Genomic DNA, 56,391 nt, shown 5'->3' with positions numbered 1-56,391 from the left:
CGTCGTGCCGTCACCGACCACCTGCCGGAAGGTCGCCATGTAGGCGTACGGGTCGACCTTCGCGCCGGGCACGAACACGATCCCGACGCCGTCCGCGGTCCCGGTCGGGGTCATCACCACGGCGTCGCCGGCGTCCCGCACGGACACCCGGTCGTCGCGCCACACGGTGAGTGCCGCCGAGCGGGTTCCCTGCATGACGACGTGCGCCCAGACGAGGAACACCAGCACGAGGACGAGCAGGACGGCGAGGGCCCACGCGCCGACGCGCAGGGCTCGGTGGCGGCGGGGGCTCGGGCGCGTGTCGGTGCTCACGCAGCCGACGGTACTGCCGCTGCCCGGATGCCGGGAGGCGGTGGGTGGCGAGACGCCGGCGTCTGCGGGACGCCTCGGAACCGACGAGACGCCGCCGGAGTCGGCTGCCCGGGTCCTCGGGGGCGTCTCGCGCAGTCGGGGGCGTCAGTCGTCGGTGTCGACGCTGTTCGCGAGCACCTTGCCGCTGCCGGCGTCGATGCGGATGCTGTGCGTCGCGCCGGAGCCGTCGAGGACGTCGCCCTCCCAGACGACGGTGCCCGCGTGGTCGTCGAGACCGAGCTCGGTGACCGTGCCCGCGACCGTCCCCGTCAGACGTGAGGCGGCCTGGGACACCGTGAGGTCTGCGGCTTCGACGAACCGCTCGTTCTCCGCGACGTCGTCGGCGTCCGAGGTCTCCTTCGTCGGACCAGCGGTGGTGCGCTTCCCGTCCGCGGCGACGTGCACCTCCTGCTCGTTGCCGTCGGCGGTGACGACGACGACCTCCCACGAGGTGCCGCCGGCCTCCTGCTCGATCGAGGTGACGGTGCCCGAGCCGACGGCCGTGCGTGCGGTCGCGGCTGCGGCGGCGAGGGACTTCCCGTCGGCGGCGGTCGTACCGGTACCGGTGCCCTCGGTCGCGGAGACGGACGGGGCGGACGCAGCCGGGGCGGAGACGGCGGGGGCGGCCATGTCGTCGCGGTCGTCGTCGTCCGTCGCGCACCCGGCGAGCACCAGGGCCCCGACGAGGGGGAGTGCGGTGAGGAGGGCGACGCGGCGGGCGGTGGTCTTCGTCGTGGTCTGCATGTGACCACCCTGGGTCGCGGGCACTGAAGCAGACCTGAAGCGCCCTGGGACCGGCCCCGGTGTGCCCGGTCAGTCCTGCTCGGCCGGCAGCCGCACCGTGAAACGGGCGCCGCCACCGGGCGCCGTGGACACCGCAACGCTGCCGCCGTGCCCGCGGACGACGGCGTCGACGATCGCGAGCCCCAGCCCGGACCCGCCCGCATCACGCGCCCGCCCCTCGTCGAGCCGGACGAAGCGCTCGAAGACGCGGGCGCGGTCGGCCTCAGGGACACCGCGCCCGTCGTCGTCCACGGTCAGGACAGCTGCCCCACCGTCGGCGGCGAGCGTGACGACCACCGCGTGGTCCGCGTGCCGGACCGCGTTGTCCACGAGGTTCCGCACCACCCGCCCGAGCAGCCGGTCGTCGCCGCGCACCCGGGCCGGAGCGACGCCGGACACGTCGATGGGGACGGCCATCGCGGACCGCGGCCGGGACGCCTCCGCGAAGACCAGGTCGTCGAGGTCGACCGCACGGTCCCGCTCGCGCCCGCGCTCGTCCACCCGCGTGAGCAGGAGCAGCGACTCGACGAGCTCCTGCAGTCGGGCTCCCTCGTCGAGCACCACGTCGGCCAGCTCCCGGGTGTCGGTGACCTCCGGGTGCGCGCGGGCGACCTCGGCGTGCTGCCGGATCGTGGCGAGCGGGGACCGGAGCTCGTGTGAGGCGTCGGACACGAACTGCCGCTGTGCCTGCTGGGACGCCTCGAGCCGTCCGAGCATCCGGTTCATGGTCACGGCGAGCCGGTCGACCTCGTCCCCGGAGCCCGGTTCGTCGACGCGGGCGTGCAGGTTCGTGCCCTCGACCTCGTCGACCTCGCGGCGCATCCGGTCGACCGGTCGGAGGGCGCGGCCGACGACGATCCAGGTCACGAGCGACATGAGTGCCACGACGACCGGGACCGCGGCGGCCACGAGCACGGTGACCGTCCGGGTGGCGGTGTCGGCGTCCTCGAGCGACGCACCGACGACGAGCACGCCGTCCCCGCCGCCGGGGAGCGACACGTCGTCGGCGACGAGCAGCCACCGCTCGCCGTCGTGCCGGTACCGGGACTCCTCGGCGGCGGCGAGCGGCCGGTCCGGGCTGTCCTCCGCGCGGGCCAGCACGCGGCCGTCCCCGTCCTGCAGCTGCGCGAGCACGTCGTCGTCCTCGGCGCGCACGGCCGCCGTCCCGTCCGCCTCGACCCGGGCGGTCAGGCTGTCCAGGCCCTGCTCGGCGGTCGACCGCACGCCGTCGACGAGCGAGGTCCGGAGGACCCCGACGAACGCGACCGCCCCGAGGACGAGGGCGACGAAGACGACGAGTGCCGCGCCTCCCGTCGCGCGCGCCCGGATGGACCGGGGGCGGCGGGACGGACGCGACCGGTCAGCCACCGTCGGCGGCGAGGCGGTAGCCGGCCCCGCGGACGGTCTCGATGGCGTTCCGGCCGAACGGTCGGTCGACCGTCCGTCGGAGGTGCCCGACGTACACCTCGACGATGTTCGGGTCCCCCGCGAAGTCGTCGTCCCAGACGTTCGCGATGACGTCGCGCTTGGACAGCACCTGCCCGAGGTGGCGCATCAGGTACTCGAGGACCGTGAACTCCCGGCTGGTCAGGTCGAGCAGGACCTCGCCCCGCCAGACCCGTCGCTCCGCGGGGTCCAAGCGCAGGTCACCGGCCTGGAGGACCGTGGGCCGCTCCCGGGACCCGCGCCGGACGAGCGCGCGGAGCCGTGCGACGAGCACCGGGAACGAGAACGGCTTCGTCACGTAGTCGTCGGCGCCGGCGTCGAGGGCGTCCACCTGGTCCCACTCGCCGTCCTTCGCGGTGAGCATGAGCACGGGCGTCCAGTCCTGCTCGGCGCGCAGGGTCTCGCAGACCTTCCAGCCGCTCATGCCCGGCATCATGAGGTCGAGCACGATGGCGTCGTACGGGTTCTCGCGGGCGTACCAGAGGCCGTCGACACCGTCGTGGGCGACGTCGACCGCGAAGCCCTCGGCCTGCAGGCCCTTCCGGATGCCCTCGGCGAGCCGGACCTCGTCGTCGACCACCAGCACACGCATCGTCCGAGCATGGCGGCGCGGCCTGAACCGGCGCTGAAGCCCGCCACGGGCCTCCCGGCTGCCGAGACGCCCCCGTCAGCCGGAGACGCCCCGGACAGCACGAGACGCCCCCGGATTCGGAGGCGTCTCGTGGGCATCGCGGCGCTTCGAGGCAACCGCGTCGTGCGGAAGGACTACGCGGCGTCGATCGCGGCGCGGATCTCGGCGGCAGCGGCACCGACGTCCGAGGCGCTGTAGATCGCGCTGCCGGCGACGGCGACGCGGGCTCCGGCAGCCTTCACCGAGGCGACCGAGGACGCCTTCACGCCACCGGCGATCGAGAACGGCACGCCCGAGGCCTTGCCCTCGTCGAGGAGCGTGTCGAAGGTGAAGCCCTCCTCGGCCTGCTCGTCGAGGCCGGCGTGCACCTCGACGAACTCGACGCCGAGCTCGGTGACCTCGCGGGCACGGGCAGCCTTGTCCGGGACGCCGATCAGGTCGACGACGATGCCCTTGCCGTGCTTCTTCGCTGCCTTCACGGCACCGACGATGGTGCTGTCCCCGGCGACGCCGAGCACGGTGACGAGGTCGGCACCGGCCTGGAACGCCATGTCGGCCTCGAGCTCACCGGCGTCCATCGTCTTGAGGTCGGCGAACACGATCTTGTCCGGGTGGGCATCCTTCATCGCGGTGATGGCCGCGACGCCGGCGCTCTTCACGAGGGGCGTGCCGAGCTCGAGGATGTCGACGTGCGGGGCAGCCGCGGCGGCGAGCTCGAGGGCGGTGTCGGTGGAGAGGGTGTCGATGGCGAACTGGAGCTGCATGGGTGTTCCTTCTTCCGTGGGGGTCATTCGAGGTTGGCGTGCCGCGGCCAGAGGTCGTCGGCGGAGTGTCCGCTGCGCTGCCAGAGCGCGTGGAACAGCGCGTCGCCGAGCAGGACGACGCCCTGCTCGAACAGGCTGCCCGCGTACTGGGCCGAGGCGGTCCCGGAGCGGTCCGTCTTCGTCGCCGCCGGCAGCACGAGGGTGACCTCGGCCAGCTCGGCGAGGGGGGACGAGGACGTGGTCGACACGGCGACGACCTGCGCACCGACGTCGACCGCCGTGCGCGCGGCCTGCACGATGCCGCCGGTCGTGCCCGACCCGCTCGCGGTGAGCAGGACGTTGCCCTCCTCGATCGCGGGGGTCGTGGTCTCGCCGACGACGTGCACGTCGAGCCCGAGGTGCATGAATCGCATCGCGGTCATCCGGAGCGCGAGGCCGGACCGGCCGGCGCCGTGCACGAACACGCGCTCGGCGCCGTCGAGCAGGTCGAGTGCGCGGTCCGCGACCGTCTGGTCGCTCTCGGCCACCCCGTCGACGAGGTCGTCGAGTTCGTGGCTCACGAGGTCGAGCGCGGTGGCGAGCGTCAGTCGGGTCATGGGTCAAGAGTGCGCGCCCGGTGCGCCGTACGCCGCTACCCGACACGGCGGGCGTCCCACCCGTTCGGATGGCCCACGGCGTCCCACTCGGGCGGGGCGGGTAGGTTCGGCCCGGTGGACGCATCGACCGGCCGGGAGGCCCGCATCACCCCCGACACCTCGGTGACGGCGGTCCCGGGGCCGGGTCGGGCCTCCGCTCCAGCGCTGCCGACGTCGTCACGCGACCCGGGGCACCCGAACCGGGCCGACGCCGCCGAGCAGGCCCGCGTGCTGGCCGACCAGGCCGACCGCCACACCCTGACGCTCGAGTCCGTCCTCGCGGTCCTGCGCTCCCCGCGGGTGGGCGACGCCGCCGCACGGGCCGAGGCGGTGGAGATCGCGTCCGCCGCCCTCGTCGACCTGCGCACCTCGACGGACCGGCAGCGCGAGGTGCTGCTCGAGCCCGTCGCCGGGGCGTTCTCGCGCCTCCGCGCCGACCTGCGCCCCCTCGTGCGGTTCGGCGACCTCGACGTGCAGTTCGTGGAACCACCGGCGACCGGACGTGCGCTGCCCGGCGACGTCGCGCACGCCGCCCGGGCGATCGTCCGGACGGCGGTGCTCACCCTCGTCGACGAGGGGTCCGCCGGACGGGTCCGGATCCAGTGGGACTGCGACGGGCGGAACCTGCTCATGCAGCTGCGCGACGACGGCGCCGGCACGCACGACGCCCAGGACGACGCCATGCGGCCGATCGCCGAACGGGTCGCGGCACTCGCCGGCCAGATGCGGGTGGACTCGACGCCGGGCTGGGGGTCCGTCCTCGACGTGACCGTGCCGCTCGACCCGCCGATCGGTTCGGTGCCCTCGCCCGAGGACTCCGACCTGACCCCGCGCGAGCTCGACGTCCTGCGGCTCGTCGCGACCGGCGTGGGCAACCGCGAGATCGCCGACGGGCTCGGCATCAGCGTGAACACGGTGAAGTACCACGTGGCGAACCTGCTCCGGAAGCACGGCGCCCGGACCCGCGCGGAGCTCGCGGCGCACGCGCACGCCGGCTGAGCGCGCGCCCTGGCGCGATCCGCGACGACGCGGCGGATCAGCCGGCCGGGGCGAACCGGTAGCCCATCCCCGACTCGGTGACCAGGTAGCGCGGGTGCGAGGGTTCCGGTTCGAGCTTCCGCCGCAACTGCGCCATGTACAGCCGCAGGTAGCCCGAGTCGTTGCCGTGCGTCGGCCCCCACACCTCGGTCAGCAGCATCTCGCGCGTGAGCAACCGGTCGGGGTTCGTCACGAGCACCTCGAGCAGCCGCCACTCCGTCGGGGTCAGCCGGATCGCCGGTCCGTCGGGCGCGGTGACCTGCTTCGCGACGAGGTCCACCACGAGGTCCCCGATGCGGATGGTCGGCGCGGCCTCCCCACCCGCGGGCACCCGCCGGCGGCCGAGCGCGCGGAGCCGGGCGAGCAGCTCGTCCATCTGGAACGGCTTCGTCACGTAGTCGTCGGCACCGGCGTCGAGCGCGTCGACCTTGTCACCCGAGTCCGTGCGCCCGGAGAGCACGAGCACCGGCACCTGCGACCACCCGCGGATGCCCTCGAGCACCCCGATGCCGTCGAGCCGGGGCATCCCGAGGTCGAGCAGGACGATGTCGGGTCGGTCGGTGATGACGGCGTCGATGGCCGCGCGGCCGTCCCGGGCGGTGACGACCTCGTACCCACGCGCTCCGAGCGTCACGGCGAGCGCCCGCACCAGCTGCACGTCGTCGTCCGCGATCAGGACCTTCATCGTCCCACCACTCCCAGGTGTCCGGCGATCGGCAGCCGCACCACGACGGTGAGACCACCACCCGGGGTGTCGTCGACCTCGATCGTGCCGCCCATGCCCTCGGTGAACCCGCGGGCGAGGGCCAGCCCGAGTCCGAGTCCCGTGTCGTTGTCGGTGTCGCCGAGCCGCTGGAACGGCTGGAACACGTCTTCGCGCCGGTCCTCCGGGATGCCGGGGCCCCGGTCGGCGACGCGCAGTTCGACGCCGCCCGCGAAGGCGCTGGCGGCGATGCGGACGCGCTGGTCGTCGGGCGAGTACCGGACGGCGTTCGCGAGCAGGTTCACGACGACCCGCTGGAGCAGCACCGGGTCCGCCAGGACGGGCGGGAGCTCGGCGGGCAGGTCGAGGTCGACGTCCTCCGGTCCGAGCTCGAGCTCGTCGAGGGCGGGAGCGACGACGGTGTCGAGCGAGGTCGGCACGGGTGAGGCGGCGAGCACCCCGGCCTGTACCCGACTCACGTCGAGCAGGTCGGCCAGCAGCACGGCGAGCTGTCGCAGGCTCTCGTCGGCGGTGGCGAGCAGCGCCTCCCGGTCGGCCTCGCCCAACCTGACGTCGCGCGCCCGGAGCGACTGCACGGCGGCCGAGGCGGCGGCGATCGGCCGCCGCACGTCGTGGCTGACGGCCGCGAGGATGGCGCTCCGCACCCGGTCGACGGCCGCGATGCGTTCCGCGTCGACCGCGGTTCGGGTGAGCTGCCGGTGCTCCAGGGCGGCGTCGAGCTGCTGCTCGACGACGCGCAGCAGCCGACGCTGAGTCGGGTCGTCGGGCGCGCCGGCGAACTCGAGCACGGCCCCGGACGGGAGGCTCGTGGCCGTGTCCGCCACGTCGCCGAACGTCCCGGACGTGGCCTGCACCTCGTCGCCCTGCCGGACGCGCACGCCGGCGAAGCCGAACGCCTCGCGGGTGCGCTCGACGAGGGCCTGGAGTGCGTCGTCGCCGCGGAGGACGCTGCCGGCGATCCCGACGAGCAGCCCGGACTCGGCGGCGGCTCGGCGGGCGGTGCGGGAGCGTCGGGCCGACCGGTCGACGACGAAGCTCACGAGCACGGCGCTGACGACGTACATGACGAGCGCGAACAGGTGCCAGGGCTGCTGGACGGTGACCTGGTGCAGGGGTCGGACGAAGAAGAAGTCGAGGCTCAGCCCGGACAGCACCGCGGCGAACACGGCCGGCAGCATCCCGCCGATCAGCGCGACGACGAGCACGAGCAGCTGGTACGCGAGGACGTCGACGGTGATCGAGTCCGGGTCGTCGGCGAGCGAGAGCGCCCAGGTCAGGAGCGGTCCGGCGACCAGGGACAGCAGGAACGCGGCCACGATCCGGGAGCGCGACAGGCTGCCGCCGAGCTTCGGCAGGGCGACGCCGCCGCCGGCGCGTTCGTGCGTGACGACGTGCACGTCGATGTCGCCCGACTCGCGGATCACGGTGCTGCCGATGCCCGGGCCGGTGATGGCCGCGGCCAGCCGGCTCCGACGGCTGATGCCGATCACGATCTGGGTGGCGTCGATCGACCGGGCGAACCGGACGAGCGTCGTCGGCACGTCGTCGCCGACGACCTGGTGGTAGGTCCCGCCGAGCTGTTCGAGCAGGGCGCGCTGCGTGCCGAGCGCGCCCGGGTGGCGTTCGCGCAGGCCGTCGTTCGTCGTGACGTGCACGGCGGCGAGCTCGCCGCCGGCGGACCGGGCCGCGATGCGGGCGCCGCGACGGAGCAGGGTCTCGCCCTCCGGGCCTCCCGTCAGGGCGACGAGGACGCGCTCTCGGGTCTCCCAGCGGTTCGCGATGCCGTGCTCGGCGCGGTAGCGCTTGAGTGCGTCGTCGACCTCGTCGGCGAGCCAGAGCAGGGCGATCTCGCGGAGGGCGGTGAGGTTGCCGAGGCGGAAGTAGTTCGACAGGGCCGCGTCGACCCGGGCGGCCGGGTACACGAGCCCGTCGGAGAGCCGGTCACGGAGGGCCTGCGGCGACAGGTCGACGACCTCGATCTGGTCGGCGGCCCGCACCACGGCGTCGGGGACGGTCTCGCGCTGGACGGTGCCCGTGATCTCGCGGACGACGTCGCCGAGGGACTGCATGTGCTGCACGTTCACGGTGGAGATGACGTCGATGCCCGCTGCCCGGAGCGCCTCGACGTCCTGCCAGCGCTTCTCGTGCGGGCTGCCGGGGGCGTTGGTGTGGGCGAGTTCGTCGACGAGGGCGACCTCGGGCCGGCGGGCGAGCACGGCCTCGAGGTCCATGTCGTCGAGCTCCACACCCCGGTGCTCGACGGCGCGGCGGGGGACGACCTCGAGCCCGTCGACCAGCGCGGCCGTGGCGGCGCGGCCGTGGGTCTCGACGACGGCGACGACCACGTCCCGGCCGTGGTCGGCCATCCGACGCCCCTCCTCGAGCATCGTGTACGTCTTGCCCACGCCGGGGGCCGCACCGAGCAGCACCCGCAGCTTCCCTCGCTTCACGCGCTCATCCTCTCCTGCTCGGGCCCCGACGCGGACCGTACCCGCACGACGGCGGCCGTGCCGGACCGCGGTCGCCAGCGGTCCGGACGGGTCGGGGCCGTGCGGGTCCGGTCCACTCCGCGGTCAGCGCTGCTGCGCCAGGGCCAGGTTCAGTTCGAGCACGTTCACCGCGGGGGAGCCGAGGACACCGAGCTGGCGGCCGTCGGTGTGCTCGTCGACCAGGGCGCGCACCCGGTCCTCGGACAGCCCGCGGGCCTCGGCCACCCGCGCGACCTGCTGCAGGGCGTACTCCGGGCTGATGTCCGGGTCGAGGCCGGAGCCCGAGGCCGTGACGGCGTCGGCGGGCACCTCGGACGGGTCGACCCCGTCGGCCTCCGCGACCGCGGCACGGCGCTCGTCGATCGCCTTCGTCAGGTCGGGGTTCGACGGGCCGAGGTTCGAGCCGGACGAGGCACCGGCGTCGTACCCGTCCTCGCCTGCGGCCGACGGGCGGGACTGGAACCAGCGGTCCGCGTCCTTCCCGGCGAAGGACTGGCCGATCAGGGACGACCCGACGACCGTGCCGGACGAGTCGGTGACCATCGAGCCGTTCGCCTGGTCGTGGAACGCCGCCTGGCCGACACCCCACACCGCGAGCGGGTAGGCGACGCCGAGGACCACGGTGGCGAGCAGGGTGAGGCGGACGGCCACACCGGTGGAGCGGAGGAAGGAACGAGTGGAAGTCATGACGAGAACCCCGGGATGAGACCGACCACGAGGTCGATCAACTTGATGCCGATGAAGGGGACGACCACGCCGCCGAGCCCGTAGACGAGCAGGTTGCGGCCGAGGATCGACGACGCCGACGCCGCGCGGTACTTGACGCCACGCAGGGACAGCGGGATGAGCGCCACGATGACGAGCGCGTTGAACACGATGGCCGACAGGATCGCCGACGCGGGACTGTGCAGCCCCATGATGTTGAGCACGCCGAGCCCCGGGAAGGTCGCCTGGAACATCGCCGGGATGATCGCGAAGTACTTCGCGATGTCGTTGGCGATCGAGAACGTGGTCAGCGCACCGCGGGTGATGAGCAGCTGCTTGCCGATCCGGACGACGTCGATGAGCTTCGTCGGGTCCGAGTCGAGGTCGACCATGTTGCCGGCCTCCTTGGCCGCGGTCGTCCCGGTGTTCATCGCGACGCCGACGTCGGCCTGGGCCAACGCGGGGGCGTCGTTCGTGCCGTCACCGGTCATCGCGACGAGGTTGCCGCCCTCCTGCTCGCGCTTGATGAGTGCGAGCTTGTCCTCGGGGGTGGCCTCGGCGAGGAAGTCGTCGACGCCGGCCTCGGCCGCGATCGCCTTCGCGGTGCGCGGGTTGTCGCCGGTGATCATGACGGTGCGGATGCCCATGCTCCGCAGCTCGGTGAAGCGCTCGGCGAGGCCGTCCTTCACGACGTCCTTGAGGTGCACGACGCCGAGCAGGGCGACCTGACCCGACGGGTCCTTCCGGGCGACGACGAGCGGCGTCCCGCCCTGGTCGGACACCTCGGCGACGGTCGCGTCCACGGCCGCGGTGACACCGGCGTCGCGGGTGTCGGCCCAGGCGAGCACTGCTGCTGCGGCGCCCTTGCGGACCTCGGTGCCGTCCGGCAGGTCGACGCCCGACATGCGCGTCTGCGCCGTGAACGGCACCTCGACGGCGCCGGACGGGAGGCCCGCCACGGCTCCGGCGGCGAGCGCCAGGTCCACGATGGAGCGGCCCTCGGGCGTGCCGTCAGCGGCGCTGGACAGCGCGGCGGCGGCGGTGAGGTCGGCCTCGGTCACCCCGGGCACCGGCACGAACCGGGAGGCCCGACGGTTGCCGTAGGTGATCGTGCCGGTCTTGTCGAGGAGCAGCGTGGTGATGTCGCCGGCCGCCTCGACCGCGCGGCCGGACATCGCCAGGACGTTGTGCTGCACGAGCCGGTCCATGCCGGCGATGCCGATCGCGGAGAGCAGGGCGCCGATGGTCGTCGGGATGAGGCAGACGAGCAGCGCGATGAGCACCGTGATGCTGACCGTCGAGCCGACGAGCCCGGCGATGGGCTGCAGCGTGAGGCAGACGATCACGAACACGATCGACAGCGACGCGAGCAGGATGTTCAGCGCGATCTCGTTCGGCGTCTTCTGCCGGGCGGCACCCTCGACGAGCCGGATCATCCGGTCGATGAAGGTCTCGCCCGGGGTGGACGTGATGCGCACCAGGATCCGGTCGGACAGCACGCGGGTACCGCCCGTGACGGCGCTGCGGTCGCCGCCGGACTCGCGGATGACGGGCGCCGACTCGCCGGTCACCGCGGACTCGTCGACCGACGCGATGCCGTCGACGACGTCGCCGTCACCGGGGATGACCTCACCGGCGACCACGACGACGAGGTCGCCCTTCGCCAGGTCGACGGACGCGACGTCCTCGGTCGACGCGGACAGCGCGGCCGGGTCGGCGGACGAGTAGCCGACCACGCGGCGGGCGGTGGTCGTGGAGCGGGTCTTCCGCAGGGTGTCGGCCTGGGCCTTGCCCCGGCCCTCGGCGACCGACTCCGCCAGGTTGGCGAACAGGACGGTCAGCCAGAGCCACACGGCGATGACGACGGTGAAGGACGACGGGACCGGCGCGCCGGAGTCGGCCGAGCCTCCCGTCCGGCTGAACGGCTCGACGACGGCGGTGACCGTCGTCAGGGCGGCGCCCACCTCGACGAGGAACATGACCGGGTTCTTCCACATGAGCCGGGGGTCCAGCTTGCGGAACGCGCCCGGGAGGCCCGCCGCCAGCTGGCGGGGTCCGAATGCGGACGAGCGGGTGGCCGGCCGGGAGGCCGTGGTCACCTCCGGTTCGGAGGTTTCGATGGTCATCGGACCAGTCCTTCTGCGAGGGGTCCCAGTGCGAGCACCGGGAAGTAGGTGAGTGCGGTGACGATGACCGCGACACCGCCGAGGAGGGCGATGAAGAGCGGCCGGTGCGTGGGCAGCGTGCCGACGGTCGCGGGGACCTTGTCCTGCGCGGCGAGCGACCCGGCGAGCGCCAGGACGAACACCATCGGCACGAAGCGGCCGAGCAGCATCGCGACGCCGAGCGCGGAGTTCATCCACGTCGTGTTCGCGGTGAGGCCGCCGAACGCCGAGCCGTTGTTGTTGCCGGCGCTGGTGAACGCGTAGAGGAGCTCAGACAGGCCGTGGTTGCCCGGGTTGTAGATGCTCGTGCCGAGCACCTGCTCCCGGACGCCAGGGATGACGAGCGACAGCGCGGTCCCGAGGAGCACGACCGTCGGCGTGACGAGGATGTACAGCGCCGCGAAGGTCATCTCCTTGGCGCGGATCTTCTTGCCGAGGTACTCCGGCGTGCGGCCGACGAGCAGGCCGCCGATGAACACCGTGATCACGGCGAGCACGAGCATGCCGTACAGACCGGATCCGACGCCGCCGGGGGTGACCTCGCCGAGCATCATGTTGATGAGCGCCATCATCCCGCCGATCGGCGTGAAGCTGTCGAACATGCCGTTGACGGCGCCGGTCGACGTGGCGGTCGAGGTCGTGCCGAAGAGCGTGGTCCCGAGGATGCCGAAGCGGACCTCCTTGCCCTCCATCGCCGCACCGGCGGCGTGCGTCGCGACCCCGCCGCCGGCGAGTTCGGCGATCGACATCACCGAGAGCGACACGAGGAAGATGCCTGCCATCACGGCGAGGATCGCGGTGCCCTGACGGCGGTCACCGACCATCGCGCCGAAGGTGCGCGGGAGAGAGAACGGGATGACGAGCATGAGGAAGACCTCGACGAGGTTCGTCCACGCCTGCGGGTTCTCGAACGGGTGCGCGCTGTTGGCGTTGAAGTAGCCGCCGCCGTTGGTGCCGAGGAGCTTGATCGCCTCCTGCGAGGCGACGAAGCCCTCGGGGACGTGCTGCGTGCCGCCGGCGAGCGTGGCGACGTCGGTACCGGCGCCCCACGACTGGACGACGCCACCGGCGACGAGGACGAGCGCGAAGACGAAGGACAGCGGCAGGAGCAGCCGTCCGGTCGCACGGACGACGTCCACCCAGACGTTGCCGATGGTGCCCTGGCGACGACGGGCGAACCCGCGCACGAGCGCCACGGCGACGGCGAGCCCGACCGCGGCGGACAGGAAGTTCTGCACCGCGAGGCCGGCCATCTGCACGGTGTACCCGACGGTGACCTCGGGTGAGTACGACTGCCAGTTCGTGTTCGCCACGAACGAGGCCGCGGTGTTGAACGCGAGCGCGGGGCCCACGGCGGGCAGGCCGAGGTCGCCCGGCAGGACCACCTGGATGCGCTGCAGCAGGTAGACGAGCAGCAGCCCGGCGACGCTGAACAGCAGCACGCCGCGGAGGTACGCGGCCCACGACTGCTCGGCGTCCGGGTCGACGCCGATCACCCGGTAGACCAACCGCTCGACACGTCCGTGGCGAGGGCTCGTGAAGACGCGGGCCATCCAGTCGCCGACCGGACGGTGCACGAGCACGAGCAGCAGGACGAGGACGGCGACCTGCGCGATGCCGGCCCAGGTCTGCGCCGCGCCGCCCATCAGAATCGCTCCGGGCGCACGAGCGCCCAGACGAGGTACACGACAGCGGCGATGCCGAGGACGGCAGCGGCGATGGTGATGCCGATCACAGCCGCTCCACCCCCTTGGCGATCAGTGCCACCACGCCGAACACGGCGAGGACACCGGCGACGACGAAGACGTCGAACACGTGGGACTCCTGGAGATCGAGGTGTCCGCGGCAGGTGCCGTGGACCGCACCGGTTGGGGTGCCGTACCGATGCTCGGTCCGGGTGCCGCCCCGACGGTCGCTCCTAACGGTTCCCTGACGCCGTGGTGGTCGACGCGTGCGGCGCACTAACGCGGAGCGTGCGGGGCCGCCGTTGCGGAACCCTCCCGTTGCGGTAGAGTTCGAGTGGCGCAACCCTCCCACTGCGGAAGGGTTGCCTGCGCCGGACGCTCTGTGCCGCCGGCCCGCGCGACGCTGCGCCCCTCGACATCCCGCGGGCGCAGCCGCCCGCACCCCCTCACTGAAGGAGAACCGTGACGACCGTCACGCGCGCACCCGCTCCGGTGCACACCAGCCCCACCGTCCTGTCCGCCCTGCGGAACCCGAGGATCCTGCTCCGTGAGGCCCTGGCCGGCCTCGTCGTCGCCCTCGCCCTCATCCCCGAGGCGATCTCGTTCTCGATCATCGCCGGCGTCGACCCCCGCGTCGGACTGTTCTCGGCGTTCGTGATGGCCGTCGTCATCTCGTTCGTCGGCGGCCGTGCCGCGATGATCACCGGCGCCACGGGCGCGATCGCGCTCGTCGTCGCCCCGGTGGTCAAGGAGCACGGCTTGGACTACCTGATCGCGACCGTCCTGCTCGGCGGGGTGTTCCAGCTGGTCCTCGGCGGGCTGGGGGCGGCGAAGCTGATGCGGTTCGTGCCCCGGTCCGTGATGGTCGGGTTCGTCAACGCGCTCGCGATCCTGATCTTCACCGCGCAGCTGCCGAACATCATCGGCGTGGACTGGTTCGTCTGGCCGATCACCGCCGCAGGCATCGCGATCATCGTCCTGCTGCCCCAGTTCACGAAGGCGATCCCGGCTCCGCTCGTCGCGATCGTCGTCCTGACGCTCGTCACCGTGCTGGCCTCGATCGCCGTCCCGACCGTGGGCGACGAGGGCAAGCTGCCGGACAGCCTGCCGACCCTGTTCGTCCCGAACGTGCCGCTGGACCTCGAGACGCTGATGATCATCGCCCCGTACGCCCTCGCGATGGCGCTCGTCGGGCTCCTCGAGTCCCTGATGACGGCGAAGCTCGTCGACGAGGTCACCGACACCGGCTCCCGCAAGACCCGCGAAGCCCTCGGGCAGGGAGTCGCGAACATCGCCTCCGGCCTGTTCGGCGGCATGGGCGGCTGCGCGATGATCGGCCAGACGATGATCAACGTGAAGGCCTCCGGCGCCCGCACCCGCATCTCGACGTTCCTGTCCGGCGTGTTCCTGCTGGTCCTCGTCGTCGGGCTCGGTGACGTCGTCGCGATCATCCCGATGGCCGCCCTCGTCGCCGTGATGGTGATGGTCGCCGTCGGCACGTTCGACTGGCACAGCATCACGCCCTCGACCCTGAAGCGGATGCCCATCGGGGAGACGATCGTCATGGTCCTCACCGTCGTGATCGTCGTCGCGACCGACAACCTCGCCATCGGCGTGATCATCGGTGTCGTCGCCGCGATGGTCGTGTTCGCCCGCCGGGTGTCCCACCTCACCACCGTCTCGCGGAGCATCGAGACCCTGGCCACCGGCGAGCAGCACGCGCTCTACACCGTCGAGGGTGAGCTGTTCTTCGCGTCGTCGAACGACCTCACCACGCAGTTCGACTACGTCGACGACCCGGAGCTCGTCGTCATCGACATGACGAGGTCGCACGTCTGGGACGCCTCCACGGTCGCCGCACTCGACGCGATCGAGACGAAGTACCACCAGCACGGCAAGCGGGTCGACATCCGCGGGATGAACGACGCCAGCCAGGCCTTCCACGGCCGCCTCGCCGGCACCCTCGGCGCCGGTCACTGACCCACCCGACCTCCGCCGTCGTCGGTCGGGTGCGCTGCAGCCGCACCGAGACGGTCCGACACCTGCCCCACGGCGTCGCGGAGGGCCCTCGGTCCCGAGACGACGAAGTCGACGTCGAACCCGGCGACCAGGGCGGCGAGCGCCCGCCACGACCACGACCCCGCGGTGAGGCGGCTGGTGCCGTCCCCGAGGTCCTGCAGGACGGCGTCGTCGGCGACGAACGGGGCCACGGTCCGCGCCGGCGTCCGCAGCACGACCGTCCCGACGCAGGGCCAGGCCGACGCGACCCCGGCCGTCGCGTCGGCACCACCGGTCGCGTCGGCACCACCGGTCGCATCTGCACCGCGGAAGCGGGCGTCGACGAACGCGGCCGCGTCGCCGCCGGGGACGGGCCGCGGGACGAACGGGAGGCCCGTGGCAGCCCTCGGCGACATCCGGTCCAACCGGTAGGTGCGCCAGTCCGCCACCTCGGGGACCCAGGCGAGCAGGTACCAGCGGCCGTGGCGTGCGAGGACCGCGTGCGGGTCGACCCGGCGGGGTGGCCGGTCGTCCTCGGCACCGGGCGGCCACGCGGGCGCGTACCCGAACCGCAGCACGGTGCGCGTGCGGACGGCCTCGCTGACCGCGACCAGGACGGCGGGATCGACCACGACGGCCGGGGCGACGACGGCGCCGGAGGTCGCCACCACCTCGACCGCGTCGACCCGGTGCCTGAGGCGCGACGGCATCACCTGCCGGACGGTCGTCAGGGCACGGACCGCCGCCTCGGCGATGTCGGCTCCGGACGCCGGGGCGACGGCGAGCGCGAGGGCGATCGCCACCGCCTGGTCGTCGTCGAACAGGAGCGGCGGCAGGTCCGACCCGGCCGACAGCCGGTAGCCGCCGGCCGGCCCGCGGAGTGCGTCGACGTGGTAGCCGAGCTCGCGGAGCCGGTCGACGTCCCGGCGGACCGTGCGCGGACTCACGGTCAGGCGGTCCGCCAGCTCGTCACCGGTCCACTCGCGGCGCACCTGCAACAGGGAGAGCAGCGCGAGCATGCGCGACGAGGGTCCGGACACGTGCTCCATCATCGTCGGAGTAGCGGACAGGATCTGACCGCAATGCCGGGGATGCTCGTCCCGACGCAGCCGACCGGCCGCGCGCAGCATCGACGAGGAGTCGGCATGACCATCACCACCATCCCCCACGTGAACTTCGACGGACGGGCCGCCGAGGCGCTCGCCTTCTGGGGCGCCGCGCTCGGCACCGACCCCGTCGTGGTGACCTACGGCCAGAGCGGCGCGGTCGAGGACCCCGCCTGGGCGGACCGCGTCGTCTGGGGCCAGGTCGCCTCGGCGAGCGGCGTCCGCGTCATGGCGTTCGACGTGTGGCCGGGCCAGCCGTACGACCAGGGGACGAACAGCTCGTACGTCTACCTGAGCGGCACGGACGCCGACGAGGTCCGCGCCGTGTGGGCGGGCCTGCAGGACGGCGCCGAGGTCCGCCAGCCGCTCGGTCCGTCGGCCTGGTCGCCGCTCGCCGGGCAGCTCCGCGACCGGTTCGGCGTCGTCTGGGCCCTCGACGTCCCGGCGCAGCAGCAGGGCTGAGCCCGAGGCGGTGGCACGGGCCGGACGGGGTGTCGTCACGTCCGTACGCTGGCGGCATGGGGACCACGTTCTTGTCCGTGACCATCGCCTTCGTCGCCGCCGCCGTCATCCCGGCAGTGGTGACGGCGGCCATCCGCCGGGGGGACCGGAAGCGGAAGCACCAGCGCGTGCTCGCCGGTGCGGCACCGGATGCGCTGTTCACCGTGCGGTCGCGACGGTGGCAGCGCGTCCTGTTGCGGATCGTCGGCATCCTCGTGCTCGTCGTCGGCGGGGTGCTGCTGCTCGCGGCGGCCTCGACGACGGAGGACCCGGAGGCGCTGCCGATGGGGATCGCCGGTGCCGTCGGTGTGCTCGTCGGGGTCGCGTTCGTCCTGCTCGCCGGGGCCGCCGCCCGCACCCGTATCGACGCGCTGCCGGACCGGCTCGTCGTGCGGAAGGGCTTCCGCGCCGAGCGCGAGGTGCACCACACCGCGATCGCCTCGATCCGCCCCTGGACCGGGCCCTACGGCGGGATCCAGGCGCGGGACAGCGCGGGCACCGTCCTGTTCGACAGCGTCGCGATCGCGATCGGCTACCGGGACCTCGAGGTGTGGCTCGCGGAACGGGCACCGTGGGCGTGGGTCGCGTACACGGGGCCCGCAGCCGCAGCGCCGGTCTGGACGGCACCGGGAGCGCCGGGGCAGCGCGGGCCGGCGCAGCCCTGGCCGACGCCGGACGGCACGGGGCCCGGCACACCGACCCGCTGACCCGCTGACCCGCTGACCCGGCGGCCCGCCGAACAGGTCCACCGAGCCGGTCCGCCCTCCGGGTCTACCGACCGGCGACGACCGACGAGCGACGAGCTCAGCGCACGGGCGTCCAGGTGCTCACGGTCACGGCGGCCGTCACCGTCTCGGGTGCGAACACCGTGTCCGTGGCGACGTGGTGGTGGCTCGGCCCCATGTGCACAACGTCGTGCACGTCCTCGGCCGTGAGCGACATCGTCCAGGTCAGGTCCTCGCTCGACCGCAACGCGAAGGCCGGCGTCAGGCTGTCGTGCAGGCGGCGCTCCTTCTCCGGGTCGACGCTGATCGTCGCCGCCGCCAGCTCCGCCAGGTGCCCCGCCCGCGGGGTGACGACCGCCAGGACCCCGTCCGGGTGCAGCACCCGGGCGTACTCGTGCTGGTTCCGCGGTGCGAAGACGTCGAGCACCACGGCGGCCGCGTGGTCCACGACCGGGAGGCGCTCGGTCACGTCCCCGACGACGGCCCCCACGTCCGCGTGGACGCGTGCCGCGCGCCGGATCGCGACGGCCGACAGGTCGAGCGCGACCCCGCGTCGCCGGGGCCGGTCGACGGTGGACGGGAGGGCCGCGGCGGACGGGTCCCCGGGCCTCCCGGCCGCTGCGTCGAGCGCGTGCGCGAGGTAGGTGCCGGGGCCCGACCCGACGTCGAGGACGACTCCCGGCGCGGCCGCGTCCACGACGAGGGCCGACAGCGCCCGTTCGACCGGCGCGTAGTGCCCGCGGCCGAGGAACCGCAGGCGGGCGTCGACCATCTCCGGGGTGTCCGCGGTGAGTGCCCGGCGCCTGGCGGGGAGGAGGGTCAGGTGGCCCTGCTTCGCCTCGTCGTAGCGGTGGCCGGTCGCGCACCCGGCCTGGCCGGGGGCGGTGCGGGCGAGCGGCTCGGTGCACACGGGGCAGGCGAGCACGGGGAGGAGGTCGTCGCGCACCGGTCCAGGGTACGGCCGCGCCGGTCGAGCACGGGCGCACGGCCCCCGGTCCGCCCGAGAGCAGTAGGTTGCCGGTCATGGCCGTCATCCACGAAGCGACCCTCCGTCCCGGCAAGCTCGAGGCGCTCGGCGCCTGGCTGCCCGACCAGCCGTGGAGCGGTGTCGCCGCGGGCAGCGCGGTCGAGCAGGTCGCGCGGTTCCGGTTCGACGACCCGGCCGGCGAGGTCGGGGTCGAGACGTACCTGGTCCGCGTCGGCGACGGGCCGGTGCTGCACGTCCCGCTGACCTACCGGGGCGCGCCGCTCGCGGGTGCCGAGGCGTTCCTCGTCACCGAGATGGAGCACTCCGTCCTCGGCCACCGCTGGGTGTACGACGCCGTGGGCGACCCGGTCTACGCGGACGTGCTGCGCCGCGCGATCGCGACCGGAGGCCACGAGGCGGAGCTCGAGCGGGCCTCCGGCGACGGCACCTTCGCGAAGGAGGGCGCGGCGGCGGGCAGCGGAACGGACGCCGACTCCCCCGCGATCGTCGAGGTCTCCGCGCACACGGAGGGTGCCGTCACGACGATCGACACCGCGCACGGAGCGCTGGTGGTCCTGCGCGTCCTCGGCTCCGGCGGCGTCCCCACCGGGCGGACCCTCACGGCCGGCGGCGCCTCGGCGGCGCCGACCGTCGTCGCCGTCCTGGCGGACTAGCGCGTTACCCGTCGGCGGTCGGGAGCGCCGCCGGACGAGACCGGTACGGCCAGGGCCTCGCACGCACGGGAGGCCGCTGGCAGGATCGGTCGGGTGAAGACACTGGAGTTGCCACAGACGGACCTCACCGCTTCCGACGTCGTCGTCGGACTGATGCGGATCAACGACATGAGCGACGAGGACATCCGGTCGCTGTACGCCGCCTCGCGCGACGCGGGCGTCACGATGTTCGACCACGCAGCCGTCTACGGCGGCTGGCACGGGTGCGAGGAACGCTTCGGTGCGGCGGTCACGCTGTCCGCGGCCGAGCGCGCCGAGGTCCAGCTGCAGACCAAGGTCGGCATCCGGCCGACGGCGAACGGCGCCTACTTCGACTTCTCGTACGAGCACATCGTGTCCTCGGTCGAGGAGTCCCTGACCGCCCTGCGCACCGACTTCATCGACGTCCTGCTCCTGCACCGCCCGGACGCCCTCGTCGAGCCGGACGAGGTCGCGAAGGCCTTCGACGAGCTGCACGCCGCCGGCAAGGTGCACCACTTCGGCGTCTCGAACCACACCCCGGGGCAGACCGAGCTGCTGGCGAGGTCCGTGCGGCAGCCGCTGGCGTTCAACCAGGTGCAGCTGAGCATCACGCACGCGAACGTCATCACGCAGGGTCTCGTGGCGAACATGGCCGGGCTCGACCAGTCGATCGACCGCGACAACGACATCCTCAACCACGCACGCCTGCACGACGTGACGCTGCAGGCCTGGTCACCGTTCCAGAAAGGCTTCTTCGACGGCGTCTTCCTCGGTGACCGCGAGCAGTACGCCGAGCTGAACGACGTGCTCGAGGAGGTCGCCTCGGCGCACGGCGTGACCCCGACGGGCATCGCGGTGGCGTGGATCACCCGGCACCCCGCGCACTTCCAGGTGGTCCTGGGCACGACGAACCCCCAGCGCGTCCGCGACTCGGCCGCGGGCTCGGACGTCGAGCTGTCCCGCGAGGAGTGGTACCGGATCCTCACGGCCGCCGGGCACACCGTCCCCTGAGGCGGCCCGTCACCGAGGGCCCCGCGCCGCCGTCCCAGGACGTCGGCACGGGGCCCTCGGTGCGTCAGGCCCCTGCGGCCGACCGCCGCCGCACCGGCACGACTCCCCGCCGGCTCAGCGGGTCGGCTCGGGGTCCTCGTCGTCGGTGCGGAGGCTCGGCGCGGCTGCCGGGTCGGCGGTGCCGCCGGGGACGACCGCGATCTCGATCCCGAGGGCCGCGAGCGGGTCCTCGTCGAGCTCGAGTCCGTCGCTGCTGACCTGGTCCTCGGGGATGGCGCGACCCTTCGACGGGTCGAACGCGCTGCTCATCGACATGCGACGAGCCTGCACGGCCGACCCTGGAACCGGCACAACGCCGGCTGTGGTCAGGCGCTGAAGTCGGCTGTGGTCAGGCGCCGAGGTCGTCCGGGTGCAGGCGGTCGCCGGGCTCCGGGGTCCGGAACACCGGACCGCCGCCGGCCTCGTCCTCGTCGTCGTGCCGGACCGGCGACTGCGCCGGGTCGCCGGCGGCTTCCGCTCCGGAGACGTCCGCGCCCGACGGCTCGGAGCCGGAGGCCGCCGCGAGCGACTCCTCCACCTCGAGTTCGTCCTGGTCGGAGCCGTCCACGGGGACGTCGCTGCCCTGCTGCTGGGGATCGAACGGTGCGCTCATCGACATGCCCCGAGTGTGCTCCTCGGAGGTGAACGGCGGGTCGGGACTGTCCGCCCCGCGTCAGCCCTGGTGCCCGGGAGCGTCGCCGGACTTGCCGGGGGCGTCGCCGGACTTCCCGGGACCGCCACCGGGTGCGCCGTCGCCCGGGGTGCCGGGCCCCTGCTGCGACGTGGTGTCCACGCCGGTGTCCTGGGGCTCCTCCACGGGCAGGGTCGTCTCGACGCTCGGCTCCGGGTCGGCGGGCGGCTGCTCCTCGGTCGGCTCGCTGGACTCCTCCGTCGGCTGCGAGGGCTCCTCGCTCGGCTGCTCCTGCGCGGGCTGGCTCGGCTGCTGCTCGGTCGGCTCGCTCGGCTGCTGCTGTTCGGCGGGCTCGCTCGGCTGCGTCTCGCCCGGCTGCTCCTCGGCCGGCTGGCTCGGCTCGCTCGACTTGGTCGGGGCCGGCGTGCCGTCCTCGTCACCGCCGAGGGCGAAGGCGGCGACGAGCCCCCCGACGAGCAGGAGCGCCGCGAGGACGACGACCGGCAGGACCCAGCGCTTCCGCGGCCGGTCCTCCGGTCCGCCGTCGGCCGGTCGGGCCGGCACCGCGGTGCCTCCACCACGTCCGGACGGACCGCCGGTCCCGGCACCAGCCGCGGCACCCGCGCCAGCCGCACCGAGCACCGTCGTCGCTACGTCGTCGTCGGCACGCCCCGCGGACTGCGTCGGCAGTCGACGGGTGGCGTCGTCCGCCCCGGAGGCCCCGCTCACCGGCATCGCTCGGGTCGCGGTGTCCGCGGACGCGGCTCCGGCGGCCCCGGCCGCTGCACCGGCCACCCCGGCGGCCGCTGCCGACCGGGTGAGTGCCCCCGGGCCTCCCGGCAGCAGCTGCGTCGCGGGAGCGGCGTCGTCCCGGCCGAGTGCGCGGAGGCGTGCCGCCGCCTCGGCGGCGGACGGACGGTCCTCGGGGTGCTGCGCCGTCATGACGTGCAGCAGGGTGCGCCACGCCGTCGGCAGGTGCTGGTCGATCTCGGGCGCCCGGGCGAGCCGAGCGGTCGCGGCCTCGACCGCGCTGCCCGGGAAGGCCTGCTTGCCGGTGAGCGCCTCGAGGAGCATGAGACCGAGGGCGTAGACGTCGGCCTCGCCGGTGACGGGCTGGCCGAGGACCTGCTCGGGCGCGAGGTAGGCGGCGGTCCCGATCACGGTGCCGGTCCCGGTGACGCGTGCGGCGTCGCGGAGCAGCGCGATCCCGAAGTCGGCGAGCTTGACGTGCTCGCCGTCCTGTTCGAGCAGCACGTTCGCGGGCTTCACGTCCCGGTGGACGATGCCCTGCGCGTGCACGGCGGCCAGCCCCTCGGCGACCTGGGCACCGACGCGGGCGGTGGTGGCCGGGTCGAGCGGCCCCTCGCGCAGCCGGGTGGCGAGGTCGCTGCCGGGCACGAGTTCCATGACGAGGAACGAGTCCCCGTCGGCGGTGTCGAGGGCCGCGTCGAACAGGGTGACCAGGTTCGGGCTCCGGAGGCCGGCGAGCACGTGGATCTCGGCCTCGGCACGGGCTCGTTCCCCGTGGTCGACGGGGCCGATGCGGAAGAGCTTGACCGCGACCTCGCGCCCGAGCTGCTCGTCGACGGCGCGGTACACCGACGCCATCCCACCGTGCCCGAGCGTCCCGGTCACCCGGTACCTGCCGCCGATCAGCCGTTCTTCCATGCAGGGGAACCTACCGGGCCCAGCTGGTCAGGACGCGCAGCCGGGTCAGGACGGGGTGGGTTCGGCGCCCCGGTGCAGCGCCGTCAGGTACAGCCGGTGCGCCGTGACGACGAGGGCCAGCCAGGCGAGCCCGAGCGCCCACGCCGCCAGCACGTCGGTCGTCCAGTGGTGACCGAGGAACACCCGCGAGACGCCGACCGACGCCACGAACAGCGTGCCGACGACGATCGTCCACACGCGTGCGACGACGGTGCTCTGCCGCAGGAGCAGCAGGTACACGATCGTGCCGACGATGACCGTCGCGTTGAGGGTGTGCCCGGACGGGAAGGACGGCGAGTGCTCGTACGGCGGGACCGCGTCGGAGAGCGGCGGACGGGCCCGGCCGATCAGGTCCTTGCCGACGACGGTCATCGCGAGCGACCCGGCGCTCGCCGAGACGAGCAGCACGAGGGGCGTCCAGGCCCGCCGGTTGACGGTGAACCCGACCAGGAACAGCAGGGCGACGATCGGCATCCCGATGGTTCCGGCGATGTCCGTCCACCAGGTGACGCCCTGGTCGAGGAACGGCGACCGGAGTGTGAGCATCCAGTCGAGCACGGGCCGGTCGAGCACGGCGACGTCGTCGGCCTCGCGCACGGCGTCGAAGACCTCGGAGGCGACCCACGTGGCGGTCGTCGCGATCCCCATCCCGACGAGCAGCGTGAGCACGAGCAGCGGGAGCGCACCGTGGCGCCGTCCGAGTGCCGCCCAGCCCTCGGCCACCGACCGACCGGCGCGGGAGCGCCAGTGGGTGAGGTCGACCTCGCCGACGGCCCGGTCGGCGCGCTCGCGCTCGGTGCCCCCGATCACCGGGGCGCGCCGCGAGGGGGTGTGCTGTTCGTCCATCGGACCAGCCTGCCCGCCGGCACCTGGGCAGGCGGGCCCCGACCCCCGCGCGGCGCGCAGCGGGCGTGGGCGTGGCCGCCTACTTCGCGTCGGCGTACGAGTCGACCACGGCCACCGACAGCGGGAACGTCACCGGGAAGCCGCCGAACATGATCCGCCCGGCGTCGACCGCCGCGGCACGCACCTGGTCCGCCACCCACTCCGCGTCGGCTTCGGGCGCGTGCACCACGAGTTCGTCGTGCACGAAGAACACCATGTGTGCACCGGCCGTCACCGGGCCGGACGTCCGGGCGGCCAGACGCGTCCGGAGTCCGCCCATCCAGGACAGCGCCCATTCGGCAGCCGTGCCCTGCACCACGAAGTTCCGGGTGAACCGGCCCCAGCTGCGCGCGCGGGCCTCGACCGCCCGCTGCATGCCGGCCGACCCCTCGACGGAGTACGCCCGGTTCCGCGCCTCGAACCAGGCCGGCTCCGGGACGGGCGAGGTTCGACCGAGCCGGGTCGTCACCGGTTCCCCGCGCTCGCCCGCACGGGCCGCCTGCTCGACCAGGTCGAGGGCGCGCGGGAACGCCCGGGCCAGACGGGGGACGAACCGCCCGCCCTCGCCCTGGGTGGCGCCGTACATCGCACCGAGCATCGCCATCTTGGCCTGCTGCCGGGTCTGCACCGCGCCCGAGGCCACGACGCCGTCGTAGAGGTCCTGGCCGTCCCCGGCCGCGGCCATGTCGGTGTCGCCGGACATCGCCGCGAGGACCCGGGGCTCGAGCTGCGCCGCGTCGGCGACGACGAGCTTCCACCCGGGGTCGGCCACGACAGCCGCCCGGACCTGCTTGGGCAGCTGCAGCGCGCCGCCGCCGTTCGCCGCCCACCGCCCGGTGACGACACCGCCGACGACGTACTCCGGGTGGAACCGACCGTCCTGCACCCACTCGTCCAACCAGGTCCAGCCGTTGGCGGTCAGGAGCCGGTACAGCCGCTTGTACTCGAGCAGCGGTTCGATCGCGGGGTGCTCGAGGCGCTGCAGCTCCCACTTGCGGGTGCTCTCCACGACGAGTCCGGCCCGGCGCAGGGACCGCAGGACGTCGGCGGGCGAGTCCGGGTTGAGCTCGGGGTCGTCGAGCCGCTCCCGCAGGACAGCGGCGAGCTCCTCGAGGGCCCGGGGTCGGACGCCGTAGGGCACGCGTGGGCCGAGGGCATCGGCGAGCAACCGCTCGTGCACGTCCGTCCGCCAGGGCAGTCCGGCGTGCTTGATCTCGGCGGCCACCAGGGCGCCGGCCGACTCGGCGGCGAGCAGCAGCCGCAGTGCGCCCGGGTCCGTCGCTCCGGCGACCGCGGCGAGCTGGGCTCGGAGCTCCGCGACCGGGTCGAGGTCGTCGTCGGCGGGTGCGACCGCGAACAGGTCGTCGTCGAAGAGCGACGCCTGCGTGGCGGGGGCGGGACGCGCCTCCAGGACGGCGGCTGCGTCCCACGCGCTCACCGGCGCCTGCGCGAGCGCGGAGCCGCGGGTGGCGAGCGCGGTCCGCAGCACGCGGTGCCCGAGCCGCAGGTCCACGCACCGCGCGACGCGGCCGCCGGCCGCGAGCACGGCCGGGTACCAGCGGGCGGTGTCGGACCAGACCCAGCGCACGTCGGGGGCGTCCTGCGCTGCGACGAAGGCCGGGAGGCCCGACTCGGCCAGGCGCGTCGGCCCGCCGTCCGGCTCCCCCGCGTCCGTCAGCGGGGTCGCGGTGACGCCGCCGTCGACGCGGGCGAGGACGAGGTGCACGGGTCGATTCTGCCGTGCCCCGCCGTCATCGCCGGACGCGACGGGTGGTCAGTCGCCGGGGCGGACGGCTGCCGTGTCGGCGACGTCGATGCGGACGTCACCGGACGCGGTCTCCTCGACCTCGACGCGCGGGGCCTCGTCGTGCTCGTCGGAGCCGGACATGCGGCGGAACGTGTCGTGTCGACGTTCTGCGAAGGTCATGTCGACGCCGTCGTCCAGGTGGTCTCGGTCGGGTGCGCTCATGCGTGCGACGGTACGCCCGCCCGCGCGTGCCGGGGTCAGCAGAGGGGGACGTTGACCGCGAGGCCGCCCATCGCGGTCTCCTTGTACTTCGTGGACATGTCGGCGCCCGTCTGCCGCATGGTCTCGACGACCTGGTCGAGCGACACGTGGTGCACGCCGTCGCCGCGGAGGGCCATGCGCGCCGCGTTGACGGCCTTGTTCGCGGCGATGGCGTTCCGCTCGATGCACGGGATCTGCACGAGGCCGCCGATCGGGTCGCAGGTCAGCCCGAGGTTGTGCTCCATCGCGATCTCGGCGGCGTTCTCGACCTGTTCGGGCGTGCCGCCGAGGACCTCGGCGAGTCCGGCCGCCGCCATCGACGCCGCGGAGCCGACCTCGCCCTGGCAGCCGACCTCGGCGCCGGAGATCGAGGCGCGCTCCTTGTAGATCGAGCCGATCGCGCCGGCAGTGAGCAGGAACCTGACGACGGCGTCGTCCCGGCGGTCCGGGGTGATCGACGGCACGTAGGTCAGGGCGTAGAAGAGCACGGCGGGGACGATCCCGGCGGCGCCGTTGGTCGGGGCGGTGACGACCCGGCCGCCGGAGGCGTTCTCCTCGTTGACGGCCATCGCGGTGAGGTTCGTCCACTCCATCGCGAAGAGCGGGTCGTGCCCGGGGTCGTCGCGGGTGAGCTGCTCGTACCAGTCGCCCGCGCGGCGCCGGACCTCCAGCCCGCCGGGCAGGGTGCCGGTGCGGCGGACGCTGCGGTCGACGCACTCGTCCATGACGGCGTGGATGCGCAGGAGCCCGGCCCGCACGTCGGCCTCGGTGCGGGTGGCGGTCTCGTTCGCGAGCGCCACGCCGCTGACCGGGAGGCCCGTGGTCGCGCAGGCCGCCAACAGCTCGGCTCCGCTGGAGAACGGGTGGGGCACCGTGTCGGTCTCGACCGGGATCGCGGTGCCGGCGACGTCCTCGCCCGGCTCCTCGTCACCGTCGCGGGCGATGAACCCGCCGCCGATCGAGTAGTAGGTCTCGACGGCGGTCTCGGTGCCCGTGGCGTCGAACGCCCGCAGACGCATGGCGTTCGGATGGCGCGGCAGCATCGTCAGCGGGTGCAGCACGATGTCGTCGAGTCGGAACGGCACCGTCGGTCCGTCCGCCAGGGTCAGGCGGCCGGTGGACTCGAGGGCGTCGAGCGTGGCCGCCACGGCATCGGGGTCGACGTCCTCGGGGCGCTCGCCCGTCAGCCCGACCGCGACGGCGCCGAGCGTGCCGTGGCCACGGCCGGTCGAGGCGAGGGAGCCGTACAGGTCGACGCGGATGCTCGTGACCGGGAGCCCGACGACCCGCTCGGCGAAGTCGACGGCGGCGCGCATCGGTCCGACGGTGTGCGAGCTGGACGGCCCCACGCCGATGCTGAACAGATCGAAGACGGAGACCGGCACGCCGACACCCTACGCCGTCCGGACGGGAGGGCGGTGCCGGGTCAGCGGCGCCGGCCCCGCGTCCGCGCGGGGGCGGGTGGGTTCAGCGGCGCTGGCCCTGCGTCGGCGCGGGGGCGGGTGGGGTCAGCGGCGCTGGCCCTGCGTCCACGCCGGGGCGGGTGGGGTCAGCGGCGCTGGCCCCGCGTCCACGCCGGGGCGGGTGGGGTCAGCGGCGCTGGCCCTGCGTCGGCATGATCGTCCACAGGACCACGTAGGCGATCCAGAGCGGGCCGGGGAACAGGCTCAGCACGACCCAGAGGACGCGGACGCCGGTGCGGGACCAGCCGAAGCGGTCGGCGATGCCGGCGCAGACGCCCGCGAGGAGTCGACCGGAACGGGGGCGGGACAGTGTGTTCGTCATGTCCTCGACGCTACGGGGCGGCGCTGCACGTCGACATCCGGGCAGTACCCCGGTCCGGGGTGGGGACCACCCCACCCCGTGGCTCCTACGGGACCAGGACGATCTTCCCGCGGGTGTGCCGTTCCTCGAGCTGCGCGTAGGCGTCCTGCACGCGGTCGAGCGGGAACGTCGCGGCGATCGGGACCTCGATCGACCCGTCGGCGACCATGTTCGCCAGCGCGGAGAGGATCTCGGGGTCGGCGGTGTCCGCGCTGCCCGAGGCTCTGGCGCCGAGCTCGGCCGCGGCCTCGAAGGCGATCACGGTCTCGATGCGGTCCGCCGGCACGCCCAGCGTGATGCCGAGATGCACGTACTCGGGGCCGAACGTGTCGATCACGGCGTCGATGCCGTTCGTCGCGAGTTCGCGGATGCGGTCCTCGAGCCCGTCGCCGTACGCGACCGGGCGGGCGTTCTTGGAGCGGAGCCAGTCGTGGTTCGACTCGGAGGCGATCGCGATGACGTCGACGCCCTCGTTCGTCAGCAGCTGCGTGACGAACCCGCCGACACCGCCGGCGGCGCCGGAGACGACGACGGTCTCACCGGCACGCGGGTCGACGGCACGGACGGCCGCGGCCGCCGTGGTCGCGACGACGTCGAGTCCGCCGGCCGCCTCCCACGAGATCAGGCGCGGCTTGGGGACGAGCTGGCCGGCGGGGACGGAGACGTACTCCGCCTGGCTCGAGCGCTCCCACGACCAGCCGAGGACCTCCTCGCCCTCCTCGAAGCCGTCGACGTCCAGGCCGATCGCGGCGACCGTGCCGGCGAGGTCGGTGCCCTGCCCGGACGGCAGCTTCGACGGGTCGTGGTCGTCCACCACGCCCTGGCGGATCGCGGACTCGCCGGGGTTGACGCCGGCGGCGCGGACCTTCACGAGCACGCGGCCGGGAGCCACCTCGGGGACGGGGACCTCGGCGACGTGGAGGACGGAGCGGTCGCCCCACTCCTCGAAGCGGACGGCACGCATGGTGTCAGGGAGAGCAGTCATCCCGCGTCACGGTACGCCAGCGCGCTGCCCGCCGTGCGGAGCGACCCGGTGTGGACCGCTCCATCCTCTGCTGCGTGGGACACTGACGGCATGCCCATCCTCCACAAGGACATGCAGCTCTGCATCTCGCTCGCGGCCCGTCCGAGCAACATCGGCACCCGGTTCCACAACTTCCTCTACGACGAACTCGGCCTCGACTTCGTCTACAAGGCGTTCACGACGACCGACCTGCGCGGTGCCGTCGCGGGCATCCGGGCGCTCGGGATCCGCGGCTGCTCGGTGTCGATGCCGTTCAAGGAGGACGTCATCCCCCTCGTCGACGAACTCGAGGAGTCGGCCCGGGCGATCCGCTCCGTCAACACGGTCGTCAACGACGGCGGCGTGCTGACCGCGTCGAACACCGACTACGAGGCCGTGGCCGCCCTGCTCGACAGCCACGGGGTCGACCGGGATGCCCGGGTGCTGCTCCGCGGTTCGGGCGGCATGGCGAAGGCGGTCACGGCGGCGTTCCGCGGTGCCGGTTTCGAGCACCTGACGGTCGTCGCCCGCAACGAGGCCACCGGCAGCGCCCTCGCGGACCAGTACGGGTACGCCTGGGTCGACACCGAGGACCGTGCGGGCGACGCGGACGTGCTCGTCAACGTCACGCCGCTCGGCATGCGGGGTGACGAGGAGGCGACGCTCTCCTTCGCCCCCGAGCGCATCACGGCCGCGCACACGGTGTTCGACGTCGTCGCGTTCCCCGCCGAGACCCCGCTCGTCCGGGCCGGACGCCAGGCCGGCGCATCGGTCATCACGGGCGCCGAGGTCATCGCGCTGCAGGCGGCCCGGCAGTTCGAGCGCTACACCGGCGTCGCCCTCACCGACGACCAGGTGGCGCGGGCGAGCGCCTTCTCCCGCGAGCAGTAGGCGGCGGGGGCGCGGCGCGGCGGCGTCTCGCCGAGACACCGCAGAGTCCGCACGACGCCGCCGGATTCCGCGGCGTCTCGAGGAGGTCGCGGCGTCCCGCGCAGACGGGGGCGTCTCAGCCGCGCACCGCAGGTCGGACGGGAGGCACGGGACGGCCCCGCACCGCGCCTCCCGCCCGACGCGCGACCGCGCCGATACGACGGCGTCTCGCCGCGACACCGCCAAGCACGTGAGACGCCGCCGGATTCCGCGGCGTCTCGAGGAGGTCGCGGCGTTCCGCGCAGACGGGGGCGTCTCGCGACGCCCGCCGGGTCAGTGGCTGCGCGCCCGCCCCGCCGCGACCCAGCCGAGCCGCCGGGCGGTCTCGTGGTTGCGCACCCAGATGCCCGGCTGGGCGATGAAGCCCGGAACGAGCGTTCCCGGGCCCTTCACGGGGTTCTCCCGCAGGGTGACACGGCAGCCGCGGGGGTGCGGTTCGACCTCGACCTCGACGCGGGCCTCCCCCACCGGCCAGCCGCGCGCCTGGATCACCATGCGTCGGGGCTCGTCGTACTCCAGGACGCTCGTCGTGTCGTTGATCACGAGCGGCCAGACGCCGAACGAGTGGTGCAGCTTCGTGCCGACCGCGGGCCAGCCGGGGTCCTCGCCGCGCATCCGGGACGCGCCGACCACCCACGTCGGGTAGAGCCAGCCGTCGCGGAGGACATCGAAGACCTCCTCGGGCGTGCAGTGGATGATCCGGACGTTCTTCGCCATCGTCAGCTCCTCGGTGCCAGGTCGACGTCCACCGGCAGCCCGTACGTGTGCCGGAGGGCGCTCTTCGCCGCGTGCCAGCCTGCCATGCCGTGCACGCCGGGCCCGGGAGCCGCGGATTGTGAACAGAGGTACATGCCGCCGCCCATGCGCCACGGGTCGCTCGAGAGCACCGGACGCTTGACCAGCTGCCAGAAACTCGCGGCCCCCGCGGCGATGTCGCCACCGGAGTAGTTCGGGTTGTACTGCTCCATGTCGACCGCGGTCCGGCTGTTCGTCGCGACGATGGTGTCGCGGAAGCCCGGCGCGAACCGTTCGATCTGCCGGATGACGGACTCCTGGTGGTCGACCGTCGAGTCGGCGGGGACGTGGGCGTAGGCCCAGAAGACGTGACCGCCCTCGGGTGCGCGGCTCGGGTCGACGACGGTCGGCTCGGAACCGAGCACGTACGGCCGCTCGGGGTCCTGCCCACGGGCGACCTGTGCCTCGGCCTCGGCGATCTCGGCCCGGGTGCCGCCGATGTGCACCGTGCCGGCGCGACGCAGGTCCGCGTTCGCCCACGGGATCGGCTCGGACAGGGCGAAGTCGACCTTGGCCGCCGCGTTGCCGAACCGGAAGCGACGCAGGGCCCCGCGCTTCGGGGCGGGCAGCTGGCTGCCGGCGATCCGGAGCATCGCGGGGACGCTCGTGTCGAAGAGCACGGCCTTGGCCGGGGTGAGGTCGCCGAGGGAACGGACCTCGCGCCCCGTCTCGATCGTCCCGCCGTGCGCGACGAGGTCGGCGGCGAGCGCGTCGACGATCGCCTGGCTGCCGCCGATCGGCACCGGCCAGCCCCGGGCGTGGGCGTAGACCCCGAGCGAGAGTGCGGCCGCCGCGGTGGCGAGCGAGGGCATGTGCTGGATCGAGTGCGCCGCGACGCCGCTGATCATGCCCGGGGCGACGTCCTCGCGGAAGCGGAGGTTCCACGCGCGGGAGCCCTGCTCGAGGGCGCGCAGGCCGAAGCGGGCGACGGTGACGGGGTGCCGCGGCACGTGCAGCAGGGCGTCGGTGGCGAAGTCGGACACGCGGTCGGCGTTGCGGACGAGCGGCGCCATGAGCTGCCGGTAGGCCGGGCCGTCGACGCCGAGCCCCTCGACCGTGCGCTCCAGGTCCTGGTACGCGATGCCCGCGCGGCCGCGGTCGAGCGGGTGGCCGTACTGCACCTCGGGCAGACGGAGCTCGATGCGCTGCTCCATGCCGAAGGCCCGGAAGAACTCGGACTGCAGCGCCATCGGGTGCACGGCGGAGCAGACGTCGTGCAGGTACCCCGGCAGCGTGAGCTCGGACGTGCGGGCACCACCGCCGATGGTGTCGTTCCGTTCGACGACCTCGACGCTCAACCCCGCCCGGGCGAGGGTGACCGCCGCGGCCAACCCGTTCGGTCCTGCTCCGACGACCACCGCATCAACCATGCCGCGAGCCTACGGAGCGGCGGCTGGGCACGGACGGGGCCGCCGGTCAGCTGCGGGTGGTGTCGGCCTCTGCCGGGTCGGTGCCGTCGTCCGGACCGTCCGCGTCCGGCTCGTCGTCGCCGACGGGAGTGCCGGCGCCGACGGGGTGGTCGGCGACGAGGGCGGCGAAGTCCTCGTCGAGGAGCTGCCGCAGCCGGTCGTCGCGCCCGACCTCGTAGTCGTCGGCGGGCCGCTGCGCCCAGCCGAGGCGCCCGACGACGGTGGTGCCGATGTCGTCCCAGGCGCGGGCCCGCGCGGCGAGCACGATCCCGTCGACGAAGTGCTGGTCGTCGCGGCGGGCGTCGAGCCGCTTCGCGAGTTCTTCGTAGGTGGCCTCGCGCGTGCGGAGCTTCAGGTCGTCGCCCCGCCGGTAGTCGTGCTGGTGCTGGGAGCGTCCGCCCTGCTTGCTCGACCGCACCCGGATCTCCCGCATGCGTTCGGCGTCGCCGCGCTGCTCCTCCGCCATCCGGTGCAGTTCCTGACGGGCGGCGTCCGCGATGAGGGCGTGGTCGAAGTAGCCCTGGTCACGCAGGGCGTTCGTGATGATGCGGTTCGCCACGGCGACGGTCACGGCTGCCCTGGCGATGAGGAACCCCTCGTCCACCGCGCGCTTCAGCTCGACCTGGCTGACTGGCCGATCGCGCACGTCGGGCTTGCGTCGTCCGAACAGTGCCATGCGACGACGATACCGGCGACGGGCGACGGTGCGCCTGGACACGGACCCGGCGGACGGGAGGCGCGGTGCCGGCCGACACCGCGCCTCCCGTCCGTCACGCGGATCGTCGACGCGGTCGCGCCCCGCGACGCACATCGCGCCCCGTCGGGACGGGGCGCGATGTGCGTGCAAGGGCGCGACGTGCGTGCGGAGCGCGCGACGTCGCGCCTCAGGCGGCGCCGTGGCTGGCGCGGCTGCGGCGCGACAGGGAGTCGATGATGACCGCGAGCAGGAGGACCGCGCCGGTGATCATGTAGCGGATCGAGGAGTCGAGGCTGAGCAGCGTCAACCCGTTCGAGATCGACTGGATGACGATGATGCCGAGGAGCGCCGACCACGCGCTGCCGCGTCCACCGAACAGGCTCGTCCCGCCGATCACCGCGGCGGCGATGGCGTTGAGGTTCGTGTCGCCGGCACCGGAGGACAGGCTCGCCGAGTTGAGGCGCGCCGCGGCCAGGATGCCGCCGATTGTCGCGAACAACGAGGTGAGCATGAACACCGAGATGTAGATGCGGTTCACCCGGATGCCCGAGCGTCGGGCCGCCTCGACGTTGCCGCCGACCGCGAAGACCGAGCGGCCCCACCGGGTGCGCTTGAGCACGAAGTTCATGAGCACGACGAGCACGACGAAGAACACGAACGAGGTGCCGGTGCCGAAGTCGCGGGAGAGGTACCAGACCATGACGCCCAGCCCGACGAAGAGGGCGACCGACTTCACCACGGTGAGGGACATCGCCCCGGTGGAGAGCCCGGCGCGGCGACGACGGCCGGCCCGGCGGACCTCGGTGACGAAGAGCCCCCCGGCGGCGACGGCGGCCAGCAGGTACGCGAGCCACGGCGGCAGGTACGACGCCGAGGCGAACTGCACGATCGGCGAGTCGTACGGCAGGTTGATCGAGCCGTTCGGGCCGAGGATGAGCAGCTGCAGGCCGAGGAAGCCGAGCAGGCCCGCGAGGGTGATGACGAAGCTCGGGACGCCGAAGCGGGTGAAGAGCAGGCCGTAGAGCAGACCCGCCGCCGCTCCCACCGCGAGGGCGACGACGAGGACGAGCCACAGCGGCCAGCCGAGCGAGGTCAGGCCCTGCCCGAGGATCGCCGCGGAGAGGCCGCTCACGCTGCCGACGGACAGGTCGATCTCGCCGAGGAGCAGGACGAGCACGATGCCGATCGCGATGGTGCCGACCGCCGCGCACTGCAGGGCGAGGTTGACGAGGTTGCCCGGGGACAGGAAGTCGGGCGACAGCGCCTGGAACACCGCCCAGATGACGACGAGCCCGACGACCACCGGCAGCGAGCCGATGTCACCGCCGCGGACGCGTCGGACGAACGCCTTCGCGGCACCACCGAGTCCCTGGTCGCGGAGCAGTCGCTCGTCCTGCAGGTCGGCGGCCGACGCGGTCGGGGTCGACGCGGTGAGCGTCTCGTCGGTCTTGCTCATGCGGTGGTCTCCTGCTCGGTCCGGGCCGCCGCACGGCGGGTGACGGCGTTGTCGGTCGCGCCGGTGATGGCCGCGATGATCTCCTCGTAGGAGACGTCGTCGATGCGGAAGGTGCCGTTGTTCCGACCGAGCCGCAGCACCGCGACCCGGTCGGCGACGGCCTGCACGTCGGCGAGGTTGTGGCTGATGAGGACGACGCCGAGCCCGCGCTCCCGCAGGCGCTCGACGAGGTTGAGCACCTCGGCGGTCTGCGCGACGCCGAGGGCTGCGGTCGGTTCGTCGAGGATGACGACCTGCGGGTCGCCGATGAGGGAGCGTGCGATGGCGACCGTTTGGCGCTGTCCGCCGGAGAGCGACGCGATCGGGATGCGCACCGAGGGGATCCGGGCCGCGAGCTGCTGCAGGAGTTCCCACGAGCGGCGTTCCATCTCCTCCTCGTCGAGGAAGGGGTGGGCGATCTCGCGCCCGAGGTACAGGTTGGACACGACGTCGAGGTTGTCGGCGAGCGCGAGGTCCTGGAACACCGTCGCGATCCCGAGCTGCTGGGCCGCCGCCGGGTTCGGGACGGTGACCTCCTCGCCGTTGAAGGTGATCGTGCCGCCGTCGGGTGTGTAGACGCCGGCGAGGATCTTCACGAACGTCGACTTGCCGGCGCCGTTGTCGCCGACGATCGCGACGACCTCGCCCGGGTACACGTCGAAGTCGATGTCGCTGAGGGCCTGGACGGCGCCGAACCGCTTGTCGATGCCGCGGAGGGTCATCACGGGTGCGGTGGCGCGGGGTGCTGCTGGGGGCTCGGTGCTCACGGTGTCGTCCTCGATCGAAAGTGCGTGAGGGCCGCCCGGTCCGGGTCGGACCGGGCGGCCGGGGGTGCTACTGGATGCCGGCGGCCGTGCAGGCCTTCGCGTACTGCGAGGTGCACACCTGGTCGACCGTGTAGAGCCCGTCCTTGATGACGGTGTCCTGCACGTTGTCCGTCGTGACGGCCACCGGGTCGAGGAGCGTCGACGGCACGCTGGCGCCGCCCGCGGTCTTCGTGGTGGCGTCGCCCTTCGGCGTCTCACCCTTGGCGAACTGGATGGCCAGGTCGGCCGCCTTCGACGCCTCGGGCTTGAACGCCTTGTAGACGGTCATGTACTGCTCGCCCGAGAGGATGCGCTGGATGCCCGCGAGGGACGCGTCCTGGCCGGTGACGGGCGGGAGCTCCTTGACGCCGGCCGACTTGAGGGCCGCGATGACACCACCGCCGGTGTCGTCGTTCGCCGCGTAGACGCCCGTGATCTTGTCCGCACCGAGCTTGCTGATCTGACCGGCTGCCCAGTCCTGCGCCTTGGCGGGGTCCCATCCGGGGGTGTCGTACTCGGCGAGCACCTCGTACCCGCTGCCGTCGATGGCCGAGTGGGCGCCCTTCTTGAACTGCGAGGCGTTGTTGTCCGTCGGCGAGCCGTTCACCATGATGATCCCCGAGCCCTCGGGGACCTTCTTCTCCTTGAGGGCGTCGACGAGCGCCTTGCCCTGCAGCTCGCCCACCTTCTCGTTGTCGAACGAGATGTAGTAGCTCAGGTCGGGGCTGTTGATGAGGCGGTCGTACGAGATGACGGGGACCTTCTTGGCCTTGGCCTGCTGCACGATCGAGGCCGCTGCCTCACCGTCGAACGGGTCGAGGACCAGGACCTTGACGCCCTGCGTGAGCATCGACTGGGCCTGCTGCAGCTGCTTCGACGCGTCGCCGTCGGCGTTCGCGTAGATGACGGAGCAGCCGCTGCACTGCTTCTTCACCTCGGCGGTGAAGAGCGGACGGTCGGCGCTGGCGTAGCGGGCGGTGACGGAGTCGGGCAGGAGCAGGCCGATCTTGGCCTTCGACGCGTCTCCCCCGCCGGTGCCGCCGCCCCCGGTGCCGGCGTCGGCTCCGTTCGAGCAGCCCGCCAGGGTCGTGATCGCGAGCAGCAGGGCGCCGACGCCCAGCATCGCTCGTGTGGTGGCTTTCTTCATCGAAATGTCCTCCAACAGGTGGACCGCCCACGTTGGCGGTGCCCTGAGTGTGCCAGCGAGGTCGGTTGGCTGCAAGAGTTGAACGCAAGGGTGCGGGGACGTGACGAAATCGTTATCTCGGCACCGCTCGGCGGGTGGCACGGTCCGGCTGGCCGGGACGGCCGGCACCCGCCCGTTCAGCGCGGGCTGGTGACGTCCACCGCCTCGATCGCGATCGCCAGTGCCCCCGTCACGGCTGCCTTCTCGCCGAGCTGCCCCTGCACGACGTCCGGCGTCCCGTCGGCGTCGACGACCGTCATCGACTCGAGCGCGTGCCGCATCGGCCCGAGCAGCAGCTCCCCCGCCCGCGCGAACTCCCCGGTCACGACGATCCGCTCCGGGTCGAGCACGTTGCACAACCCGACGGCGGCCGTCCCGATCGCACGCCCCGCGTCCGCGATCGCCCGGATGCAGACCGCGTCCCCGGACATCGCGCGGAGGATCAGGTCGGTCGTCTTGAGCGTCCCCACCTCGTCGCGGATCGACTCGAGCACCGCGGGGGCACCGGCCACGGCCTCCAGGCAGCCGCGGTTCCCGCACCGGCACACCGGCCCGTGCGGCAGGACCGGGGTGTGCCCGAACTCGCCGGCGACGCCGTGGTGCCCGCGGAAGAGCCTGCCGTCGAGCACGAGACCGGCGCCGATGCCGTGCCCCGCGTCGATCGTGATGGCCGTGCTCCGACCACGCGCGGCGCCGCTGCGGTGCTCCGCCAGGGCGGACAGGTTCGCGGCGTTGTCGACCTGGACCGGCTTGCCCACCCGGCGCTCGAGCGAGGCGCCGATCGGGATCCCGTCCCACCCGCGCAGGATCCCGCCGCGGGCCGTCATGCCGGACCTCCGGTCGATCGGTGCTGAGACCGCCAACCCGACGGCCAGCACCTCGTCCATCGACGACTCGACCGACTCCGCCATGTCCATCACGAGCAGCGCCGTCCGGTCGAGCTCGGCGTCGGCCCGGTGGTCCCGGGCGAGCGGCATGTGCCGTTCGGCGAGCACCGTGCCGTTGAGGTCGGACAGCGCCAGGCGCAGGTGCCGGGGCGAGACGTGCACGCCGGCGACCAACCCGAGGCCGTGGGGCAACGTCACGCGGAGCGCCCGACGTCCGCTCGACGTGCTCGGGGTGGCGTGCAGGGCGCCGGTCGCGACGAGTTCCTTGACGATGTTCGACACCGTGGCCGGGCTGAGGCCGGTGACGCCCGCCAGCTCGACCTGCGTCAGCCCGCCGTGGCGCTTCACGGCTGCGACCACGCGACCCCGGTTGGCTTCACGCAGTGAAGCTTGGCTGCCCGGACTCCGTCGTGGCTCTGACACGGGGACAGCGTAACGGGGCGCCTCGCGGCGCCGGCTGGGCGGCCGTCCCGGGCACACGACGGACGGGAGGCTCCCCACCCGCTGGTGGGGAGCCTCCCGTCCGTCGTGCGGTCACGTCGTGACCCGGACGGTGCGGTCCGACCGCATCCGTGCCGAGCGGACCGTGCCCGCCTCAGGGCTTCGTGATGAAGCCCTCCTTCACCATCCACTCGAAGGCCACGTCGGCCGGCTCGCGCCCCTCGACGTCGACCTGCCGGTTGAGCTCCTGCAGCACCGCGTCGGTGAGCTTCGGCGAGATCTGGTCGAACACGCCCTCGAGCTGCGGGTACCGCTCGAGCGTCGCCGTCGACAGCACCGGAGCGACGTTGTACGCGGGGAAGAACCCGCGGTCGTCCTCGAGCACGCTGAGTCCGAGCGACTTGATGCGCCCGTCGGTGGTGAAGACCTCACCGAAGTTGCACGTCCCCCGGTCGGTCGCCGTGTAGACCGTGCCGGTGTCGAGGATGTCGACGTTGCCCTTCGGGATCCCGCCGTCGCCGGAGCCGCCGAGCGTCAGCCCGTACTGCTCGAGCATCGGCTTGAAGCCGTCCGGGCGGGAGTTGAACTCGGACTCGACGCAGAACGTGCGGTCCTCGACGGGCAGGTCGGCGATCTGCGAGAGCTTCGTGATGTCGCCGAGCTCCCCGACCGCCTCCTTCCGCACCGCGAAGGCGTACGTGTTGTTCATCGGCGCCGGCTTCAGCCAGGTGAGCCCGTTGCCGGCGTCCTCGTCCTTGACCGCCTGCCACTGCTCGGTCTTGTCCGGGATGCCCTCCTTGTGGCCCATGAAGGTCAGCCAGGCGGTGCCGGTGTACTCGTACGTCATGTCGGCGTCGTGCGAGGTCATCAGCTGCCGCACGGCCACCGAGCCGGGCACGTTCGTCTCGTCGGTGACGTCGAAGCCCGCGGCGGAGGCGGCGAGCACCGCGATCTTGCCGAGCACGAGCTGCTCGGTGAAGTTCTTCGCGGTGACGGTCAGGGGCGCGTCCTCGGGCAGGCCCTCGACGTGCTCGATCGAACCGGGCGCGGCGGCCGGCACGAAGGCGGCCGCCGGCTGCAGGCCGCACCCGGCCAGGAGGCTCGTGGTCACGCCCGCCAGGACGGTGGCGGTCAGTGCACGGCGGGTCCGGGTCCGGGCGGTCGGGCTGGGCCGGGCGGTCGCGCTGGTCCGGGTGGTCGGGCTGGTCCGGGTGGTCGGGCGGCGGGTCATCGAAGTCCCTTCGGTCGGGCGAACGTCTCGACGATGCGGCCGAGCCAGTCGATGGACAGGGCGAGCAGGGCGATGAGGAGTGCGCCGGAGACGAGCACCTTCGGCAGGAACAGGTTCACGCCCGTGGTGATGAGCAGCCCGAGGCCACCGGCACCGATGAACGTGGCGAGGGCGGCCGACCCGACCAGGAGCACGAGCGCGGTGCGGATGCCGGCGAGCATGACGGGTACGGCCAGGGGCAGTTCGACCTTGAGCAGCACCGCGGCGGCGCTCATGCCCATGCCCCGACCGGCCTCGACGAGCCGGGCGTCGACGCTCTCGATGCCGATGATCGTGTTCCGCAGCACCGGCAGGATCGCGTAGAGCACGAGCGCGACGACCGCTGCCCAGAACGTGAACCCGAGCCAGAAGGCCAGGAGCACGATGAGGCCGACCGCCGGTGCCGCCTGCCCGAAGTTCGCGACGGCCAGGATCGTGCCGCTCGCCTTCCGGAGCGGACCGCGGGTGAGCGCGACACCGAGCGGGATGGCGATGACGAGCACGATGACGGTCGACACGACGGTCAGCATGAGGTGCTGCCAGGTGAGGTCGAGCAGCCCGGACGGGTTGAGGGTCGAGCGTTCCGAGTCGGTCAGTTCGGCGTTCGCCAGCCAGAGGGCGAACGCGCCGAGCACCACGAGGATGACGACCGGCTGGACGACGAGCCCGCGCCAGCTGGTCCGCTGCCCGGTCGCGGGCGACGCGGCGACGACGTCGCTCACCGGTCACCCCGACCGTCGGCCGCGGTGTCCACGTCCGTGGCGAGCGAGTCGGCGGCGGAACCGGTCGGCTCGTCGCCGAGGTCACCGCGTTCGGCGCTCGACACGGTGCCGATCGGGTTCGTGTTCGTCCCGACCGGGGTGTAGGCCTGGTCCTCGGCGGCGGCGGCGCGGGTACGGGTGATGGCGTCCATGACGGTCTCGACCGTGATGACGCCCCGGAACGCGTCCCGGCCCCCGGTGACGAGCGCGGCGCCGGCACTCGAGACGAGCATGGTGTCGAGGGCGTCGTTGAGCGTCGAGGCCTCGGTCACGACGGGCAGGTCCGCCGCGATGCCCTCCGGCACCTTGTCGAGGCGCTCGAGCTGACGGCGCGACGGCCAGCCGATCGGGCGCTGCCGACGGTCGACGACGACGGCGTGCCCGTGGCCGCCGGCCTCGCGCATCCGCTGGAGCACGGCGGCGGTCTGCTCACCCGGCGAGCAGGTCACGGCCTCGGCGAGACCGACCTCGCGGACGCGGGTGAGCGTCAGCTGCTTCAGCCCGGCACCCGAGCCGATGAAGTTCTCGACGAACTCGTTCGCGGGCTCGGCCAGGATCCGCTCCGGGGAGTCGTACTGCACGATGTGCGCACCCTCCGAGAACACGACGATCCAGTCGCCGAGCTTCACGGCCTCGTCGAAGTCGTGGGTGACGATGACGATCGTCTTGTGCAGCTCGGCCTGGATGCGGATGAGCTCGTCCTGCAGGCGCTGGCGGGTGATGGGGTCGACGGCGCCGAACGGCTCGTCCATCAGGAGCACGGGCGGGTCGGCGGCGAGGGCGCGGGCCACCCCGACGCGCTGCTGCTGTCCACCGGAGAGCTCGCGGGGGTAGCGGTCGCGGTAGGTGTCCGGGTCGAGCGACACGAGCTCGAGCAGTTCGTCGACGCGGGCCGCGATCCTGTCCTTCGACCAGCCGAGCATCTTCGGCACGACCGCGATGTTCGCCGCGACGGTCATGTGCGGGAACAGGCCGCCCGCCTGGATGACGTAGCCCATCCGGCGGCGCAGCTCGTCACCGTCGATCTTCGTCACGTCGTCGTCGCCCACCACGATGCGGCCCTCGGTGGGCTCGATGAGGCGGTTGATCATCTTGAGCGTGGTGGTCTTGCCGCAGCCGGACGGGCCGACGAGCATGACGATCTTGCCGGCCGGGATCTCGAGCGTGATGCCGTCGACCGCGGGCTTCGCCTGGCCCGGGTACCGCTTGGTGACCTGGTCGAGCAGGATGCTCCGGCCGGTCACGTCGGTGTCGGGCGCGGTGGTCGGGGAGTCAGTGCTGGACACGGATACCTCTCGAGGTGGTCAGGCGGCCGAGGCCGAGGAGCAGGAGGTCGAGGACCAGGGCGAGCAGCACGACGCCCACGGTCCCGACGACGACGGAGTTGAGCGAGTTCGCGCCACCGAGGCGGGACAGCCCGGAGAAGATGAAGCTGCCGAGTCCGGGGCCGAGTGCGTACGCGGCGACCGCGGCGACGCCCATCACCATCTGCGCGGAGACCCGCACGCCGGTGAGGATGATCGGCCAGGCCATCGGCAGCTCGACCTGCACCAGGGTGCGGAAGCGGCTCATCCCGATGCCGCGGGCCGACTCGACGACCGCGGGCGGGATCTCGTTGAGCCCGACGACCGCGTTGCGCAGGATCGGCAGGGCGGCGAAGAAGGTCACCGTGACGACGGACGGCACGACGCCGAACCCGAGCGGCACGAGCAGCAGACCGATGACGGCGAACGACGGCAGCGTCAACCCGATGGTCGAGACCTCGTTCGCGGCGGATCGCAGACCGGGGATCCGGTAGACGAGGGCCGCGAGCACCACGGCGATGACGGTCGCGAGCACCACGCACTGGACCACCAGTGAGAAGTGCTGCCAGGACGAGAACCAGATCTGGTCCCATCGCTCGGCGATGTACTGGAACACCGGTTCTCCGCTCCCTCCGGTCGGCAGTTCGACCCACGGATCGGGGCACGAACGGCCCCCAAGCTACGCAGGTCGCGTGCGTGATCCGGACTCCGCGGCAGTCGGACCACGCCCGACACGCATCACAGGTGTCAGGAAAACCCCAGTTCGGAGCGGAGCTGTACCGGCGAGCCTGAGAGAACGGTAACGATCAGCGCGGGTCGTCGGCTACGAGCCGGTTCCGCGGATCGTGACCTTCCCGCGCAGTTCCGCCGCGCGGGCCGCGATCCGGTCGGCCTCGCGCACCGCCACCCGCTCGGCGGTGAGCAGCAGACCGCCGACCTGTTCGGCCGTGCGTCCGCCGCTGTCGTTCCACCGTGTCAGGTCCCGCACCCGGGCCATCCGGACGTCCGGCGCCGGGCACCACGCCACCGGGTCGCCCTCGGTGGTGGCGAGTGCGTGCCAGACGAGGTCGAGCGACCGCTGCACGGGCTGCGCGTGCACGGCGTGCGGACCTCCGGCGGCGTCGACCACCGCTCCGACCAGGCACGCGCCGACGAGCGGGCGGCCGGTGACCTCGGTGGCGGCGGCGCTCGACGCGGTGCGGGTCCGTCCGCGGTCGTCGAGGTAGGCGAACCACGCGTGCTGGATCCACCCGCGCTCGACGACCGCCCGGGCGTCGGACAGCACGCGCTGGAGGTCGGCGAGTTCGGCCTGGTCGGCGTCGAGGCGACGGAGACGGGACGCCGTCCGACGGGCCGCGAGACGGTCGAGGACCCGGCCGAGACGACCGCGGTGGACAGCTGGACGGGAGGGAGCGGCGTCGGTGGCGACGTCGTGCTGGACGCGGAACTCGAGGGTCATGAGGCCCCTCCCGATCTTCACGTGCACGGATGGTGTGGGGAGACGCTAACCCCGCGCCTCGGGCGACGGAACCCCCTGCCGACCGTCGTGCGGGAAGCGGAGGGCGGCGGCGCTCAGTCGTCGAGGACCGCGTCGATCGCCCGCCGCGCCACGGCGCGGAACGACGGCTCGTCGCTGACCGCGAGCGCCGACGCGATCGAGACGGCCCATCCGCGCGCCCGACCCCAGGTCTGCGGATCGAGGCTGCCGTCCTGCGCGGTGACGCGGCGTCGGAAGTCGGCACGGGCCTCCCGGCCGAAGGTGAGCCACGCGGTCGCGAGGTCGACGGCGGGGTCCCCCGCGGTGACGTCGCCGAAGTCGACGACGGCGACGAGCCGGTCGGCGGAGGCGCCGTCGCCGGCGACCAGGTTGAAGGGGTGCAGGTCGCCGTGCACCCAGACGGGAGGCCCGGCCCACGCCGGCAGGTCCGCCGCCCTCCGCCAGGCGGTCGCCAGATCGGCGGCCCGGGGGACGGGGTGGGTCGCGAGCCGCTCGGTGACCGCCGCGGTCCGGGTGTGCAGCGGGACGGCACGGACCGGGTTGACCGGAGCGTCGGCCGGTGCCGGGACGTGCAGCGCGGCGAGGAACGCGGCGAGCGCTGCCGCGACCCCGGGGCCGCCCGCCCGCTCGCCGACCGCCGCACCGGGGAACCACGGCACGACGCTCCACGACCACGGGAACCCGAGGGCGGGGCGGCCGGTGCGCAGTGGGGCCGGCACGGGAACGACGTCGGCGACGAGCCGTGCGATCTCCGGGAGCCACCGCTGTTCGTGCTCGACGAGCACCGCGGCGGCGGCGCGGCGCGGGAGTCGGACGGCCAGGTCGGGGCCGGGCGCATCGCCGGGGGCGGGCGCGCCGCCGGGGCCGGGCGTGCCGCCGGGGCCGAGCCGTACCAGGACGTTGTCCCAGCCGTTGGCCACGACCGTGAGCGTGCGATCGGCGAGGTCGGGGTGTTGGTCCGCGAGCAGGGCGCGGACGAGGGCCTCGTCGACGTCGACCTCGGCTCGGGGTGTGGGCACGCCGTGATCGTAACGGGCGCGTGCACGGGTCGTGGAAGACTGGGAACCACTGACGCACCACGTCCCAGATGTCACATGTCCGGCTACCCGCCGGGGCAGGGACGTCCGACCGGGACGCACCGAGGAGGCACACACATGACGGTGACCGTCCGGGTACGCCTTACGGGTCGGGTGCACGTGGTGGACCGCGTGCCCTGGCGGGTCGGACCGCGCGGTGCGCACGCCGGGGACGGCCTGGCGGAGTTCGTCGCGGAGGCCGTCGGCCGGAGCACCGAGCGGATCGGGGGGCTGCTCGACCTCGACCGGCTCACCCTGACCGCCGCTCCGCCCGAACTCCGCGCCGGGCGGGGCGACTCGGCGGCCGAGGTCAGGGCGGTGGCGGGCAGGGCCGCCGAGGTCAGGGCCGCCGCGGTCAGGGCGGGGGTCGTCCGCGGGATCCGTCGTCGGCCCTCCCGGGTCGTCGCCGGGTTCGCCGACCTCCGGACGCGGACTCCGGCCGGACGCCGGACGCACCTCCGCCTGTTCGTCGTCGACGGTCCGCACCGCTACGTCGTCGAGGGCGTCCAGACCGTCGCGGGCGGACTGCGGACCCGGTGGCGCCGGGCGACGACCCTGCACACCGTCGTCGTCCGGCTCACGGGTGCCGGGGCCCTGCCGACGACGGAGGTGACGCGGCGGCTCGCCGCGGGTGACCTGGACGGTGAGGTCGTGCTCGCCGGCGTGCTGCGGGTCCGCTGGCCCTGGCCGCCGCTGTGGCTCGGGCTCGGGCTCGGGCTCGGAGTCGGGATCGGGCGGCGTCCCGCGCCGCGACCGGCCCCGCACCGCTGACCCCGTCGGGCACTCGTCCGGGTTCGTGTCGTACCGTGCCGACATGCATGGATGGCGGGAGCCCACGCGGTGGGCCAGGTCCGGTCGGTGGTTCCTGGTGCCGATCGCCGTGCTCGACTGGTTCTCGCTCGTGCCGCAGCCGGTGTTCGTCGTGGCGTTCGCGCTCGCCGTCATCGGCCTGGTCGGCATGGGTGCGGCGCTCGTCGTCCGGGCACTCGGGCGTCGGCGCGGCACGATGGCGGCGCTCGGCGTGCTCATGCTCCTCGGCGGCCTGGCGATGTTCGGCCTCGACCCGTTCCCGGGATCGGTGCCGTTCCTCGACCCGTGGTGGCCGGCGTTCCTCACCCAGCCCCAGCACGTCGGCAGCGCCTACTGGCAGCTCGCGGCTCTCGGGGTCGTGCTGACCGGGTTCGGCCTGCTCGCGACCCTGCTCGTCGCAGCGTTCACGGACGGGCCGCGCCGCACCGTGCGCTGATCCGGCCGGGTGCGCCGGGACCGCTGCCGGAGCGGAGCGTGCGTCCGGGCGCGTCCGTCCGGACACCGCTCGTCGGGACACCGCCCGACCGGTCACCGCGCGACCGGACACCGCGCGACCGGTGCCGGTCTACCCGGCCGTTCCCCGGCGTGTGACGACGACGAGCGTCACGTCCGTCGTCGGCTCCTCGTCCCCGAGCAGCCCGCGGACGTGCTCGGTCAGGGCGGCAGCGTCGGGCGTCCGCGCGACGACCGCTGCGAGGGCCTCGAGGGTCGCGAGCCCGGGCAGCGCCGTCAGGCCGTCGGACGACACGACGAGCCGGTCACCGTCGGCGAGGTCCACCCCCACCACGGGCCGCTCCTCGGCGGCAGCGCCGACGCCGATCGGCAGGGCGGACGGGAGCTGTCGGATGGTGCCGTCCGCCCGGACGAGGAGCGCGGTCCCGAGCCCGGCGTCCACCAGGTCGACGTGACCCGTCGTCGGGTCGAGCCGGGCGTGGGCCACCCGGGCGACCGCGTCGGCGACCCGGAGGTCGGGGGCGACCTGCGCCTCCAGGCCGGTCACGGCGGTCCCGAGGGGGCCGTCCACCCGTGCGACGAGCGCCCCGCGGACGGTTGCTGCGAGCAGTACGGAGGCCCCGGCGCCGGCCGCGACGGTGCCGACCGTGACCGCCAGAGTCCCGTCCGCCGTGACCCGCCAGTCGGCCAGGTCGCCGCCACCGTCCGGTCGTCGTGCCGTGACCGTGGCGACCTCGAGACCGGGGACCGCGACCGGGTCCGGCACCAGGCCGGACCGGACGTGCCCGAGACGGTCGCGCTCGAGGGCGTACCCGAGCTCGCGTTCCGCCCAGTGCGCCAGGTCACGCAGCAGCGCGACGTCGTCGTCCGAGAACTCGCGCGGCTGCGCGTCCATGATGCAGAGGGTGCCGACGCGGGTGCCGTCGGCCATCGACAGCGGTGCGCCGGCGTAGAAGCGGATGCCGTGCTCGGCCACCGCCGCGGTGTGGGCGAACCGCTCGTCGAGCGTCGTGTCCGGGATCACCATCGGGGCCGGGGTGAGCACGGTCGTGGCGCAGAACTGTTCGTTCGCCGGCACGCTCGACCCCTGGTTCCAGCCGAAGGTCGACTGCGTGGTGACGAGGTCGTGGTGGACGAGGTTGAGGAACGTCAGCGGCACGCCGAACGCCTCGTGGGTCATGCGGGTGATCCGGTCGAAGCGTTCCTCGGGCCCGGCGCCGAGGACGCCGAGCGCCTCGACCAGTGCCGTGCGGTGCTCGACGTCCTGCGGTGCGTTCACACCCCCTGTCTACGCGAACCCTCGTCCGTGAACCAGTCCCGCGGGTGGGGGTCGGCGGTCAGTGCGCGGCGCGGACCGGTCGGAGCCGCCCACTGCGCCGCATTCGCGAGGACCCGCTGGATGTCCGGGTGGTGGTACACCGGGTACTCCTGGTCGCCGGGCGAGAAGTAGAAGACCTTCCCGAGGCCGCGGCGGTAGGCCACACCCGAGCGGAACACCTCGCCGCCGGCGAACGTCGACAGGAAGACCTCCTCGTCGGGGCGGGGGATGTCGAAGTACTCGCCGTACATCTCCTGCCGGTCGATGACGATGGGGTGCGGGACCCCGGCGGCGATCGGGTGCTCGGGCGCGATCGTCCAGACGAGTTCCCGCTCGCCGTCGTTGCGCCACTTCAGGGAGCAGGTCGTGCCCATCAGCCGGGTGAACGGCTTCGAGTAGTGCCCGGAGTGCAGCACGACGAGCCCCATGCCGGCGTGCACGTGCCGGACGACGCGGTCGACGACTTCGTCCGCGACCTGGTCGTGGGCGACGTGACCCCACCAGAACAGCACGTCGGTGGCGGCCAGGCGCTCCTCGGTCAGGCCGTGCTCCGGCTCCTGGAGTGTGGCGGTCGTCACCGTGTGCGTGGACGCGTGCTGGCCGTGCTGGCCGGCGTGGCCCTGCTGGCCGTCCCCGGCGTCCGCAGCGTCCGCGCCGGGGGCGAGGCGCGCCTCCAGGCCGGCCGCGACGACCGCGTGGATGCCGTCGGGGTAGTGCTCGCGGACGGTCTCGTCGCCGCGGGTCTCGTGGACGTTCTCGTTCCAGACGACGATGTTCACCGGACCACCTCGACCTCGTGCCCGGCCTGCGCCGAGGCGTAGACGGCGTCGACCACGCGGCTGCGGTGCAGGGCGAACTCACCGTGGTGGCCGTCGTGCCGTCCGGAGCGGATCGTGGCGAGGAACTCCTCGATGACGCGCTGGTGGTGCCCGGCGGGGACCTGGACGCCCGGGCGGGTGACCGTCGGGATGCCCTGCTCGTCCGAGTACAGGGTCACGGTGCCCTCGGTGGCGTAGTCACGGATGAACAGGCGCGCGCCACCGGTCGAGCCGAGCAGCTCGACCTCGATGTCCTCGGCGTCCTTCGAGTAGCTCGCCCACGACGCCTGGAGGAGCAGGCTCGACCCGTCCTCGAAGCGGAGCAGGGCGCTCGCGAAGTCCTCGACGTCGAACGGGCGGCCGGTCGCGGCGGACACCGGGTCGCGGTCGCTGCCACCACGTCCGGCGCGGCCGAGCTCGTTGTACGTGACCGCGCTCGCGGTGACGACGGTCGGCTCCCCCATCAGGTGCAGGGCGATGTCGAGCACGTGCGAGCCGAGGTCGATGAGCGGACCGCCGCCCGCGGTCTCCTTGTTCACGAACCAGCTGCGGATGCCCGGGATGCCCGCCCGACGCAGCCAGCTGGCACGGGCGTGGTAGACGGTGCCGATCGGGCCGGTACCGGGTGTCGCGAGGGCGCCGTCGTCGGTCGTGTCGACGGCGTCCCCGGCCGTCTGCCCACCGCGCAGGTGGTTCGCGAGGAACTGCACGTCGGCGCGACGGCGGTGGTTGTAGGCGACCTCGAGGACCCGGTCGTTGCGGAGGGCGGCGTCCACCATCTCCTGGGCCTGCTCACCCGTCGTCGCGAGGGGCTTCTCGCAGAACACGTGCTTGCCGGACTCGAGCGCGGCGACGGCGATCGGGTGGTGCAGGCTGTTCGGGACCCCGATGGAGACGATGTCCAGGTCGTCGCGGGCCACCAGGTCCTGCCAGTCGGCGTACGCGTTCGGGACGCCCCGGGAGGTCGCGAGTTCGCGGAGCCGTTCGGGTTCCTGTCCGGCGAGGGCGATCACCTCCACGCCGGGGAGAGCGGTGAAGGCATCGAGGTGGGTGGTCCCGGCGAAACCGAGGCCGACCACCCCGACGCGGAGCGTGCGGGATGCGTCCGTCGTCGTCGACATGCGTCCGACGCTACCCGAGGACGGGTCGAATCGATACGACGAGCAGCGTGTCGCGGGGACGGTCGTCGCACCCGGGATTCCCACCGGACGTCCGGGACCATGGAGTCCATGACGCCTCGATCCCTGTTCCGCGGCCTCGCGATCGCCGAACTCGTGACCTGGACGATGCTCCTGGTGGGCATGCTGCTCGAGTACGGCGCCGGGCTGGGCGACCTGCCGGTGCGCATCGGCGGCAGCGTGCACGGCTTCGTGTTCCTGGCCTACCTGGTCGTGACGACGGTCGTCGCGGTGAACCAGCGGTGGTCCTTCGGTGCGACGGCGCTCGGGTGGCTCAGCGCGGTGGTGCCGTACACGACGCTGCCGTTCGAGGTCGGGGTCGCCCGGCGCGGGATGCTCGACGGCACCTGGCGCCGTGAGCCGGCGACCGGGCAGCGCCCCGGGCCGCTCGACCGGCTGCTGTTCGTCGTGGTGGCGCACCCGGTGCTCGCCGCCGTGGTCGGTGTCGTGCTCGTGGCGGTGGTGTTCGGCGTGCTGCTCGTGCTGGGGCCGCCGGTCCCGACCCGGTAGGTGGGGCGGCCGCCCCTGAGCCGACGGGTCGGAGTGCGAGACGCCGGCGTCGGCACGAGACACCGGCGTCGGCACGAGACGCCCGCGTCGGCACGAGACGCGGGCGTCGGCACGAGACGCCCGCGAGCCGCCGAGACGCCGCCACTTTCGGCGGCGTCTCGGCGCGTCAGCGGCGTCTCGGCGCGTCAGCGGCGTCTCGGCGCGTCGGCGGCGTCTCGGCGCGTGAGCGGCGTCTCGGCGTCCGCGCCGGCCGGCGCACAGACGGACGGGAGGCCCGGTGCCAGCTGGCACCGGGCCTCCCGTCCCTGGGTCGCGCGCCTACAGGCTCGCGAGCGCCGCGTTCAGCGTCGCCGACGGACGCATGACCGCACTGGTCTTGGCGTCGTCGGGCCGGTAGTACCCGCCGATGTCGGCCGGGTGTCCCTGCACCGCGACGAGCTCCTCGACGATGGTGTGCTCCTGCTCGCCGAGCGTCGTGGCGAGGCCCTGGAACGCGGCCGCGAGCTCGGTGTCCTCGGTCTGCGCGGCGAGCTCCTCGGCCCAGTACTTGGCCAGGTAGAAGTGGCTGCCGCGGTTGTCGATCGAGCCGAGCTTGCGGCCCGGGGACTTGTCCTGGTCGAGGAACGTCCCGGTGGCACGGTCGAGGGTGTCGGCGAGGACCTTGGCCCGCGCGTTGCCCGTCACACCGGCGAGGTGCTCGAGGCTGACCGCGAGCGCCAGGAACTCACCGAGGCTGTCCCACCGCAGGTAGTCCTGCTGCACGAGCTGCTGGACGTGCTTCGGGGCGGAGCCGCCGGCACCGGTCTCGAACAGGCCACCGCCGCCGAGGAGCGGGACGACGGAGAGCATCTTCGCCGAGGTGCCGAGCTCCATGATCGGGAACAGGTCGGTCAGGTAGTCGCGCAGGACGTTGCCGGTCACCGAGATGGTGTCCTCGCCGCGGCGGATGCGCTCGAGCGAGAACCGCATGGCGTCCTCGGGCGACATGACCTCGATCTGCAGGCCGTCGGTGTCGTGCTCCTGCAGGTACGTGCGGACGAGGCCGATGAGGACGGCGTCGTGCGCCCGCGTCTCGTCGAGCCAGAACACGGCGGGCGAGCCGGTCGCACGGGCGCGGGTGACGGCGAGCTTCACCCAGTCGCGCACGGCGACGTCCTTGGTCTGGCAGGCGCGCCAGATGTCGCCCTGCTCGACGTCGTGCTCGAGGACGGTCTCGCCGGCGGCGTTCGTCACGCGGACGACACCGGCACCGGGGAGCTCGAACGTCTTGTCGTGCGAGCCGTACTCCTCGGCCTTGAGGGCCATGAGTCCGACGTTCGGCACCGAGCCCATGGTGGCCGGGTCGAACGCACCGTTGGCGCGGCAGTCCTCGATGACGGCCTGGTAGATGCCGGCGTAGCTCGAGTCCGGGATGACGGCGACGGTGTCGCGCTCCTCGCCGTCCGGGCCCCACATGTGGCCGGAGGTGCGGATCATCGCCGGCATCGAGGCGTCGACGATGACGTCGCTCGGGACGTGCAGGTTCGTGATGCCCTTGTCGGAGTCGACCATGGCGAGGTCGGGGCCGGCGTCGATGCCGTCCTCGAACGCCCGCTTGATCTCGGCGCCGTTCGGCAGCGCGTCGAGTCCGGCCAGGATGGAGCCGAGGCCGTCGTTCGGGGTGAGACCGGCCGCGGCGAGGTCGGCGCCGTAGCGGGCGAACACGTCGGGGAAGAACGCCCGGATGACGTGCCCGAAGATGATCGGGTCGGAGACCTTCATCATCGTGGCCTTGAGGTGGACCGAGAACAGGATGCCCTCGTCCGCGGCGCGCTGGATCTGCTGCCGCAGGAACTGCTCGAGCGCGGCGACGTGCAGCACGGTGCCGTCGACGACCTCGCCGGCGAGCACCGGGATCGACTGCTTGAGGACCTGCTCGGTGCCGTCCTGCGCGACGAAGGTGATCGTCAGGGTGTCGGCGTCCGGGGCGACCCAGGACTTCTCGTTCGACCGGAAGTCGTCGACGCCCATCGTGACGACGTTCGTCTTCGAGTCGGAGCTCCACGCGCCCATGCGGTGCGGGTGCTTGCGGGCGTAGTTCTTGACCGAGAGCGGCGCCCGGCGGTCGGAGTTGCCCTCGCGCAGGACGGGGTTGACGGCGCTGCCCTTGACGCGGTCGTAGCGAGCACGGGCGTCGCGCTCCTCGTCCGTCGTCGGCTCGTCGGGGTAGTCCGGCAGGTCGTACCCCTGCGACTGCAGCTCGGCGATGGCGACCTTGAGCTGCGGGATCGACGCCGAGATGTTCGGCAGCTTGATGATGTTCGCCTCGGGCGTCCCGGCGAGTTCACCGAGCTCGGCCAGCGCGTCGTCCAGGCGCTGCTCGTCGGTGAGCCGCTCCGGGAACAGGGCGATGATCCGACCCGAGAGCGAGATGTCGCGGGTCTCGACGTCGACGCCCGCGGTCTTCGCGAAGGACGCGATGACGGGCAGGAAGGAGTGGGTCGCGAGGAACGGGGCCTCGTCGGTGAGCGTGTAGATGATCTTGGCCATGCTGGCGGGTACTCCCTTGTTCGCGCGGTCCGTGCCCCCCACGCTACTCGCGGCGTGAGATGTCTCGACATCAAGATACTCGTCCGGTGGACGGAGATCGAGGGTGGGCCTCCTGTGGAGGAACGGGAACCGGAGCGGGCGCGCCCTCAGACCGTCAGGCGGAACACCCGGAGCCCGGCGGTCCGGAGCCCCGCGGTGCCGAGTCGCGTCCGCAGGTTCCGGAACGGGCGCCGGAACCCCGACACCGCGGTCGCGGCCCCGAGCTGGTGCAGGACCTCGGCGGTGAGGGCGCGTTCGAGCTTCGGCGCGAGCCGGGTCACGCCCGACACGGTGATCACGATGCGGACGGCATCGAGGCGGAGGAGCGGCTCGAGCAGCTCGGCGGCCTCCTGTGCGCGGTGGAAGGCGGGGTCGTCACCGGGTCGGCGGATCGCAATGACGGCCAGTTCGGCCTCGGCCGGCCCGTGCAGGTCCGGCAGGTCGTCGACACCGACCACCCGCATGCGTCCGGCGTCCACCCCGGCGCGCACGGCGGCCGATCGGAGGACGGGGAGCAGGTCCTGGGTCCCGGCGAGCACGACCTCCGCCGACCGCAGGTCGATGGGTTCGTGCCGCTCCCGCGGCGATCGGGCCATGAGGGGTCCTCTCCGTCGCTGGTCCCGACCCTACTGACGGACCGGCCGGGAGGCCCGGATCACCCGGTCCGACCGGCCGACTCCCAGCGGGGCCGGGTCGACTCCCAGCAGCGCGTACGTCGTCCGAGCACCCGCGGAGCAGCCGGAACCGGGGCTGTACAAGCGGACAGCTTCGTGCAGAATGGTCTGCGGCCATGACTCCCCCTCACGCAGACCACCCCGGCAGCACGCCCGTCGTGCACCTGACCCGTCGTGCTGCCCTCGCGGCGGAGCGGGCGCAGCAGACCGGCCGGGCAGAGCGGGCGACGCCGCCGCCGCACGACGACCGGGCACGCCGAGTCACCGCGCCGGCCCCGCAGCCGCACGCCAACACCCGCATCCGCCGGGTCCCCCGACGCCGGGTCGCGGTCGCCCCGCACGCCGCGACCACGCCCCTGACGTCGACACAGTCCGCCGCTCCCCGTCGTCGGGGCGCACGCGCCAGCCGCCTCACGATCACGAGCGCCGTCGCCGCCCTCGCCATGTTCGGCGCCTCCGCGATGCCCGCGCACGCCGGCACCGGGACGTCCGCCGCCACGTCGATCCTCGCGCCCGCGGTCGGCTCACAGGACTTCGGCGTGACCCGGGTCGCCCTCGCCAGCACGAGCCGCGACGGCTTCACGGTCGGCGGCGGGGTGGCCGCGACCGATGCAGCAGCCGGCGACACCGTGACCTACGGCGGCGAGGTCCGGTCCCCCTTCCCGGGCCCCGTGCGGATGAGCTCCGGCTTCGGGTACCGCACCGCCCCGTGCGGCGCGTGCTCGTCGCTGCACCAGGGCCTCGACTTCAACCCGGGCATGGGCGCTCCGATCGGTTCGGTCGCCGCGGGCACCGTGCGGGTCTCGGGCGTCTACTTCTCGTACGGCGAGACCGTGATCGTCGACCACGTGGTGGACGGCCGGAAGGTCTCGACCCTGTACGGCCACATGATCCCCGGGTCCTCGCCGCTCCGGGTCGGCGACACCGTCCAGCCCGGGCAGTTCATCGGGAGCGTCGGCTCGTCCGGGGTCTCGACGGGCGCGCACCTGCACCTCGAGGTCCTCATGGACGGCACGCTCCCGATCGACCCGGCCGCCTGGATCGCGGCGCACACGGGCCGGGCGCTCTAACCCCACCCGACCACCTCCACCAGCTGCGGCACAGCAGTCCTGCGGCGTCGTCCCAGCGATCCTGTGCAGGATCACAGCATGGACGATCACCACCGACCGCCCGCCCCCTCGACGACCGCCGCGCCGTCGCGCTCCGCCCGGACCCGCTGATGGGTGCCGACACCTGGATCGCCTTCGCCCTCGTCGTCCTCTTCGTGCTCGTCGGCGGGGTGTTCGCCGCCGCCGAGATCGCCCTCGTCTCCCTGCGTGAGTCGCAGCTGCAGCAGCTCGAACGCCGCGGTGGCCGGGGCGCCCGGGTCGCCGCACTCGGCCGCGACCCGAACCGCTTCCTCTCCGCCGTGCAGATCGGCGTCACGGTCGCCGGGTTCTTCTCGGCCGCGTACGGTGCCGCCTCGATCGCCCCGGACGTCGCCCCGCTCCTCACCGGGCTCGGCCTCGACCGCGGTGCCGCCGAGGCCGTCGCCCTCGTCGCGATGACGCTCGTGATCGCCTACCTGTCCCTCGTGTTCGGCGAGCTCGTCCCGAAGCGTCTGGCCCTGCAGCGCGCCGAGGGCTTCTCGATGCTCGTGGCGCCCACGCTCGACCGCTTCGCGATCGCGATGCGCCCGGTCATCTGGGTGCTGTCGGCGTCGACGAACGCGGTCGTCCGACTCCTCGGCGGCGATCCGCACGCCCGCAGCGAGTCGATGAGCACCGAGGAACTCCGCGGCCTCGTCACCGACCACGACGCGATCGACGCGCAGGGCCGACGGATCGCCCGGAGTGCCCTCGACGCGGGTGACCGGATCCTCCGCGAGTCGATGCGCCCCTGGTTCGACGTCGACGTCCTCGCCGCCGACCTGCCGATCGGGACCGCGACCGACCGGGCGATCGACCACGGTCACACCCGCCACCTCGTCACCGCCGGGTCGCGCGACGACGTCGTCGGCTTCGTGCACCTGCGCGACCTGCTGCGCCCGACCGACCCGACCGCGGCCGTCGCGACCGTGGTGCGCCCGGTCCTGGCCCTGCCCGAGACGAAGTCGCTCACCGGCGCCATCGCCGCCATGCGCGCCGACGGCCACCAGATCGCGCTCGTCGTCGACGAGTACGGCGGCAGCGCGGGCATGGTCACGCTCGAGGCCCTGCTCGAGGACCTGGTCGGCACCATCCACGACGAGTACGACGACCGCACCCCGACCGTGCCGGACGAGGTCGACGGCGCACTCGTCCTCGAGGACCTCGCGGCCGAGGGCGGACCCGTCCTGCCCGACGGCGACTACGAGACCGTCGGCGGTCTCGTGCAGGTCGCACTCGACCGTGTGCCGCGGGTCGGTGACGTCGTCGAGACCGCCGGACACCGCCTCGAGGTGACCGCCATGGCCGGTCACCGCCTGGCGCGGGTGCGGATCGCGGCGGTCCAGGCCGCCGCCCCGGTCCCGACGGCCGCGGCCATCGTCGACTGACCCCACCCGGACGGGAGGCGCTCCCCGCGACGGTGGGCAGGCCTCCCGTCCGGTGGTCGGACCGCTGCACCCACGGTCGGCCGCCACGGGCCTTCGGGGCCGGCACGGCACGTCGGCGCGCGGGGACGGGACAGCCGACGGCCGCGGGACCCGCGGGACCGGCCCGCCGACGTAGCCTTGCCGCATGGGTATCGACGTGCGCAACGAGATCCGCGACTTCCTGTCCAGCCGACGGGCCCGACTGACGCCCGACCAGGCGGGCATGCCGTCCTTCGGGGGCGGGACGCGACGGGTGCCGGGCCTGCGTCGGCACGAGGTCGCGATGCTCGCCGGGGTGAGCGTCGACTACTACACGCGGCTCGAACGCGGCACGCTGAAGGGCGTCTCCGAGGGTGTGCTCGACGGCCTCGCCACCGCGCTCCAGCTCGACGAGGCCGAGCGCGCGCATCTGGCCGACCTGGCCCGGCTGGCGAACGCGGGCGTGAAGACGACCCACCGCGCGGTGCCGACCTCGGTCCGACCCGCGGTGCAGCGCCTCCTCGACGCGGTCACCGGCGCCCCGGCCTGGGTGCGCAACGAACGCCTGGACATCGTCGCGACGAATACGCTCGGTCGCGCCCTCTACGCCCCGGTGTTCGCCGGTGCCGGGCGGCCGGTCAACACCGCGCGCTTCGCGTTCCTCGACCCCGCCGCGCGGGACTTCTTCCCGCGCTGGGAGCAGACCGCCCGCGACGCCGTCGCCGTGCTGCGGACCACCGCGGCGTCGAACCCCTGCGAGCCCGGACTGATGACCCTGGTCGGCGAGCTGTCCGTGAAGAGCGAGGAGTTCCGCACGTGGTGGGCCGAGCACGACGTGCACGTGCACCGCTCGGGACGGAAGCACCTGCACCACCCGATCGTCGGCGACCTCGAGCTGACCTTCGAGGCGCTCGACCTCGTCGCCGACCCCGGCCTGACGGTGTTCACGTACGGCGCCGACCCCGGGTCGGAGTCCGAGCGCTCCCTGTCGCTGCTCGGCACCTGGGCGGCGACCGAACTGGCGGAGCAGCGGGCGGCCACGCGCACGGCCGAGTCGGCGGACCGCGTCGACTGACCGGCGAGGCCGGCGCCGCCCGTCCAGCCCCACCAGCACAGCCCCGGCCCGGCCCCTCCGGCCAGCCCCGCCCCGCCCCGACCGCGCGCCGTAGGCTGACGGCGTGACCAGGACTGCGGACGGACCAGCCGGGGACGACGACCACGGCACCGTCGGCGAGGGCGACACGCGCTACCGCCGTCCGGAGCCGGCCTTCGAGCGGGCGATCCGGGTCGCGCTCGGCCAGGCCCGCACCGTCCTGGACGTCGGGGCCGGCACCGGGTCGTACGAGCCGCGCGACCGCGAGGTCACCGCCGTCGAGCCCTCCGCCGCCGCGCGCGCCCGGCGTCCAGCCGACCTGCCCGAGGCCCTGGACGCCACCGCCGAGGACCTGCCGTTCGCCGACGACGCCTTCGACGCCGCGTTGTCGACCTTCTCGGTGCACCGGTGGTCGGACCTCGAGCGCGGGCTGGCCGAGGTGCGCCGGGTCACCCGGGGGCCCGTCGTCCTGCTGACCTCCGACCCCGCACGGGTCGAGGACCACTGGCTCGCCGACTACGCCCCCGAGGTCGTGGCGGCCGAGGCCCGTCGGTACCCGTCCCTCGACCGGATCACCGACGCCCTCGGTGGGCAGGTCACGACGACCCGGCTGCCGATCCCCTTCACGTGCGTCGACGGGTTCTCCGAGGCGTACTACGGCCGTCCGGAGCGGCTGCTCGACACGGGGGCGCGACGGGCGGACCCGGCGTGGGCGTCCGTCGACGAGATGACCGCGGCCCGCTCGGTCGCCGCCCTCCGCACCGCGATCGAGGACGGCTCGTGGGACGCCCGGTACGGCCGGCTCCGCGTGCAGCCGTCGTACGAGGGTGCGCTGGTGCTCGTCGTCGCCCAGCCGTAGGGTGGCTGCGTGAGCAACCGTCCCGAGGAGGTCGTCGGCGCCTGCGCCGGCATCAGGGCCTGACGCCCCGGCCGTGTCGACGACACGGCTCCCGCTCCCGACCCCTCCAGAACCACCGCACCCGCTCGCCGGGTCGCAGCACACCTCGCCACCGCGCCACGCGTGCCGACGTCGACCACGTCCGGCTCGCGGCTCCGTGCCGCCGAGGTCCGTGCGCGACCACCGCGACGCCGGGTGCCCACAACGACAGGCTCACCGTGCTCCCCGTCACCACCGAGGCCCTCCGCGCCTCCTTCGTCAACGCCTCGCGCCGCGAGGTCACCGACATGTCCCTCCCCGACCTCGACACCGTCGCCTGGGAGGACCTGACCTTCCTCGGCTGGCGCGACCGGAAGACCGCCCGCCGCGCCTACGCCGTCGTCCCGACGCTCGACGGGGACCTCGTCGGGCTGCTGTTCCGGCAGGCCGAGGCGTCGCCGCGCTCCCGCGCCCAGTGCTCGTGGTGC

General features: G+C 73.5%; 57 protein-coding genes (2 of these 57 running past the window's edge). 15 read left to right on the top strand and 42 right to left on the bottom strand.

The genetic code is table 11. From position 1 onward, the window contains the following. The 6 genes from KM842_RS14090 to hxlB all read right to left on the bottom strand — a co-directional run. Positions 1-312 carry the start of an alpha/beta hydrolase gene (locus KM842_RS14090; RefSeq protein ID WP_253206144.1) on the bottom strand. Its footprint begins 447 nt before the window's first position, so the window shows 312 of its 759 coding nt (coding positions 1-312); the start codon lies at positions 310-312; the stop codon falls past the left edge of the window. A 144-nt stretch (positions 313-456) separates the two neighbouring features. Further along, the gene (locus KM842_RS14085; RefSeq protein WP_216259332.1) at positions 457-1,095 is read right to left on the bottom strand and encodes a PepSY domain-containing protein; all 639 of its coding nucleotides are present in this window, start codon (positions 1,093-1,095) and stop codon (positions 457-459) included. A gap of 69 nt (positions 1,096-1,164) precedes the next feature. Next, positions 1,165-2,502, bottom strand: a complete 1,338-nt coding sequence (locus tag KM842_RS14080; RefSeq protein WP_253206143.1) for a sensor histidine kinase — start codon at positions 2,500-2,502, stop codon at positions 1,165-1,167. Then, on the bottom strand, positions 2,495-3,172 hold the full coding sequence (locus KM842_RS14075) for a response regulator transcription factor (RefSeq protein ID WP_216259330.1): 678 nt from the start codon (positions 3,170-3,172) through the stop codon (positions 2,495-2,497). Before KM842_RS14075 ends, KM842_RS14080 begins: the two co-directional genes overlap by 8 nt. Before the next feature lie 173 nt (positions 3,173-3,345). Then, positions 3,346-3,975, bottom strand: a complete 630-nt coding sequence (gene hxlA, locus KM842_RS14070) for a 3-hexulose-6-phosphate synthase (protein WP_216259328.1) — start codon at positions 3,973-3,975, stop codon at positions 3,346-3,348. Positions 3,976-3,998: 23 nt separating this feature from the next. Next, on the bottom strand, positions 3,999-4,571 hold the full coding sequence (hxlB, locus tag KM842_RS14065; RefSeq protein WP_216259327.1) for a 6-phospho-3-hexuloisomerase: 573 nt from the start codon (positions 4,569-4,571) through the stop codon (positions 3,999-4,001). Between the two features lie 114 nt (positions 4,572-4,685). Between hxlB and KM842_RS14060 the strand changes: the two genes are divergently transcribed. Beyond that, positions 4,686-5,609: a helix-turn-helix transcriptional regulator gene (locus KM842_RS14060; RefSeq protein ID WP_253206142.1), complete on the top strand. Its 924-nt coding sequence runs from the start codon at positions 4,686-4,688 to the stop codon at positions 5,607-5,609. 37 nt (positions 5,610-5,646) lie between these two features. Here KM842_RS14060 and KM842_RS14055 read toward each other — a convergent pair whose 3' ends face one another. From KM842_RS14055 to KM842_RS14025, 7 genes are all read right to left on the bottom strand, one after another. Beyond that, positions 5,647-6,333 carry a response regulator gene (locus KM842_RS14055; protein WP_216259324.1) on the bottom strand — a complete coding sequence of 229 codons (687 nt, stop codon included), beginning with the start codon at positions 6,331-6,333 and terminating at the stop codon, positions 5,647-5,649. Continuing rightward, positions 6,330-8,822, bottom strand: coding sequence for an ATP-binding protein (locus tag KM842_RS14050; protein WP_216259322.1), 2,493 nt, complete (start codon positions 8,820-8,822; stop codon positions 6,330-6,332). Before KM842_RS14050 ends, KM842_RS14055 begins: the two co-directional genes overlap by 4 nt. A 123-nt stretch (positions 8,823-8,945) precedes the next feature. Then, positions 8,946-9,548 (bottom strand): potassium-transporting ATPase subunit KdpC, encoded by a 603-nt coding sequence (gene kdpC, locus KM842_RS14045; RefSeq protein ID WP_216259320.1) that lies wholly within the window; start codon positions 9,546-9,548, stop codon positions 8,946-8,948. Next, complete coding sequence (kdpB, locus tag KM842_RS14040) at positions 9,545-11,692, bottom strand: potassium-transporting ATPase subunit KdpB (protein WP_216259318.1); 2,148 nt, start codon at positions 11,690-11,692, stop codon at positions 9,545-9,547. The genes kdpC and kdpB overlap by 4 nt, the downstream gene beginning before the upstream one ends. Beyond that, positions 11,689-13,377: a potassium-transporting ATPase subunit KdpA gene (gene kdpA, locus KM842_RS14035; protein ID WP_216259316.1), complete on the bottom strand. Its 1,689-nt coding sequence runs from the start codon at positions 13,375-13,377 to the stop codon at positions 11,689-11,691. The genes kdpB and kdpA overlap by 4 nt, the downstream gene beginning before the upstream one ends. After that, positions 13,377-13,466 carry a potassium-transporting ATPase subunit F gene (locus tag KM842_RS14030; RefSeq protein WP_017887940.1) on the bottom strand — a complete coding sequence of 30 codons (90 nt, stop codon included), beginning with the start codon at positions 13,464-13,466 and terminating at the stop codon, positions 13,377-13,379. Before KM842_RS14030 ends, kdpA begins: the two co-directional genes overlap by 1 nt. After that, complete coding sequence (locus KM842_RS14025; RefSeq protein ID WP_216259314.1) at positions 13,463-13,693, bottom strand: hypothetical protein; 231 nt, start codon at positions 13,691-13,693, stop codon at positions 13,463-13,465. The genes KM842_RS14030 and KM842_RS14025 overlap by 4 nt, the downstream gene beginning before the upstream one ends. A gap of 185 nt (positions 13,694-13,878) precedes the next feature. Here KM842_RS14025 and KM842_RS14020 point away from each other — a divergent pair, with 185 nt between their 5' ends. After that, positions 13,879-15,396 (top strand): SulP family inorganic anion transporter, encoded by a 1,518-nt coding sequence (locus KM842_RS14020; RefSeq protein WP_216259311.1) that lies wholly within the window; start codon positions 13,879-13,881, stop codon positions 15,394-15,396. On the opposite strand, the gene KM842_RS14015 is transcribed toward KM842_RS14020, so the two are convergent. Beyond that, positions 15,390-16,454, bottom strand: a complete 1,065-nt coding sequence (locus KM842_RS14015; protein ID WP_216259309.1) for a helix-turn-helix transcriptional regulator — start codon at positions 16,452-16,454, stop codon at positions 15,390-15,392. The two genes, KM842_RS14020 and KM842_RS14015, sit on opposite strands and share 7 nt — an antisense overlap. A gap of 105 nt (positions 16,455-16,559) precedes the next feature. On the opposite strand from KM842_RS14015, the gene KM842_RS14010 reads away from it, so the two are divergent. Together KM842_RS14010 and KM842_RS14005 are read left to right on the top strand one after the other, a co-directional pair. Beyond that, entirely contained in the window at positions 16,560-16,982 is a 423-nt protein-coding gene (locus KM842_RS14010; protein WP_216259307.1) for a VOC family protein, read from the top strand. 56 nt (positions 16,983-17,038) lie between these two features. Continuing rightward, complete coding sequence (locus KM842_RS14005; RefSeq protein WP_216259305.1) at positions 17,039-17,728, top strand: hypothetical protein; 690 nt, start codon at positions 17,039-17,041, stop codon at positions 17,726-17,728. A 97-nt stretch (positions 17,729-17,825) separates the two neighbouring features. Here KM842_RS14005 and KM842_RS14000 read toward each other — a convergent pair whose 3' ends face one another. Beyond that, the gene (locus KM842_RS14000; RefSeq protein WP_216259304.1) at positions 17,826-18,692 is read right to left on the bottom strand and encodes a putative RNA methyltransferase; all 867 of its coding nucleotides are present in this window, start codon (positions 18,690-18,692) and stop codon (positions 17,826-17,828) included. 77 nt (positions 18,693-18,769) lie between these two features. On the opposite strand from KM842_RS14000, the gene KM842_RS13995 reads away from it, so the two are divergent. Beyond that, complete coding sequence (locus tag KM842_RS13995) at positions 18,770-19,387, top strand: CG0192-related protein (RefSeq protein ID WP_216259302.1); 618 nt, start codon at positions 18,770-18,772, stop codon at positions 19,385-19,387. Positions 19,388-19,480: 93 nt separating this feature from the next. After that, positions 19,481-20,419 (top strand): aldo/keto reductase, encoded by a 939-nt coding sequence (locus KM842_RS13990; protein WP_216259300.1) that lies wholly within the window; start codon positions 19,481-19,483, stop codon positions 20,417-20,419. Positions 20,420-20,533: 114 nt separating this feature from the next. Here KM842_RS13990 and KM842_RS13985 read toward each other — a convergent pair whose 3' ends face one another. The 9 genes from KM842_RS13985 to KM842_RS13945 all read right to left on the bottom strand — a co-directional run bounded on the left by KM842_RS13985 (position 20,534) and on the right by KM842_RS13945 (position 28,498). Beyond that, positions 20,534-20,734 (bottom strand): hypothetical protein, encoded by a 201-nt coding sequence (locus KM842_RS13985; RefSeq protein ID WP_216259297.1) that lies wholly within the window; start codon positions 20,732-20,734, stop codon positions 20,534-20,536. Positions 20,735-20,807: 73 nt separating this feature from the next. Then, positions 20,808-21,077: a hypothetical protein gene (locus KM842_RS13980; RefSeq protein WP_216259295.1), complete on the bottom strand. Its 270-nt coding sequence runs from the start codon at positions 21,075-21,077 to the stop codon at positions 20,808-20,810. 54 nt (positions 21,078-21,131) lie between these two features. Further along, a complete protein-coding gene (locus tag KM842_RS13975) occupies positions 21,132-22,757 on the bottom strand; it encodes a serine/threonine-protein kinase (protein WP_216259293.1) in 1,626 nt (541 codons plus the stop codon). Positions 22,758-22,802: 45 nt separating this feature from the next. Next, on the bottom strand, positions 22,803-23,642 hold the full coding sequence (locus KM842_RS13970; protein WP_216259291.1) for a phosphatase PAP2 family protein: 840 nt from the start codon (positions 23,640-23,642) through the stop codon (positions 22,803-22,805). Between the two features lie 79 nt (positions 23,643-23,721). Then, positions 23,722-25,407 (bottom strand): bifunctional 3'-5' exonuclease/DNA polymerase, encoded by a 1,686-nt coding sequence (locus tag KM842_RS13965; RefSeq protein ID WP_216259289.1) that lies wholly within the window; start codon positions 25,405-25,407, stop codon positions 23,722-23,724. 48 nt (positions 25,408-25,455) lie between these two features. Next, complete coding sequence (locus tag KM842_RS13960) at positions 25,456-25,650, bottom strand: multidrug transporter (protein ID WP_216262496.1); 195 nt, start codon at positions 25,648-25,650, stop codon at positions 25,456-25,458. 35 nt (positions 25,651-25,685) lie between these two features. Beyond that, entirely contained in the window at positions 25,686-27,074 is a 1,389-nt protein-coding gene (locus KM842_RS13955) for an L-serine ammonia-lyase (RefSeq protein ID WP_216259287.1), read from the bottom strand. Positions 27,075-27,279: 205 nt separating this feature from the next. Beyond that, a complete protein-coding gene (locus tag KM842_RS13950) occupies positions 27,280-27,474 on the bottom strand; it encodes a PspC domain-containing protein (protein ID WP_216259285.1) in 195 nt (64 codons plus the stop codon). Between the two features lie 85 nt (positions 27,475-27,559). Next, entirely contained in the window at positions 27,560-28,498 is a 939-nt protein-coding gene (locus KM842_RS13945) for an NADP-dependent oxidoreductase (protein WP_253206141.1), read from the bottom strand. A 90-nt stretch (positions 28,499-28,588) separates the two neighbouring features. Between KM842_RS13945 and KM842_RS13940 the strand changes: the two genes are divergently transcribed. Next, a complete protein-coding gene (locus KM842_RS13940) occupies positions 28,589-29,407 on the top strand; it encodes a shikimate 5-dehydrogenase (protein ID WP_216259284.1) in 819 nt (272 codons plus the stop codon). Between the two features lie 312 nt (positions 29,408-29,719). Here the strand turns inward: KM842_RS13940 and KM842_RS13935 are convergent, their stop codons facing one another. From KM842_RS13935 to KM842_RS15900, 13 genes are all read right to left on the bottom strand, one after another. Beyond that, a complete protein-coding gene (locus tag KM842_RS13935; protein ID WP_216259282.1) occupies positions 29,720-30,163 on the bottom strand; it encodes an SRPBCC family protein in 444 nt (147 codons plus the stop codon). 2 nt (positions 30,164-30,165) lie between these two features. Further along, a complete protein-coding gene (locus KM842_RS13930; protein ID WP_216259279.1) occupies positions 30,166-31,611 on the bottom strand; it encodes a phytoene desaturase family protein in 1,446 nt (481 codons plus the stop codon). A gap of 46 nt (positions 31,612-31,657) precedes the next feature. After that, positions 31,658-32,326, bottom strand: coding sequence for a hypothetical protein (locus tag KM842_RS13925; RefSeq protein WP_216259277.1), 669 nt, complete (start codon positions 32,324-32,326; stop codon positions 31,658-31,660). Positions 32,327-32,534: 208 nt separating this feature from the next. Continuing rightward, positions 32,535-33,803 carry a sugar ABC transporter permease gene (locus KM842_RS13920; protein WP_216259274.1) on the bottom strand — a complete coding sequence of 423 codons (1,269 nt, stop codon included), beginning with the start codon at positions 33,801-33,803 and terminating at the stop codon, positions 32,535-32,537. After that, positions 33,800-34,564 (bottom strand): ATP-binding cassette domain-containing protein, encoded by a 765-nt coding sequence (locus tag KM842_RS13915; RefSeq protein ID WP_216262438.1) that lies wholly within the window; start codon positions 34,562-34,564, stop codon positions 33,800-33,802. The genes KM842_RS13920 and KM842_RS13915 overlap by 4 nt, the downstream gene beginning before the upstream one ends. A gap of 112 nt (positions 34,565-34,676) precedes the next feature. Beyond that, positions 34,677-35,795, bottom strand: coding sequence for a sugar ABC transporter substrate-binding protein (locus KM842_RS13910; RefSeq protein WP_216259272.1), 1,119 nt, complete (start codon positions 35,793-35,795; stop codon positions 34,677-34,679). A gap of 176 nt (positions 35,796-35,971) precedes the next feature. Beyond that, positions 35,972-37,081 carry an ROK family transcriptional regulator gene (locus KM842_RS13905; RefSeq protein WP_253206140.1) on the bottom strand — a complete coding sequence of 370 codons (1,110 nt, stop codon included), beginning with the start codon at positions 37,079-37,081 and terminating at the stop codon, positions 35,972-35,974. A gap of 235 nt (positions 37,082-37,316) precedes the next feature. Further along, a complete protein-coding gene (locus tag KM842_RS13900; protein WP_216259269.1) occupies positions 37,317-38,393 on the bottom strand; it encodes a glycine betaine ABC transporter substrate-binding protein in 1,077 nt (358 codons plus the stop codon). Continuing rightward, on the bottom strand, positions 38,390-39,154 hold the full coding sequence (locus KM842_RS13895; protein ID WP_216259267.1) for an ABC transporter permease: 765 nt from the start codon (positions 39,152-39,154) through the stop codon (positions 38,390-38,392). Before KM842_RS13895 ends, KM842_RS13900 begins: the two co-directional genes overlap by 4 nt. Next, entirely contained in the window at positions 39,151-40,479 is a 1,329-nt protein-coding gene (locus KM842_RS13890; protein ID WP_216259265.1) for an ABC transporter ATP-binding protein, read from the bottom strand. The genes KM842_RS13895 and KM842_RS13890 overlap by 4 nt, the downstream gene beginning before the upstream one ends. Next, positions 40,466-41,113, bottom strand: a complete 648-nt coding sequence (locus tag KM842_RS13885; RefSeq protein ID WP_111080090.1) for an ABC transporter permease — start codon at positions 41,111-41,113, stop codon at positions 40,466-40,468. Before KM842_RS13885 ends, KM842_RS13890 begins: the two co-directional genes overlap by 14 nt. 207 nt (positions 41,114-41,320) lie before the next feature. Next, the gene (locus KM842_RS13880) at positions 41,321-41,977 is read right to left on the bottom strand and encodes a DUF6197 family protein (protein WP_216259263.1); all 657 of its coding nucleotides are present in this window, start codon (positions 41,975-41,977) and stop codon (positions 41,321-41,323) included. 92 nt (positions 41,978-42,069) lie between these two features. After that, complete coding sequence (locus KM842_RS15900; RefSeq protein ID WP_253206139.1) at positions 42,070-43,014, bottom strand: phosphotransferase; 945 nt, start codon at positions 43,012-43,014, stop codon at positions 42,070-42,072. 135 nt (positions 43,015-43,149) lie between these two features. Here KM842_RS15900 and KM842_RS15895 point away from each other — a divergent pair, with 135 nt between their 5' ends. After that, positions 43,150-43,842, top strand: a complete 693-nt coding sequence (locus tag KM842_RS15895) for a hypothetical protein (protein ID WP_253206138.1) — start codon at positions 43,150-43,152, stop codon at positions 43,840-43,842. A 43-nt stretch (positions 43,843-43,885) separates the two neighbouring features. Further along, positions 43,886-44,317, top strand: a complete 432-nt coding sequence (locus tag KM842_RS13870; protein WP_216259259.1) for a hypothetical protein — start codon at positions 43,886-43,888, stop codon at positions 44,315-44,317. 129 nt (positions 44,318-44,446) lie between these two features. Here the strand turns inward: KM842_RS13870 and KM842_RS13865 are convergent, their stop codons facing one another. The 3 genes from KM842_RS13865 to KM842_RS13855 are packed head-to-tail and all read right to left on the bottom strand — an operon-like array spanning position 44,447 to position 47,591. Beyond that, positions 44,447-45,613: a PP2C family protein-serine/threonine phosphatase gene (locus KM842_RS13865; RefSeq protein ID WP_216259255.1), complete on the bottom strand. Its 1,167-nt coding sequence runs from the start codon at positions 45,611-45,613 to the stop codon at positions 44,447-44,449. After that, the gene (locus KM842_RS13860; protein WP_216259253.1) at positions 45,610-46,431 is read right to left on the bottom strand and encodes a ThuA domain-containing protein; all 822 of its coding nucleotides are present in this window, start codon (positions 46,429-46,431) and stop codon (positions 45,610-45,612) included. Before KM842_RS13860 ends, KM842_RS13865 begins: the two co-directional genes overlap by 4 nt. After that, positions 46,428-47,591 (bottom strand): Gfo/Idh/MocA family protein, encoded by a 1,164-nt coding sequence (locus KM842_RS13855; protein ID WP_216259252.1) that lies wholly within the window; start codon positions 47,589-47,591, stop codon positions 46,428-46,430. Before KM842_RS13855 ends, KM842_RS13860 begins: the two co-directional genes overlap by 4 nt. A 108-nt stretch (positions 47,592-47,699) precedes the next feature. On the opposite strand from KM842_RS13855, the gene KM842_RS13850 reads away from it, so the two are divergent. Further along, the gene (locus tag KM842_RS13850; RefSeq protein ID WP_216259251.1) at positions 47,700-48,158 is read left to right on the top strand and encodes a DUF3817 domain-containing protein; all 459 of its coding nucleotides are present in this window, start codon (positions 47,700-47,702) and stop codon (positions 48,156-48,158) included. A 318-nt stretch (positions 48,159-48,476) separates the two neighbouring features. Here the strand turns inward: KM842_RS13850 and KM842_RS13845 are convergent, their stop codons facing one another. Continuing rightward, complete coding sequence (locus KM842_RS13845; RefSeq protein WP_216259250.1) at positions 48,477-50,687, bottom strand: NADP-dependent isocitrate dehydrogenase; 2,211 nt, start codon at positions 50,685-50,687, stop codon at positions 48,477-48,479. Positions 50,688-50,833: 146 nt separating this feature from the next. Further along, positions 50,834-51,322, bottom strand: a complete 489-nt coding sequence (locus KM842_RS13840; RefSeq protein ID WP_216259249.1) for a hypothetical protein — start codon at positions 51,320-51,322, stop codon at positions 50,834-50,836. Positions 51,323-51,516: 194 nt separating this feature from the next. On the opposite strand from KM842_RS13840, the gene KM842_RS13835 reads away from it, so the two are divergent. From KM842_RS13835 to KM842_RS13815, 5 genes are all read left to right on the top strand, one after another. Then, a complete protein-coding gene (locus KM842_RS13835; RefSeq protein ID WP_216259248.1) occupies positions 51,517-52,470 on the top strand; it encodes a M23 family metallopeptidase in 954 nt (317 codons plus the stop codon). Positions 52,471-52,619: 149 nt separating this feature from the next. Then, the gene (locus KM842_RS13830) at positions 52,620-53,915 is read left to right on the top strand and encodes a hemolysin family protein (RefSeq protein WP_216259247.1); all 1,296 of its coding nucleotides are present in this window, start codon (positions 52,620-52,622) and stop codon (positions 53,913-53,915) included. Between the two features lie 184 nt (positions 53,916-54,099). Further along, entirely contained in the window at positions 54,100-55,008 is a 909-nt protein-coding gene (locus tag KM842_RS13825) for a helix-turn-helix transcriptional regulator (RefSeq protein WP_216259246.1), read from the top strand. Between the two features lie 103 nt (positions 55,009-55,111). Then, positions 55,112-55,885, top strand: coding sequence for a class I SAM-dependent methyltransferase (locus KM842_RS13820; RefSeq protein ID WP_216259245.1), 774 nt, complete (start codon positions 55,112-55,114; stop codon positions 55,883-55,885). 257 nt (positions 55,886-56,142) lie between these two features. After that, positions 56,143-56,391 carry the 5' portion of an FBP domain-containing protein gene (locus KM842_RS13815; protein WP_216259244.1) on the top strand. The gene runs 231 nt beyond the window's last position, so only the first 249 of its 480 coding nucleotides appear in the window; the start codon lies at positions 56,143-56,145; its stop codon lies beyond the right edge, outside the window.

The organism is Curtobacterium sp. L6-1, assembly GCF_018885305.1.
In the GTDB taxonomy this organism is placed as follows: domain Bacteria; phylum Actinomycetota; class Actinomycetes; order Actinomycetales; family Microbacteriaceae; genus Curtobacterium; species Curtobacterium aetherium.
This window is presented reverse-complemented; position numbering and strand designations above follow the sequence as displayed.

What these genes read in the sequence shown, in the direction of transcription:
- KM842_RS13935 (WP_216259282.1), bottom strand. Translation starts at nt 30,163, where the DNA reads ATGGCGAAGAACGTCCGGATCATCCACTGCACGCCCGAGGAGGTCTTC.
- KM842_RS13975 (WP_216259293.1), bottom strand. Translation starts at nt 22,757, where the DNA reads ATGGAAGAACGGCTGATCGGCGGCAGGTACCGGGTGACCGGGACGCTC.
- KM842_RS13930 (WP_216259279.1), bottom strand. Translation starts at nt 31,611, where the DNA reads ATGGTTGATGCGGTGGTCGTCGGAGCAGGACCGAACGGGTTGGCCGCG.
- KM842_RS13900 (WP_216259269.1), bottom strand. Translation starts at nt 38,393, where the DNA reads ATGACCCGCCGCCCGACCACCCGGACCAGCCCGACCACCCGGACCAGC.
- KM842_RS13910 (WP_216259272.1), bottom strand. Translation starts at nt 35,795, where the DNA reads ATGAAGAAAGCCACCACACGAGCGATGCTGGGCGTCGGCGCCCTGCTG.
- KM842_RS13945 (WP_253206141.1), bottom strand. Translation starts at nt 28,498, where the DNA reads ATGACTGCTCTCCCTGACACCATGCGTGCCGTCCGCTTCGAGGAGTGG.
- KM842_RS13855 (WP_216259252.1), bottom strand. Translation starts at nt 47,591, where the DNA reads ATGTCGACGACGACGGACGCATCCCGCACGCTCCGCGTCGGGGTGGTC.
- KM842_RS13840 (WP_216259249.1), bottom strand. Translation starts at nt 51,322, where the DNA reads ATGGCCCGATCGCCGCGGGAGCGGCACGAACCCATCGACCTGCGGTCG.
- KM842_RS13950 (WP_216259285.1), bottom strand. Translation starts at nt 27,474, where the DNA reads ATGACGAACACACTGTCCCGCCCCCGTTCCGGTCGACTCCTCGCGGGC.
- hxlB (WP_216259327.1), bottom strand. Translation starts at nt 4,571, where the DNA reads ATGACCCGACTGACGCTCGCCACCGCGCTCGACCTCGTGAGCCACGAA.
- KM842_RS13940 (WP_216259284.1), top strand. Translation starts at nt 28,589, where the DNA reads ATGCCCATCCTCCACAAGGACATGCAGCTCTGCATCTCGCTCGCGGCC.
- kdpC (WP_216259320.1), bottom strand. Translation starts at nt 9,548, where the DNA reads ATGACTTCCACTCGTTCCTTCCTCCGCTCCACCGGTGTGGCCGTCCGC.
- KM842_RS13925 (WP_216259277.1), bottom strand. Translation starts at nt 32,326, where the DNA reads ATGGCACTGTTCGGACGACGCAAGCCCGACGTGCGCGATCGGCCAGTC.
- KM842_RS13970 (WP_216259291.1), bottom strand. Translation starts at nt 23,642, where the DNA reads ATGGACGAACAGCACACCCCCTCGCGGCGCGCCCCGGTGATCGGGGGC.
- KM842_RS14010 (WP_216259307.1), top strand. Translation starts at nt 16,560, where the DNA reads ATGACCATCACCACCATCCCCCACGTGAACTTCGACGGACGGGCCGCC.
- KM842_RS13985 (WP_216259297.1), bottom strand. Translation starts at nt 20,734, where the DNA reads ATGTCGATGAGCAGCGCGTTCGACCCGTCGAAGGGTCGCGCCATCCCC.
- KM842_RS13995 (WP_216259302.1), top strand. Translation starts at nt 18,770, where the DNA reads ATGGCCGTCATCCACGAAGCGACCCTCCGTCCCGGCAAGCTCGAGGCG.
- KM842_RS14075 (WP_216259330.1), bottom strand. Translation starts at nt 3,172, where the DNA reads ATGCGTGTGCTGGTGGTCGACGACGAGGTCCGGCTCGCCGAGGGCATC.
- hxlA (WP_216259328.1), bottom strand. Translation starts at nt 3,975, where the DNA reads ATGCAGCTCCAGTTCGCCATCGACACCCTCTCCACCGACACCGCCCTC.
- KM842_RS13825 (WP_216259246.1), top strand. Translation starts at nt 54,100, where the DNA reads ATGGGTATCGACGTGCGCAACGAGATCCGCGACTTCCTGTCCAGCCGA.
- KM842_RS15895 (WP_253206138.1), top strand. Translation starts at nt 43,150, where the DNA reads ATGACGGTGACCGTCCGGGTACGCCTTACGGGTCGGGTGCACGTGGTG.
- KM842_RS13845 (WP_216259250.1), bottom strand. Translation starts at nt 50,687, where the DNA reads ATGGCCAAGATCATCTACACGCTCACCGACGAGGCCCCGTTCCTCGCG.
- KM842_RS14085 (WP_216259332.1), bottom strand. Translation starts at nt 1,095, where the DNA reads ATGCAGACCACGACGAAGACCACCGCCCGCCGCGTCGCCCTCCTCACC.
- KM842_RS13915 (WP_216262438.1), bottom strand. Translation starts at nt 34,564, where the DNA reads ATGACCCTCCGCGGCATCGACAAGCGGTTCGGCGCCGTCCAGGCCCTC.
- KM842_RS13960 (WP_216262496.1), bottom strand. Translation starts at nt 25,650, where the DNA reads ATGAGCGCACCCGACCGAGACCACCTGGACGACGGCGTCGACATGACC.
- kdpB (WP_216259318.1), bottom strand. Translation starts at nt 11,692, where the DNA reads ATGACCATCGAAACCTCCGAACCGGAGGTGACCACGGCCTCCCGGCCG.
- KM842_RS13870 (WP_216259259.1), top strand. Translation starts at nt 43,886, where the DNA reads ATGCATGGATGGCGGGAGCCCACGCGGTGGGCCAGGTCCGGTCGGTGG.
- kdpA (WP_216259316.1), bottom strand. Translation starts at nt 13,377, where the DNA reads ATGGGCGGCGCGGCGCAGACCTGGGCCGGCATCGCGCAGGTCGCCGTC.
- KM842_RS14005 (WP_216259305.1), top strand. Translation starts at nt 17,039, where the DNA reads ATGGGGACCACGTTCTTGTCCGTGACCATCGCCTTCGTCGCCGCCGCC.
- KM842_RS13980 (WP_216259295.1), bottom strand. Translation starts at nt 21,077, where the DNA reads ATGTCGATGAGCGCACCGTTCGATCCCCAGCAGCAGGGCAGCGACGTC.
- KM842_RS13835 (WP_216259248.1), top strand. Translation starts at nt 51,517, where the DNA reads ATGACTCCCCCTCACGCAGACCACCCCGGCAGCACGCCCGTCGTGCAC.
- KM842_RS14055 (WP_216259324.1), bottom strand. Translation starts at nt 6,333, where the DNA reads ATGAAGGTCCTGATCGCGGACGACGACGTGCAGCTGGTGCGGGCGCTC.
- KM842_RS13850 (WP_216259251.1), top strand. Translation starts at nt 47,700, where the DNA reads ATGACGCCTCGATCCCTGTTCCGCGGCCTCGCGATCGCCGAACTCGTG.
- KM842_RS13830 (WP_216259247.1), top strand. Translation starts at nt 52,620, where the DNA reads ATGGGTGCCGACACCTGGATCGCCTTCGCCCTCGTCGTCCTCTTCGTG.
- KM842_RS13920 (WP_216259274.1), bottom strand. Translation starts at nt 33,803, where the DNA reads ATGAGCAAGACCGACGAGACGCTCACCGCGTCGACCCCGACCGCGTCG.